Source organism: Actinacidiphila sp. bgisy167 (assembly GCF_965342175.1).
In the GTDB taxonomy this organism is placed as follows: Bacteria; Actinomycetota; Actinomycetes; order Streptomycetales; family Streptomycetaceae; genus Actinacidiphila.
Window position 1 is genome coordinate 112,472 of the sequence record NZ_CBDRBL010000002.1, and the last position, 50,045, is coordinate 162,516.

Sequence of the window (50,045 nt, forward strand, 5' to 3'; positions counted from 1 at the left end):
GCTGGAACAGCCGGCTGTGAGGAGGAGCGCCGCGGTGGAGAGGGCGGCGACGGCAAGGGTCCGACGGTTTATGCGAATGCGTTCCACGTTCCAACACCTCATTGCGGTGGGAGGGAGAAGGGGACGGACGTGTTCACATGGCCGGTGCTGCACGGGAGCAAACCCCTCGCGGGGTCCCCTGTCAAGGTTTTGTCAAGACATCAATGCATATGGACATGACGGCAGAGGGGGCGTCCGCTCCGACGCCGGCCCTGCCTGACGGACCGTTGGTTCGTATGTAAGGACATAGCGTTGACATCCCGCGACCGGGAGGGCTAGACCTGACAGGGCCGCAGAGCGGGGCCCCGGTGACACGCGACGAGGAGTCACACCCATGACCGAGCCGTACGACCTGATCACCATGGGCCGGATCGGCGTGGACCTCTACCCGCTGCAGACCGGAGTCCCGCTGCCCCAGGTCGAGACGTTCGGCAAGTTCCTCGGCGGCTCGGCCACCAACGTCGCGGTCGCCGCGGCGCGCCTCGGCCGTACCACCGCCGTCATCACCCGAACCGGCGACGACCCCTTCGGCGCCTACTGCCGCCAGGCGCTGGGGGAGTTCGGGGTCGACGACCGCTACGTCGGCACGGTGGCCGCGTACCCGACGCCGGTCACCTTCTGCGAGATCTTCCCGCCGGACGACTTCCCGCTCTACTTCTACCGGCTCCCCAAGGCCCCCGACCTCGAGATCCACGCCGGCGAACTGGACCTCGACGCCGTGCGGGCCGCCCGGGTCTTCTGGACGACGGGGACCGGGCTGTGCGCGGAGCCCAGCCGCACCGCCACCCTCGCCGCCCTCGAGGCCCGGGGATGGCGCGGCACCACGGTCTTCGACCTCGACTGGCGCCCCATGTTCTGGAACGACCCCGAGGAGGCCCGGCCCCACTACGCGCGGGCCCTGTCGTCGGCCACCGTCGCTGTCGGGAACCTCGACGAGTGCGAGGTCGCCACCGGGGTACGGCAGCCGCGGGCCGCCGCCCAGGCACTGCTCGACGCCGGCGTCGAACTCGCCGTCGTCAAGCAGGGCCCGAAGGGCGTCCTGGCCGTCCACCGCGACGGCAGCACCGCCGAAGTGCCGCCGGTGCCCGTCGAGGTGGTCAACGGGCTCGGCGCGGGCGACGCCTTCGGCGGCTCGCTGTGCCACGGCCTGCTCGCCGGCTGGGACCTGGAGCGGATCATGCGCCACGCCAACGCGGCGGGCGCGCTCGTGGCCTCCCGGCTGGCCTGCTCCTCCGCGATGCCCACCGCGGCGGAGGTCCAGGACCTCCTCGGCCGCGGCTGACGGCCCGTCCTCTGCCCGAAAGCGAGCTCCTGATGAGCATCAGCATCTCCGACCTGGTGAACGTGCGGACCCACCACCCCGAGGCGATCGCCGAGGCCGCCGCCCGCCGCGCCCGCCGCCCGCTCGTCGGCGACGGCGGCCGGCTGATGATCCTCGCCGCGGACCATCCCGCGCGCGGCGCCTTCGCCGTGGGGGACCGCGAGTTCGCGATGGCCAACCGCGTCGACCTGCTGGAGCGGCTGTGCACGGCGCTCGCCCGCCCCGGGGTGGACGGGGTCCTCGGCACCGCGGACATCCTGGAGGACCTGCTGCTGCTCGGCGCGCTGGAGGGAAAGGTCGTCATGGGGTCGATGAACCGCGGCGGCCTGGCCGGCGCCTCCTTCGAGCTCGACGACCGCTTCACAGGCCACCGCGCCCAGGACATAGCCCGGCTCGGCTTCGACGCGGGCAAGCTGCTGCTGCGCATCAGCTACGACGACAGCGGTTCGCTGAGCACCATGGTCGCCACCGCCCGCGCCATCGACGAGATGGCCGAGCACCAGCTGCCGGTCTTCGTCGAGCCCTTCATATCCCGGCGCGTCGCCGGGCGGGTGCGCAACGACCTCAGCGCGGAGGCCGTCACCACGTCCATCGCCATCGCCTCGGGGCTCGCGGGAACCTCCGCCTACACCTGGCTCAAGGTGCCCGTCACCGAGGACGTCGACGACATGGCCACCGTCATGGAGACCTCCACCCTCCCCGCCGTGCTGCTGGGGGGCGAGGCGGGCAGGGAACAGGACGCGGTCTACGAGAAGTGGCGCAAGGCGCTGCGCCTGCCCACGGTCCAGGGCCTGGTCGCCGGCCGCAGCCTGCTCTATCCGGCGGAGGGCAGCGTGGAGACCGCCGTCGACACCGCCGTCGGTCTGCTGTGACAGCCCGTTGCGACAAGCCGCCGCGACATGCCGTTGCGACACCCCCGTCGAACCGTGAGAAGTGCGAGGCCCTTGCATGACCAGCTACGAGGAGCACCTGGCGGCCGGGAAGGCCGCCGCCGGCCCGTACGCCGTCGACGTCGACCCCGGCCGGGTCGGCTGGGACCACTCCTCCCTGCGGATCCTGGAACTCCCGCCCGGCGGACGGCACGAGTTCGCCACCGGCGACAGCGAGTGGATCGTGCTGCCGCTCTCGGGCGGATGCGAGGTCGCAGCCCAAGGCGAGTGCTTCCGGCTCACCGGGCGCGAGAGCGTCTTCACGGCGGTCAGCGACTTCGCGTATGTGCCGCGCGACGAGACGGTCACCCTCACCACCGCCTCCGGCGGCCGCTTCGCCCTGGCCGGGGCCCGCTGCGAACGGCGGCTGCCCGCCCGCTACGGCCCGGCCTCCGCCGTCCCCGTCGAGCTGCGGGGCGCCGGCGGCTGCAGCCGCCAGGTCAACAACTTCGGCGCCGCCGGGGTCTTCGCCTGCGACCGCCTGATCGCGGTCGAGGTGCTCACCCCGGCGGGCAACTGGTCGTCCTTCCCGCCGCACAAGCACGACGAGGAGCGCGAGGGCGAGTCGCGGCTGGAGGAGATCTACTACTTCGAGATCGCCCCGGCGCACGGCACGGAGGGCATCGGCTACCAGCGGATCTCGCCCTCCGGCAACGGACGCCGCACGGACGTGCTCACCGAGGTGCGGGACGGCGACGTCGTCCTCGTCCCCGACGGCTGGCACGGCCCCTCGATGGCCGCCCCCGGCCACGACATGTACTACCTCAACGTCATGGCCGGCCCGGGGGAGCGCGCCTGGCTGATCTGCGACCACCCCGACCACGCCTGGATCCGGTCCACCTGGCAGGACCAGCCGGTCGATCCGCGGCTGCCCCTGTACACCGCCCCCTCCGGCCCCTCCGGCCCCTCCGCCCCCGCCGGCCCCTCCGCCTCCCACACCCCCTCCGCCCCCGACGACGCCCACGAGAGGTCCTGATGAGCAGCCAGTCCGTACGCCGCCTCACGGTCGCCCAGGCGCTGGTGCGGTTCCTGTCCGCGCAGTACACCGAGCGCGACGGGGTCCGCCGCCGGCTGGTCGCCGGCACCTGGGGCGTCTTCGGCCACGGCAACGTCGCCGGCATCGGCCAGGCGCTGGTGGAGTACCGGCAGGAGATGCCGTTCCACCAGGGCCGCAACGAGCAGGCGATGGTGCACGCCGCCGTCGGCTACGCCCGGCAGCTCAACCGGCTGTCCGCGCAGGCCGTCACCACCTCCATCGGCCCCGGCGCGACCAACCTCGTCACCGGCGCCGCGCTCGCCACCGTCAACCGGCTGCCGGTGCTCCTGCTGCCCGGCGACTCCTTCGCCAACCGCGTGCCCGACCCGGTGCTCCAGCAGCTGGAGCACACCCAGTACGGCGACGTCTCCGTCAACGACGCGCTGCGGCCGGTCTCGCGCTGGTTCGACCGGGTCACCCGGCCCGAGGCCCTGATCCCGTCCGCGCTGCACGCGATGCGCGTGCTCGCCGACCCCGCCGAGACCGGCGCCGTCACGCTCGCCCTGCCGCAGGACGTCCAGGCCGAGGCGTACGACTGGCCCGAGGAGTTCTTCGCCGAGCGCGTCTGGCACGTACGCCGCCCGGCCCCCGAGGCCGCCGAACTCGCCGCCGCCGCCGAGGCCGTGCGCGCCGCGCGGCGCCCGCTGATCATCGCGGGCGGCGGCGTCCACCACAGCGAGGCCGAGCCGGCCCTGCGCGCACTCGTCGAGGCGACCGGCATCCCCGTCGCCTCCACCCAGGCCGGCAAGGGCTCGCTGCGCCACGACCACCCGGCCGACCTCGGCGGAATCGGCCACACCGGGACCGCCGTCGCCGACGACATCGCACGCACCGCCGACCTCGTCATCGGCGTGGGCACCCGCTACACCGACTTCACCACCGCCTCCTCCACCCTCTTCGCCGCCCCCGGGGTGCGCTTCCTGGGTCTCAACGTCACCGGCTTCGACGCCCACAAGCTCGGCGCCCGCACCCTGGTCGGCGACGCCCGCGCGAGCCTCGAAGCCCTCGCCCGGGCCGTGGCGGGGCACCGCGTCGCGCCGGAGTACGAGGCCGAGTACCGCGCCGGGAAGGAGCGCTGGGAGCGCGTCGTGGACGCCGCCTACGCCGCGGCCGACGCCGACCGCCCCACCCAGACGCAGGTGCTCGGGGCCCTCGACGCGGTGGTCGGCGACGACGACGTGCTGATCAACGCCGCCGGTTCCCTCCCCGGCGACCTGCACAAACTGTGGCGAGCCCGATCCCCGCGCCAGTACCACCTGGAGTACGGCTACTCCTGCATGGGTTACGAGATCCCGGCCTCCATCGGTGTGCGCATGGCGGCGCCCGACCGGCCGGTCTGGGCGCTCGTAGGCGACGGCACCTATCTGATGATGCCGACGGAGATCGTCACCGCCGTCCAGGAGGGTGTGAACATCAACCTCCTCCTCATCCAGAACCACGGCTACGCCTCCATCGGCGGGCTGTCCGCCGAGGTCGGCGCCGAGCGCTTCGGCACCGCCTACCGCTACCGCGCGGCGGACGGCTCCTTCACCGGCGACCCGCTCCCGGTGGACCTCGCGGCCAACGCCGCCAGCCTCGGGATGGACGTGCTGCGGGCCGAGACGGTGCGCGAGCTGCGCGACGCACTGGCCGCCGCCCGCGCCTCCGACCGTCCGACCTGCGTGTACGTCGAGACCGACCCCGCCCCGACGGCTCCCGCCGCTCAGGCCTGGTGGGACGTGCCGGTCGCCGAGACCGCCTCGCGCGAAGCGGCCGTCGAGGCCCGCAAGTCCTACGAGCGGCACCTGGCGGACCGCCGCCGCCACCTGTGAAGCGCTGGTTCTGAGAGGGGTTCTGCCAACGGCCACCTGCGCATTCGTGAGCAGCGCCGGTGTGTTGGAACTCTCTCACCTGGTCGTTTGCGAGAATCACGCAGCCCGCGGCCGAGGCCGCTGCGCTCGGGTACGCGGGCCGACTGTGTACAGAAGCCCCGGTCGCGCCTGGCGGTTCAGCCCGTGAGGGTGTTGAGCCAGCCGGTCAGAAGTCGGTTGGTCTCCTCGGGGCGTTCCTGCTGGATCCAGTGGCCGCAGCCCTCTACGAGGTGGGAGGCGGTCAGGCCGGGGAGGGTGGTGGGGAAGGCGTCGATGGCGTCCGACATCCAGGTGGTGGAGGCATCCAGGGCGCCGCCGATGAACAGGGACGGCTGCGTGATCGGGGCTCCGCGGTAGGGGGCGAGGTCCTCCCAGTCGCGGTCCACGTTGCGGTAGCGGTTGAGGGCGCCCGTCAGACCGGTGCGCTCGAACTCTCCGGCGTAGACGTCGAGGTCGTCCTCGGCCAGCCAGGCCGGGAGGACGCCGACGGGAAAACGGTCACGCAGCCGGCCGCCGTGGGCGACGAAGTGCGGGTCGGGCTCGCCCTGGGCGGGCATGGTGTCGGCGGACAGGGCGGCGTAGAAGCCCGCGAGCCAGCCCCGCACGTCAGGCTCGATCTCCGTCTCGGCGCGGCCGGGCTCCTGGAAGTAGGAGACGTAGAACTCCTGCTCGGGGCCGCCGATCCGGCCGAAGACGTCGGTGGGGCGGGGGCCGCCGGGTGGCGCGTACGGGACGCTCAGCAGGGCGACGGCCCGGAAGACCTCGGGGTGGAGCAGGGCGGAGGTGGCGGCGATGGTGGAGCCCCAGTCGTGGCCGACGACCACCGCGTTCTCCTCGCCGAGGGCGTGCACGAGGGCGACGTTGTCCTCCACCAGGTCCAGCATCCGGTAGGCATCGGTCCTCGCGGGCTTGGAGGAGCGGCCGTAGCCGCGTACGTCGAGCGCCACCGCCCGGTAGCCGGCCGCGGCGAGGGCCGGGAGCTGGCGGCGCCAGGAGTACCAGGACTCGGGGAAGCCGTGCACGAGCAGGACCAGCGGGCCGGTGCCCTGCTCGACCAGGTGCAGGCGCCCGGCAGGGGCCTCGACGGTGCGGTGGCGGAGCGCGGCGGACGGCTTGGGCTGCATGGGGGGTCTTCTCTCGGTTCGCGGGCGGACGCAGGTACGCATCGATCATGCGGCGCAGCGACCGTCGACCGCGATTTCCTGTGCCAATCTGGCAAACTTGCAGGCCAGAAGGCGAAGCGGCGTCCGGAAGGGGGCAGAGCGGGTGACAGGCGACGACGTGGCCGACACGCTGGCGGCGATGGGCCCCCGCCTGCGGGCCGCACGCGAACTCCGCGGCTCCACGCTCACCGGCGTCAGCTGCGCGACCGGCATCTCCCCGAGCACGCTGTCGCGGATCGAGACCAGCCGACGCAAGCCCACTCTGGAAGTGGTGCTGCGGTTGGCGAAGGAGTACGGCGTCCGTCTGGACGAGCTGGCAGGCACCGCTCCCGCCGCCGAGCCCCGCGCCTCCGCGCTCCAGCGTTTCGGCGACGACAAGGCGGTGCTGCCGCTGACCCGGTACGTCGGGGGCCTGCACGCCCATAAACACGTCCTCCCCGCCGTCCAGGAGCCGCCCGCGCGGCCCCGGCAGGTCTCCCATGACGGCTGGGAATGGCTGTGCGTCCTGTACGGGCGGCTGTGGCTCGCGCTCGGCGACCAGGACCTCGTCCTGAGTGCCGGGGACGTCGCCGAGTTCGACACCCGCAGTCCCCATGGGGTCGCGAACGCCGGCCACAAAGGCCCGGTCGAGTACCTGATCATGTACGGGCCGCAGGGAGAGCGCCTGCGACCGCGCACCCCGCCCGCCCCCGGCCCCAGGGCCCGGTAGCGAGCAGCGAACGAACGGCATGGCGTCCCGGATACGCCCGGGATGTCAGGCCTCTTCCTCGTCGTCCTCAGCGGCGTCGGGGTCGCGGAAGGGGCGCAGGCCCTGGCCGGGGCCGCCGGCCTTGACGGTCGCGACATCCTCGGCTCCACCCCGCCGTCGAGGTCCAGCCGGGTGTCCAGCGTGTACAGGCTGTCGCGCGGCGTGCCGCGCACCACCATCGCGCCGATCTCCGCCATCTGGTCGTTCACCGCATCGAGTAGCCAGGTCACGCCGCGTTCGGGATTTCCTGTACCTCGACTCGCACACCCGGCCCTCCCGGCACCGGGCCGCCGGTCCTGCCGACCTGCGCCGGCCCCCGCACACCCACGAGTGCGCCCAGAACCCGAGAACCCGAGAATCCGAGAACCCGAGAATCCGAGAATCCGAGAAGGCATGGCGACCGCATGTTCGGACAATCTGATGTCAGAGTTCCCTGAGGCCGAGACCGGCGGATACGCTCCCCCTGTGTCCAAAGCAGAGTCCGCGCCGCTCGAATTCGAGGTGGACCGCTCCAGCCCGGTGCCGCTGTACTACCAGCTCGCCCAGCAGCTGGAGAGCGCCATCGAGCACGGCAGGCTCGCCCCCGGAAGCCTCCTGGGCAATGAGATCGACCTCGCCGGACGGCTCGGCCTGTCCCGGCCGACCGTTCGGCAGGCCATCCAGTCCCTGGTGGACAAGGGGCTGCTGGTGCGCCGGCGCGGCGTGGGCACCCAGGTGGTCCACAGCCAGGTCAGGCGGCCCCTGGAGCTGAGCAGCCTCTTCGACGACCTCCAGGCGGCCGGGCAGAGTCCCGCCACCCGCGTGCTGCGCAACGAGACCGAGCCGGCCTCCGCCCGGGTCGCCGCCGCCCTGGGAGTCGCCGAGGGCAGCGAGGTCGTCGTCCTCCAGCGGCTGCGCCTCACCCATGGCGAGCCGATGGCCCACCTGTGCAACTACCTGCCGACCGGACTCCTCCCCCTGGACGACGCCAGGCTCGAGGCCACCGGCCTGTACCGCATGATGCGTTCCGCCGGGATCACCCTGCACAGCGCCCGCCAGTCGGTCGGGGCACGCTGCGCCACCGAGGAGGAGGCCGTGCTGCTCGCCGAGGAGTCCGGGGCCGCGCTGCTCACCATGAGCCGGACGACGTACGACGACACGGGGCGTGCCGTCGAATACGGCACGCATATCTACCGCGCCTCCCGCTACGCCTTCGAGTTCCAGCTGCTCGTGCGCTCCTGAGGGTCCCGGAACACCCCCCTCCGCAACCATCGCACCCTGTGACGGATACTTGGTCGGTTCCAGGACCCGCAGGGAAAGGCACGACGTGGAGAGCGCGAACAGGGGAAGGCATGCGCTCGGTGCGCTACTGACAGTGGTCATCGGTGTGGCGCTGGCGGGCTGCAGCAGCACCGGAGGCCTGCGCGCGGAGCAGCGGGCCAAGGAAGCTCAGGCCAATGGTTCGGCCGTCGACACCCCGAAGTGGACGGTCGCCATGGTCACCCACGCCGGTGCCGGCGACAGCTTCTGGGACATCGTCCAGAAGGGCGCCCGGCAGGCCGCGGCCAAGGACAACATCAAGTTCCTGTACTCCAACAGCGACCAGGGCAAGGACCAGGCACAGCTGGTGCAGACGGCCATCGACCAGAAGGTCGACGGCCTCGTCGTCACACTCGCCAAGCCCGAGGCCATGAAGGACGTCGTCGAGAAGGCTGAGAAGGCCGGCATCCCCGTCATCACGATCAACTCCGGCTCCGCCCAGTCCAAGGAGTTCGGCGCCCTGGCCCACATCGGCCAGGACGAGACCATCGCCGGCGAGGCCGTCGGCGACGAGCTCTCGGCGCGCGGCAAGAAGCACGCCCTGTGCGTGCTGCACGAGCAGGGCAACGTCGGCCACGAGCAGCGCTGCGCGGGCGTGAGGAACACCTTCGACGGCACGACGGAGAACCTCTACGTCAACGGCACCAACATGCCGGACGTCCAGGCCGCCCTGCAGGCCAAACTCGCGGCCGACCGCTCCATCGACGCCGTCGTGACCCTGGGCGCGCCCTACGCCGCCACCGCCGTCAAGGCGAAGGAGCAGGCGGGCAGCCAGGCCGAGGTCGACACCTTCGACCTCAACGGCCAGGTCGCGGGGGCGCTGGAGGCCGGCACCATAGGCTTCGCTGTCGACCAGCAGCCCTACCTGCAGGGCTACGAAGCCGTCGACCTGCTGTGGCTCTACCGCTACAACGCCGACGTGCTCGGCGGCGGCAGGCCCGTGCTCACGGGCCCGCAGATCGTCACCAAGGACGACGCGGCCGCGCTGAAGGACTACGCGAAGCGGGGCACCCGATGACCGCGGACAGCTTGGTGCCCCCGCGGCGGCTCGGGCGTCGCCTGTTCAGCCGCCCCGAGCTGGGCGCTGTCGTCGGCGCCGTGGCCGTCTTCGTCTTCTTCTCCGTGGTGGCCGACTCCTTCCTGCGGCCGGCGAGCCTCGGGACGGTCCTCTACGCGGCGTCCACCATCGGGATCATGGCGGTGCCGGTGGCGCTGCTGATGATCGGCGGCGAGTTCGATCTGTCGGCGGGTGTCCTGGTCACGTCCTCCGCCCTGGTGTCGTCGATGTTCAGCTACCAGATGACGGCCAACGTCTGGGTCGGCGTCGGCGTCTCGCTGCTCGTCACCCTTGCCATCGGCTTCCTCAACGGCATCATGCTGGCCCGCACGAAGCTGCCGAGCTTCATCATCACCCTCGGCACCTTCCTCATGCTCACCGGCCTCAACCTGGGCCTCACCAAGCTCATCGACGGCACGGTCAGCACCAAGTCCATCGCCGACATGGAGGGTTTCGCCTCCGCGCGAGCGCTGTTCGCCTCCCACCTGACCATCGGAGACGTCGACCTCCAGGTCACCGTCCTGTGGTGGATCGCCCTGGTCGCGGTCGGCACCTGGGTGCTGCTGCGCACGCGCGCCGGCAACTGGATCTTCGCGTCCGGCGGCGGCCCCGACGCGGCGCGCGCGGTCGGCGTCCCCGTCACCCGTACGAAGACGGGCCTCTACATGGCCGTCGCCTTCTGCGCCTGGATCTCCGGACAGCACCTGCTGTTCTCCTTCGACGTCGTGCAGTCGGGAGAGGGCATCGGCAACGAGTTCCTCTACATCATCGCCGCCGTGATCGGCGGCTGTCTGATGACCGGCGGTTACGGCTCCGCGATCGGCTCGGCGGTCGGCGCGTTCATCTTCGGCATGACCAGCAAGGGCATCGTCTACGCCGAGTGGAACCCGGACTGGTTCAAGTTCTTCCTGGGCGCCATGCTGCTGCTGGCGACGCTGCTCAACGCCTGGGTGCGCAAGCGGGCGGAGGCGGCGAAGTGACGGCCCTGGTGAAGCTGACCGAGGTCAGCAAGGCGTACGGGCACGTGCGCGCCCTGGAGGACGTCTCCCTGGAGGTGCACGCGGGGCAGATCACCTGCGTCCTCGGAGACAACGGCGCCGGGAAGTCCACCCTGATCAAGATCATCGCGGGGCTGCACCAGCACGACCGGGGCACGTATGAGATCGAGGGCGTGCCCGCGCGGCACACGTCCCCCCGCGAGGCGCTCGACCACGGCATAGCCACCGTCTACCAGGACCTGGCCGTCGTCCCGCTGATGCCGGTGTGGCGGAACTTCTTCCTCGGCTCCGAGCCGCGCAAGGGCCGCGGGCCCTTCAAGCGCCTGGACGTCGCCATGATGCGGGAGACCACGCGCACCGCTCTGCGTGACATGGGCATCGACCTGAGCGACGTGGACCGGCCCATCGGCACCCTGTCGGGCGGGCAGCGCCAATGCGTCGCCATCGCCCGGGCCGTGCACTTCGGGGCCAAGGTGCTCGTCCTCGACGAGCCCACGGCCGCGCTCGGCGTCCGGCAGTCCGGCGTCGTCCTGAAGTACGTCGCCGCCGCTCGGGACGCCGGCCTCGGCGTGGTCCTCATCACCCACAACCCCCACCACGCCCACCTCGTCGGCGACCGCTTCGTCCTGCTGCGCCGCGGCACGATGACGGGCTCCTACGCCAGGGAGGACATCACGGTCGACGAGCTCACCCGGGAGATGGCGGGCGGCACCGACCTGGAGTCCCTGGCCCACGAGCTGCGCCGCCCGACGCAGTGACGGCGGGCGGGCGGCCCGGCGGCCCGCGCGGCCGATCCGCCCGCCGCCCCGGGCCGCGGCCAGCCACCGCGCCCCCCGGCAACACTTAGAATCACCACGAGAAACGCCCCCGACCCCGGAGAGACGAGCTTTGCGAGCGACGACCGAGCAGCAGTTCGGGACCGAGTCTGGGATCGGATCCACGGGGGTGAACCGATGAGCATGTACCGCGGTGCCGCCCGCTCCTCCAGCAGCTCCACCCTCCTGAGCACGGTGGGCCGCCGCGAGCGCCGCTCGCACTTGACCGCGCCTCGCGTCCCCACGGTCGGCATCGACATCGGCGGCACCAAGGTGATGGCCGGTGTCGTCGACGCGGACGGCAACATCCTGGAGAAGCTGCGCACCGAGACGCCGGACAAGAGCAAGAGCCCGAAGGTGGTGGAGGACACCATCACCGAGCTGGTCCTCGATCTGTCCGAACGGCACGACGTCCACGCCGTCGGCATCGGCGCGGCCGGCTGGGTCGACGCCGACCGCTCCCGGGTGCTGTTCGCACCCCACCTGTCCTGGCGCGACGAGCCGCTGAAGGCCCGTCTCACCGAGCGTCTGCGGGTCCCCGTCATGGTGGACAACGACGCGAACACCGCCGCCTGGGCCGAATGGCGCTTCGGCGCCGGCCGCGGCGAGAACGATCTCGTCATGATCACGCTCGGCACCGGCATCGGCGGCGCCATCCTGGAGGACGGCCAGGTCAAACGGGGTCGCTACGGCGTGGCCGGCGAGTTCGGCCATATGCAGGTGGTGCCCGGCGGCCACCGCTGCCCCTGCGGCAATCGCGGCTGCTGGGAGCAGTACAGCTCGGGCAACGCCCTGGTGCGCGAGGCCCGTGAGCTGGCGGCGGCCGAGTCCCCGGTCGCGTACGGGATCATCGACCGGGTCGACGGCCAGGTGCGGGAGATCACCGGCCCGCTCATCACGGAGCTCGCCCGTGAGGGCGACGCGATGTGCGTGGAGCTCTTCCAGGACATCGGCCAGTGGCTGGGCGTCGGCATCGCCAACCTCGCCGCCGCCCTGGACCCCTCCTGCTTCGTCATCGGCGGCGGCGTCAGCGCGGCCGACGACCTGCTGATCGGCCCTGCCCGCGACGCCTTCCGGCGCCATCTGACCGGCCGCGGCTACCGGCCGGAGGCCCGTATCGTCAAGGCGCAGCTCGGTCCGGAGGCCGGCATGGTCGGCGCCGCGGATCTGGCGCGGCTCGTCGCGCGCCGCTTCCGGCGGGCCAACCGGCGGCGGGTCGAGCGGTACGAGCGCTACGCGAAGGCCGTCGGCAAGTGAGTGCCGCGCCCCCGAGGAGGCCGCCGCGCTGGGTGCAGTGGACGGTCGTCCCCCTGCTGATCCTGGTGCCGATCGGCTATGTGATCATCTCCGCCGAGCAGAGCCGGGACAGCGGCGAGGAGAAGCAGCAGCAGGCCGCCGCCACCACGCTCACCCACCTGTGGCCCACCAAGCTGCAGCGGCGCATCTACCAGGTGACGATCCCGTCCGGTTCCCGGCCGGTGGCGTACCTGGAGACCAACGACTGGGCGGCGAGCTCCTTCTATGTGCAGTTCCGCACCAACCAGATCGGCCTGGACGTCTTCCTCTCCCAGTACGGCAAGACCCGCTCCGCCCTCAGGGACGGCGTCGTCACCGTGAGCCCGAAGCAGGCCCGCACCGTACGCTGGAGCTTCGGCCAGGACCGCACGTGGGCCGGACTCAAGCTGAAGCAGCACGGCGACAAGCCGGACCACAACATCACGGTCGACTTCTCCAACAGCGACCACCCCGTGGTCTATGTCGTGTCCACGATAAACTTCCGGTGATCGCAGGCCAAGCGCCGCAAGGCAGCAGCGCTCTGACGGGGCCGGCCGTCGCCGTCCGGGGACGCTTCGATAGCGTGGCGCGAGTGAGCGACGAGCAGAGCCCCAAGACCCTCCAGCACCGCATCGACGGCCCGCAGGACGCGCCGGTCCTCGTCCTCGGCCCCTCACTGGGCACCACATGGCACATGTGGGACCGGCAGATTCCCGAGCTGACCCGGCAGTGGCGGGTGCTGCGGTACGACCTCCCCGGCCACGGCGGCGCCCCCGCCGACCCCTCGGTCTCCACCGTCGAGCTCGCCGACCGCCTGCTGCGCACCCTGGACGAGGCCGGCGTCGAGCGCTTCGGCTACGCGGGCTGCGACCTCGGCGGCGCCATAGGCACCCACCTCGCGCTGCGCGCCCCGCAGCGCGTCGCCTCCCTCGCCCTGATCTCCTCGGCGGCCCGCTTCGGCACACCCGACGCGTGGCGGCAGCTGGGTCTGCTGGTCCGCGCCAACGGCCTGGACCAGCTCGCCCTGAGCGCCCCCGAGCGTTGGTTCGCCCCCGCCTTCCGCGCCGCCCAGGCCGCCATCGTGGACTGGTCCGTCCAGATGGCCCGGGCCGTGCACCCCGAGTGCTACAGCGCCGCCTGCGAGGCGCTGGCGACCCATGACGTGAACACCGGGCTGGGCCTGATCACCGTGCCGACGCTGGTCCTGGTCGGAGCCGAGGACCAGGTGACACCGCCCGCCGACGCCCGGGCCCTGATCGCCGGGATACCGGACGCGCGGCTCGCGGTCGTCCCCGGAGCCGCGCACCTGGTGCCGGTCGAGCAGCCGGCCGCCGTGAGCGAGCTCCTGGTACGCCACTTCGAGGCCACCTGGACCGCGCAGCCCGCCGCCGCGCCCGTCCCCCAGTCGCCCGCGCCGCCCGCGCCCAGCGCTTTCGATCCTGAACCGCCGGCCCCCCTGCGGCCCGCGCCGCAGCTCCACGGCGACACCGCGGCGGCCGGCCGCCCGGACCCGTACGCCGAGGGGGACCGCATCCGGCGCGAGCTCCAGGGCGACGCGCGCGCCGACCGGCCCGGGGCGGCCGAGCCGGCCGGCGAGTACGGCGGGGACTTCGAGGAGTTCGTCACCCGCTACGCCTGGGGCGAGGTCTGGAACCGCCCCGGCCTCGACCGGCGGACCCGCAGCGCCATCACCCTGACGGCGCTCGTCGCCGGCGGCCACCACACCGAACTCGCCGCGCACACCAGGGCCGCGCTGCGCTCCGGCCTCACCCCCGCCGAGATCGAGGAGGTGCTGCTGCACACCGCCGTCTACTGCGGGGTGCCCGCCGCCACCTCCGCCTTCGCGGTGGCACGGCGCGTCATCCGGGAGGAGACTCGGCCCCGGGAGTGAGCCCGCGCGGCTCGGCACGGTCCCCGGCCCGGTAGCCGTCCGCCCGTCGGCATCTCCCAGGGTGCGGCGTGTGCGGCCCGCACCTCGTCGGCCATGATGGCCGTGCCAAAGATCACCGCTCCGGAGGAGAGTCATGAAGCTGACGAAGAAGGGCCACGCCTGCGTCCGCCTGGAGAAGGACGGGCGCGTGCTCGTCATCGACCCCGGAGCCTTCACCGAGCCGGGCGCGGCCGTGGGGGCGGAGGCGATCCTCGTCACGCACGAGCACGCGGACCACTTCGGCGAGCAGCAGCTGCGCGCCGCGCTGGAGGCCGATCCGGCGGCGGAGATCTGGGCCCTGAAGAGCGTCGCCGACCAGGTCGCCGCCGCCTTCCCGGGCCGGGTCCACACCGTCGGCGAGGGCGACACCTTCAGCGCCGCCGGCTTCGACGTCGAGGTGCACGGCCAGATGCACGCCGTGATCCACCCCGACATCCCGCGCATCACCAACGTCGGGTACCTCCTCGACGGCTCCGTCTTCCACCCCGGCGACGCGTTCACCGTCCCCGGCCGGCCCGTCGAGACGCTGCTGCTGCCCGTGCACGCCCCCTGGAGCAAGGTCTCCGAGGTCATCGACTACCTCCGCGAGGTGAAGCCGGCGCGCGCCATCGACGTCCACGACGGACTGCTCAGCGACCTGGCCCGGACCGTCTACGACCGGCTGCTCGGACCCGACGGTCCGGGTGTCGGCGGCGCCGGGCACAGCAGGATGGCCCCCGGCGACAGCGCCGACCTGGGCTGACGCCCGGCCGGCGGCCTGCCGCGGACCGCCCCGGGACCGCCCCGGGACCGCTTGTCGGAGGCGGGCGGTACATTCGGGTCCATGCGCATCGCCACCTGGAACGTCAACTCGATCACCGCCCGCCTGCCGCGGCTGCTGGCCTGGCTGGAGAAGAACAGCCCCGATGTGCTGTGCATCCAGGAGACCAAGTGCGCCGAGGAGCAGTTCCCGTTCGACGACCTGCGCGCCCTCGGCTACGAGACCGCCGTCAACGCCACCGGCCGGTGGAACGGCGTGGCCCTGCTGTCCAAGGCGGGTCTCGAGGACGTCGTCGTCGGCCTGCCCGGCGGCCCGCTGTACGAGGAGGTCGACGAGCCCCGCGCGCTCTCGGCGACCTGCGGCCCGGTCCGGGTCTGGTCGGTGTACGTCCCCAACGGCCGCGAGGTCGGCCACGAGCACTACGCGTACAAGCTGCGCTGGTTCGAGGCGCTGCGGGCGGCGGTCGCCGAGGACGCGGCGGGCGAGCGCCCCTTCGCCGTCCTCGGCGACTACAACGTGGCCCCCACCGACGACGACGTGTGGGATCCGTCGGTCTTCGAGGGGATGACCCATGTCACCCCGGCCGAGCGTGAGGCGCTGGAGCACCTGCGCCAGGCCGGGCTCGACGACGTGGTGCCCCGCCCGCTGAAATACGACCGCCCCTACACCTACTGGGACTACCGCCAGCTGGCCTTCCCCAAGAACCGCGGCATGCGGATCGACCTCGTCTACGCGAACAAGGCCTTCGGCGAGGCGGTCACCGACGCCTACGTCGACCGCGAGGAACGCAAGGGCAAGGGCGCGTCCGACCACGCACCCGTCGTGGTCGACCTCGACGTCCCCGCCGCCTGACCGGTCCACCTCGCCCCGACGGGCAGGCCCACCGCGAAGCGCCCGCCGGCCCTGCGTCGGAACTCGACGTGGCCGCGCAGCCCGGGCGGACCGGGCAGGTGCAGGGTGGCCGGGTGCGCCACCTCGCGCAGGTCCACCACCACGGCGTCGTCCGGCAACCCTGCCAGCGCGGCGGCCAGCTCGGGGTCGGCCCCCGGCCGGGCATGCCCCACCGGGGTGCCCCGCAGGTCGGGCCGGTAGGAGAACACGTGCGTGGTCTCGGCGAGCCGTTCCAGCACCACGGTGTGGTCCGCGGCCCCGGCCATCCCTTCCGGCCCGGGACGCGGCGCTGTGCGGTCCAGGGCCGCCAGCCCAGCCCGGGCCAGCCGGGTGACCCAGTCGACCAGTGAGGGGGCGACATACGCCCAGGTGTCGAGGAAGACGCCGGTCGCGGCGAACACCCGGCCCCAGGCGCCGGTGACCTCGTCCACGTCGACGAAGAGGGTGTCGCCGCCGGACTCGTGCAGCAGATGCGCGGAGCCGGCCGGCCCCACGGCCCAGCCCCCGGGGTGCAGGCCGCGCTCGGGTCCCAGCCAGTACTCCTCCAGCCCGCCGAGCCGGATCGACCGCACCCTGCCGACCAGGTGCCGCACCTCGTGGGGCAGCGGCACTCCCCATGCCGCGATCTCGGCGTCGTCCGCGCCGGGGGCCAGCCGGACCGTGCCCGGTGCCCGCGCCCCGAGCTCCTCCAGCAGCCGCCAGGCGCGGTCCGCCGCCCTCGTCCCGGCTTCCCGTTCGTCCCGCATCGCATGGCCCTTCTCGCTCCGGGAGCCTTACGTACCGTATTGTGCGGCAACGGAACGTATACAACGGGCGGATGTCGATGGGCCGCGTCCGCGCTCGCGCTCCCGCGGCACGCCGCCGTGCTCGTGGAGGTCGGCGGGGGAGCCGCCGACGACGTGTGAGGCGGGCCGTCCTGAGCGCGGCGCGTGCGGCCGTTGCGTCCGTCGTGAGGGTGAACGCACGACATGGACCGTTCGCGGGACCCAGCCGAAGATCGACGCCCTACTCTGGCGGCATGGGCATCTCCTTTCTGGATAGATTGCGCAAAAGGTACGGCGAGGTTCGCGGTGCGACCGTGCCGCAGTCTCTCGCGGAGGACCGGGAGGGAGTCGCCGGACTGCTCTCGGAGTGCGAGCTGCTGCGCGCCAGGGCGGAGACCGAGGGGGTGGAACTGGACGACACCGCCGCCTCGTTGGAGCGTCTGGACCAGCTGGTGCCGCGCTGGCGCGACGACCCGGACGAGCAGTCCTGGCTGGGCAACGACGCCGGGCTCTACCTCGGGACGGTCGTGGTGCGCAATGTGCCGGGTGCGAGCTGGCAGATCTGGCCGAACGGACGGCCCGTCATCCTGCTGGCCTGCGGCCGTGAACTCGACGTCGTCGAGGCGGGCCACGAGTGGGCGCAGAGCGGCACCCCGGAGCTGTCCCAGGTCTACGCCGAGGCCTCCGAGATCTGAGCCCGCAGCGGGACCCACCGTGGCCGCGGCCGGGGCCGTGCCGGGCCCGTGTCGGGCCGCGACCCTGCACGTTCGGCCGCGTGCGGTCTCGCCTGCACCGAAGCGGACGGGCGGGCGGCGGAGCGCCGGCACCGACCCGCCCGGCACCGACCCGCCCGGTCCCGACACGGCCGGGGGCGCCGCGTTCCTCCGGTCCTTCCGGCCCCGGTTCGGCTTCGCCAGAGACGACTCCGCCCGGACGGCGAGCGTGTCTGGGCCGGGATCACCGTCTGACGGGGCGTCGGGAGGTGCATGATGGGGGCATGGACTCCCTGCAGCAGATGCCCAACATCGGCGCGGTCCTGGCCGAGCGCCTCCGCAGTGCCGGTGTGCCGGACGCCGACGAGCTGCGCCGCCTCGGGGCCGGAGGGGCCTTCGCGATGATCCGCGACGGGCTCCCCGAGGACGCCTGCACCCACACCCTGCTCGCCCTCGAGGGAGCTATCCGCGGTACCCGCTGGACCGCCATCCCCAAGGCCGACCGCGATGCGCTGGTCGGCCGGGTGCTCGGTGAGGGCCATGCGGGCGCGCCCGCGGCGGGACGGTAGCGTCCCGGTCCGCTCGACCGGCCGCCGAGGGGCGGCCCCGCCGCCGCAGCCATGCGTCGGCGGTCGGTGGAGGACACCGCGTCGGTGATCAGGCGGCGCGTTCGTCGCGCTGACGCACGTCCGCTGAGCCGACGTCACATACGTTCCGGCCACGCGGACCGTTCGTGTGCAGCCGCGCCGACGGCCCGCCTCAGCCAGGGCTGCCTGGGCCCGTACTGCCCGCGCTCCCCGGTCGCGGCCTGCCGCAGCTGTCGCCGCCCTGGTGGTGGGGACAGGCCTGGGACCGCGGGCCGCCGCCGCAGCAGCGGCGTGGACCGGCCGCCCATCGGCGTGTGCGTGCCGGCGCTGTCCAGATGGGCCGCCGCCGTCCTGGCGCCGGTGGGTCGCAAGCCGCGCCCCGGGCTGGAGCGAACGGACTGTCCAGCGCCATGCCGTACCCGGCCCCGCGTCGGGCACGGAAGCCGGGCCCGGCCTGTGCGATGCGCGTGCCGTCGGCGGCGAACGGCCGGCCCGCCGCGCGGCCGGAGGCCGGCAAGGAAACGACGACGGGGTCTCAGCGCCCGGCCGGCGACCGCGTTTCGCCGTCCTCCGCCGACGGCAGTTCGGGACCGAAGGCGAGTCCGGGGCGGCCCTCGGCCGCGCTTCCCCCGGCCCGGACGGCGACCGGTGAGGTGGCGAGTCGGGTTTCTGAGGGAACATCAGTCCATCGAGCGAACTTGCGACATACCCATTGACGTCGGCCACGGCGCGCGCGGAGTCTGAAACCGTCAGCGTCGACAGGGGGAGGACCCGATGGGTTGCGGACGTGCGTCGATCCTGGGAGCGGCCGCGGCTGCCGCGCTCGTGTTCGCCGCGGTGAGCACGGTTCCGGCCGTCGCGTACCCGAGCGACGGCCGGCATCACGTCCACACCCACGGTCACGGTCATGGCAGCGGCCACCGGGGCGCCTACGTCGCGCTCGGGGACTCCTACACATCGGGGCCACTCATCCCCGACCAGGTGGACGCCGCGTGCGGCCGGTCGAACCGGAACTATCCCTCGCTGGTGGCACAGCGTCTGAGAGGCACCGAGCTGACCGACGTGAGCTGCGGCGGGGCCACCACGGCCGAGATGTGGAAGGCGCAGGGCGGCAACCCCCCGCAGTTGGACGCGCTCAGCAGGCGCACCTCCCTGGTCACCGTGCAGATCGGCGGCAACGACATCGGCTTCGGCAGCATCATCAGCACCTGCGCCGGCGCGGCGGTCTCCGACCCGACCGGCAATCCCTGCGAGAAGCACTACTCGGCGGGCGGCACCGACCGGCTGCGGGCCGCGGTCGAGGCGGCGGCGCCCAAGGTCGACGCGGTGCTGGACGCCATCCGCCACCGCGCGCCGCGGGCCCGCGTCGTGGTCGTCGGCTACCCCGCCCTGCTCCCCGACAGCGGCGCCGGCTGCCGTCCGGCGGTGCCTTTCGCCGACGGGGACTTCGCCTACCTCCGGGACACCGGTAAGCGGCTCAACGCCATGCTGGCCCGGCGGGCCAAGGCCGCCCACGCCACCTACGTCGACACCTACACCCCGACCGTCGGGCACGACATGTGTGCGGCTCCCGGCGTCCGCTGGATAGAGCCGCTCACGCCCGCCGCCCAGGCCGCCCCCGCGCACCCGAACGCCCTGGGAGAACAAGCCATGGCGCCGCCGTCCTCAAGGCGCTCTGCGTACGCGGCCGCATATGACGGAGCCGCGAGGGTCTCGTGCCCTCGCGGCCGCCCGTGCCCTCGCGGCCGTCACTCCGCGGCGACGGCCACCGGGCGACTGGCGGGTGCGCTGGCTTCGCGGGTGACGTCAGCGACGACCTCCACCACATCGGGCCCGTAGGCCTCGGAGTTGACCACCTTCAGCAGCAGGCAGAAGGTGCCGTCGACACCATAGGTGCGGGAAAGTCGCTGGTAGTGGCGGGCGAGGTAGCGCACGGCGGCCTGGTTGGTCACCCCGCGCTGGCCGGAGGCGAGGAAGACCGGGCGATTGTTCCCGGTGTTCTCGTCGGCGGCCAGCCGGGCCAGGAAGACGTACTCCACCGCGCCCTTCTCCATGCGGTAGGTCTCGCCGCCCACGGTCAGGGCGCCCTGATCCTCGGCGGGTCCGGTGAAGTCGTGGACCCGAAAACCTGGGAGCATGGAACGCAGGTGCGCCGCCATGCGGTGGTTCGATATCGGGCCGCCGATGCAGAACTCCGTGCGCGCCCCGAAACCCTGCCAGGCGGTGTCGTGGGGCAGTATCTCGGCGTGCGCCCCGCACTCCTTGATCAGGGCGGACAGTTCGATCAGCGCGAAGACGTCGTGGCGCGCGACGCTCCAGCCGCGGGTCGAGCCCGGATCGCGGTTGACGACCAGGAGGCATTCCGAACCAGTGGGGAGCCCGAAGAATCGCTGTTTGCGCCGCAGTTTGCGCCGCCACAGGTACGTGCGGACGAACCAGCCCAGCGCGGCGCTGACGCCGCTCGCGACCAGTCCCAGGACGATATTGCGCACGTCGTCGCTCATGGGCCGCGATCGTAGTTGAGGCGTTCCTGACGAGAAAGGCAGGGTGGGGTTAGGCTGCCCGGACGGTCGTCCCAGTGGAGGTCCACGTATGCGTCGTCACGCTGTACGGATACTGTCGCTGCTCACCGTAACCGCCGCCGCGTTCTCGGTGGCCGCGGCCCCGCCGGGGGCCGAGGTACCGGTCCGGGACGCCGGACCCGCCAAGGTCCCCCTCGCCGTCGGCTACGGGGGCGCGGTCTCCAGCGTCGACGCCGACGCCTCCGCCGCCGGCATCGAGGTGCTGCGGCGCGGCGGGAACGCCGTGGACGCCGCGGTCGCCACCGCGGCGGCTCTCGGCGTCACCGAGCCCTATTCGGCGGGCATCGGCGGCGGTGGCTACTTCGTGTACTACGACGCCAAGCAGCGCAAGGTGCACACCATCGACGGCCGGGAGACGGCCCCGAGGAGCGCCACCGACAAGCTCTTCGTCGAGAACGGCCAGCCGCTGCCCTTCAACGACGCCGTCACCAGCGGTCTGAGCGTCGGCGTCCCCGGCACCCCCGCCACCTGGGACACCGCGTTGAAGTCCTGGGGCAGCCGGAGCCTGCGGGACGTGCTGCGGCCGGCCGAGCGCCTCGCGCACGACGGCTTCACCGTGGACGCCACCTTCCGCAGCCAGACCGAGGCCAACCAGGCGCGCTTCCAGGACTTCCCGGCCACGGCCGCGCTCTTCCTGCCCGGCGGGCAACTGCCCGTCGTCGGCTCCACCCTCAAGAACCCGGACCTTGCCCGCACCTACTCCGAGCTCGGCCGCGAAGGGGTCTTTGCCGTCTACGGCGGCGGCATAGGCAAGGACATCGTCAACACCGTGCGCAAGCCGCCGGTGGACCCGGCCGCCACCCGGGTCGTCCGCCCCGGCGACCTCACGACCGCCGACCTGAAGGCATACAAGGCCAAGCCGCAGAACCCCACCCGCGTCTCGTACCGCGGCCTGGACGTCTACGGGATGGCCCCGTCCTCCTCCGGCGGCACCACCGTCGGCGAGGCGCTGAACATCCTCGAGCGGACGGGCCGTCTCTCCCGGCTGTCCGAAGCGCAGTACCTGCACCGCTTCCTCGAGGCGAGCCGGATCTCCTTCGCCGACCGCGGGCGCTGGGTCGGCGACCCCGCTTTCGAGAAGGTCCCGACCGCGGGGCTGCTGTCGCAGAGGTTCGCCGACTCCCGCGCCTGCCTGATCAAGGACGACGCGGTGCTGGCCAGCCCGGTCGCCCCAGGGGACCCGTCCCGTCCGGCGCGCTGCGACCGCGGTGGCAAGGCCGCCCCGACCACGTACGAGGGCGAGAGCACCACGCACCTCACGGTCGCCGACAAGTGGGGCAACGTCGTCGCGTACACCTTGACCATCGAGCAGACCGGGGGCAGCGCGATCACCGTCCCCGGGCGTGGCTTCCTGCTCAACAACGAGCTGACCGACTTCTCCTTCGCCCCGGCGAGCCCCTCCGTCCACGACCCCAACCTGCCCGGCCCCGGGAAGCGGCCGCGTTCGTCGATGTCCCCGACGATCGTGCTGAAGGACGGCCGGGTGGACTTCGCGCTCGGCTCGCCCGGCGGCGCCACGATCATCACCACGGTGCTGCAGGTGCTGACCGAGCATGTCGACCGCGGCATGCCGCTGGTGGATGCGATCGCCGTGCCCCGCGCCAGCCAGCGCAACGCCGCGACGACGCAGGTGGAGCCCGCCTTCCTCGCCAGCGATGTGGCGGCGGAGCTGAAGGACATCGGGCACAGCTTCGCGGACGCGGGCGAGATCGGCGCCGTGACCGGTGTGCAGCGACTGCCGGACGGACGCTGGCTGGCCGCCGCAGAGAAGGTGCGCCGCGGTGGCGGCTCGGCGATGGTGGTTCAGAGCACGATGCGGTAATGAGTCGTCAGGCGCCGTTCGCCGTCGAGCACATGGAAGGCGACGCCGGGCGGCGCCGAACGGTCGGCCACCGCGCCGTCCTGCCCCGATTCCCACGGCATGCGCAGCGTCCACGTCACCCCCGGCGCGGCGATCAGCGGCCGCCCGGCGAAGCTCGTGGCGGCGGGCGTGTGCGCGTGCCCGGTCAGGACGGCCACCACCTCCGGGTGCGCCGCCAGCAGTTCCGCCAAGGCCTCGGGGCGTCCCAGCCGGTAGCCGTCGGGCAGCGGATGGTGCAGCGGCACGGGCGGGTGGTGGAAGGCCACCAGCGCGGGAGTCCCCGGCGCGAGGCCGTTCAGCGTCGCGGACAGCCACCGCAGGGTGTCCTCGTCCAGGAGGCCGTCGTCCTCACCAGGGATCGTCGAATCGCACATTAGGATGGCCGTCCCGGCGACGAGGTGCGCCCGGTTCACCGGCCCTGCCCCCTCCGCCTCGCCCAGCAGCGCCTTGCGGTAGGCGGCGCGGCGATCATGGTTGCCCGGGCAGCAGAGCACGGGGAAGGGCGCCTGGAGGATCCGGGCGGCGTCCTCGTACTCGGCGGGGGCGCCGTGGTCGGCGATGTCCCCGGTGACCAGCAGTGCGTCCGGTTGCCGGGGGAGTCCGCGCAGGTACGCCATGACGCGGTCGGCGCGCTCCGACGAGCGCTCGGTGCCGTCGAGATGCAGATCGCTGATATGAGCCAGCAGCATGGGCCGCTCCCCTCCTGGGCTAACGTTAAATGGATTCTATGCCATTAGAACGGCAGAAGGGTAGGCGGTAGAGTGCCGTCGGCGGGCCATCGAGAGGAGGACGTCATGGAGCGGGACCTCGCCATAGAACTGGCGAACACCCTCCGCCACGACGGTGACGGAGGGGTCGCCGACGACCTCGGCGACCCGACCGCGCTGACGGCCTGGGTTCGCGCGCACCTTCCCGAGGCCGACGGCTTCGCCGCGGACGACGCGGCGCTCGCCGATGTGCTCGCCCTGCGCCGCGCCCTGCGCGCCCTGTTCGCCCGCGCCGTGGCGCCCGGGCCGCCCAGTGCCGCCGACGCCCGGCGCCTGATGCCCGCCGAGGAGGCTCTCACGCACCTCAACGCCGCCGCGGCGCTGCTCCCCGTCGCCCCTCGGCTCGTGTGGCCGGTGCAGCAGGCTCCCGTCGCCACGCTCGTGTCGACGGCGCAGCCGGCCGAGCCGGTGGCCCGCGTCGTCGCGGCACTCGCCCGGGCGGCCGTGGATTTCCTTGCCGGACCCCGGCGCGACCGGCTGCGGTCCTGCGGCGCGCCCAGGTGTGTCCGGTATTTCGTCAAGTCCCACGGCCGCCAGGAGTGGTGCAAGCCGTCCTGCGGCAACCGCGCCCGTGTCGCCCGCCATTACCGACGTCACCATGCGGAGCAGGTTCAGGGGCGAGGGACCGAAGCTGAGGGCTGAGGCCCGTGGGCGCAGCGGTGGGGGAGCGCCGCTGACGCCTCCGCCCGCCGGGCGCTCGTCGTGCCCCATGGCGCCGCCGGCGTCGGGCTGTGTGCGTGTGCCGGCCACCGTATGCCTCACCGACACACTGCCGGGCCGCCCTCGCAGGAGGGGCAGCCCGCCGGGCCGCCCTCGCCCGGGAAGGCGGGCAGGCGCGTCGGCCCGGTCTTGCCGCCGCGGCCGGTGCCCGCCCGTGAGCGCCGCGGCGTGGCGGCCGCACTGCGCCGGGCGGGTCTGCCCGACCCCGAAACCTGATCGGCTTCGTTGAGTAACGGCGCTGGTATTGCCACAGTGGGCAGTGGGCTCTTACGTTCGTCCCAACGCCGGATCTACGTGCGTAGACCAGCCTGCCGTTCCGGCGTGCCCTTGCGTCAAAGGAGCTGTCATGCCCAATGTCGTACGCGCCGCGCTCGTCCAGGCGACGTGGACCGGTGACACCGAGTCGATGATCGCGAAGCACGAGGAGCACGCCCGCGAGGCAGCCGCGCAGGGTGCCCAGGTGATCGGCTTCCAGGAGGTGTTCAACTCCCCCTACTTCTGCCAGGTCCAGGAGGCCGAGAACCACCGGTGGGCCGAGCGGGTGCCGGACGGTCCGACCGTGCGGCGTATGCAGGCGCTCGCCCGGGAGACGGGCATGGTGACGGTGGTGCCGGTCCACGAGATCGAACAGGACGGCTTCTACTACAACACCGCCGCCGTGATCGACGCCGACGGCAGCTACCTCGGCAAATACCGGAAGCACCACATCCCGCAGGTCAAGGGCTTCTGGGAGAAGTTCTACTTCAAGCCCGGCAACCTGGGGTGGCCCGTCTTCGACACGGCCGTCGGCAAGATCGGCGTCTACATCTGCTACGACCGCCACTTCCCCGAGGGCTGGCGGGCGCTCGGCCTCGCCGGCGCGCAACTGGTCTACAACCCCTCGGCGACGCATCGCGGGCTCTCCTCGTACCTGTGGCAGCTGGAGCAGCCGGCCGCGGCCGTCGCCAACGAGTACTTCGTCGCCGCCATCAACCGGGTCGGCCAGGAACCGGACTACGGCGACAACGACTTCTACGGCACCTCGTACTTCGTCGACCCCCGCGGCCAGTTCGTGGGTGACGTGGCCTCCGACAAGGAGGAACAGCTGATCGTGCGTGACCTGGACTTCGACCTGATCCCCGCGGTGCGCCAGCAGTGGGCCTTCTACCGGGACCGCCGCCCTGACGCCTACAGCACCCTGACGGAGGCGTGAAACGTCCATGACCATCACCGAGAACCCGCACGCCGCGCTCCACTCCCGCCACCAGGCCGTGATGCCGCAGTGGCTCGTGACCTACTACCGGCAGCCCATCGAGATCACCCACGGCGAGGGCCGCCACGTCTGGGACGCCGAGGGCCGGCAGTACCTGGACTTCTTCGGCGGCATCCTCACCACCATGACCGCCCACGCCCTGCCCGAGGTGACCGCCGCGATCCGCGAACAGGCGGGGCGGATCCTGCACTCCTCCACGCTCTATCTGAGCTCGCAGGCCGTCGAGCTCGCCGAGCGCATCGCCCGCCTGTCGGGCGTCCCCGACGCCCGGGTCTTCTTCACCACCTCCGGCACGGAGGCGAACGACACAGCGCTGCTGCTCGCCACCACGTACCGGAAGTCCAACCAGATCCTGGCGCTGCGCAACAGCTACCACGGGCGCTCCTTCTCGGCGATCGGCATCACCGGCAACACCTCCTGGTCGCCGACGAGCCTGTCGCCGCTCCAGACGCTCTACGTGCACGGCGGCGTCCGACACCGCGGCCCGTACGCGCACCTGTCCGACGCCGAGTTCACGGCTGCCTGCGTGGCGGATCTGGAGGACGTGCTCGGCCAGGCCAACGGCCAGGTCGCCGCCCTGATCGCCGAGCCGGTCCAGGGCGTCGGGGGCTTCACCTCGGGTCCTGACGGGCTGCTGGCCGCGTTCAAGCAGGTCCTGGACCGGCATGGCATCCTGTGGATCACCGACGAGGTGCAGACCGGCTGGGGCCGCACCGGTGAGCACTTCTGGGGCTGGCAGGCGCACGAGGGCTCCGGCCCGCCGGACGTCTTGACCTTCGCCAAGGGCGTCGGCAACGGCCTTTCCATGGGCGGGGTCGTCGCCCGCGCCGAGGTGATGAACTGCCTCACCGCCAACTCCATCTCCACCTTTGGCGGCAGCCCCATCACCACGGCCGGCGCGCTGGCCAACCTGCAATACCTCCTCGACCACGATCTGCAGGGCAACGCCCGGCGCGTGGGCGGTCTGCTCAGGTCGCGACTGGAGGCCATCTGCTCCGGGCTCCCGGTGGTGCGCGAGGTGCGCGGACGCGGGCTGATGCTCGGCGTCGAGCTGGCCTCGCCGGCTGCCGCGGGCCTCGTCCTGGAGGCGGCGCGTGAGGGCGGCCTGCTCATCGGCAAGGGCGGCCGGGCCGGCGACGCGCTGCGCATCGCCCCGCCGCTCTCCCTGACCGTCGCGGAGGCGGAGGAAGGGGCGTCCATCCTGGAGTCGGCACTCAAGCAGGCCCAGAGCGAGCTGGGCGACGGTTCAACCTGACGCCGCGGCACCGCCTCAAGCGCGGGCAGGGGCCTCGCCCCGCCCGCGCCGCCGCCGTTGCTCACCGGTTCCCGTGTGGCGCGTGGAACGTCGGGCGGGTCATCGGCGCGCCGCACGCGATGCTGCGGCCGCCGGGGTGGGCGACGCCGGGCGGTCCGGGTGCTGCGGGCGGCCCGGTCTGCGGAAGTGGGTGTACGGCGGATATGCCGCGAAAGCGATGTCGAGCTCGGGCCCGCGCCATCCGTCGCCGGGGTGCAGCAGCGGCGTGAGCGACTCGACCAGGGCCATGTGCCCCTTCACCACGCCCTTCTGACACGGCCCCTGGCCGGCTGCCCACGCCAACTGCGTGGCCGCGAAGGAGAACGTGCCGCGGCTGCCGACGAGGATGAGGGTCCGGGCGTGTCCGACGGGCCGCAGCCGGTCGCGGGATTCCGCGCGGCCGTACCGTTTCCACCAGGCGTCGGCGTCGCGTGCCGTGCGCGCCTCGTCCGTGCGGACCGTCAGCGGTACGCCGCCGGTGAGCCGGCGGCGCAATCCGGGCCATGCGCTCGCCCGCAGGCCGAGTGAGTGGTGGATCAGGACGAGGTCGACCCGGCCGCCGCACGCCTCCAGATACCCCTCCTCCCGCAGGGGCACTCCGCCGCGCAGCGGGACGTGGACGATGGTGCGCCGGGAGCAGGCCGCGAAGGAGAACATTCCGGCGAGAGTCGAGAGCCCCGCGTGGTCGCCGACCAGGAAGCCGTAGGCGGCCGGGTCGGTGAGCGCCGTGTGGCGCGGGGGGTGCCATGGTTGCACGACCCGGTGCTCGACGGGCCCGGTTCGCGGCCGGAACTGACGCAGTCTCATTCGCACGCGGGATCCTCCATCCGCCCATCGTCGCCGCGTCGCCGCGGCCCGGGCAACGCGATTTCCCCGCACGCCGCATACCAGCTCATATGCCTGATTCATGGCATATTGTGAGCATTCGCCATTCGGCGGGCGCGAAAGGAGCGGATCGCCCCCGTCGAGTCCGGGCTTCCCGTGAGGCCCTGGCAGAGAGCGGTGGTGTCGCCACCGTGGGTGACCGGTCGTGCGTTCCCCGCCATGGAGGGGCCTGCGGGCGCAGAGCCGTTCCGGCATGGCAACGAGGTCTCAGGGACCCCGCGCTCGGCCATGGGAAGGAGTGGGAGCATGAGCCGCATCGTCATCCGGGGCGGACTGGTCGTCACCGCGGCCGAGGAAGTCCACGCCGACGTCCTTGTCCAGGGTGGAAGGATCGCCGCCCTCGCCGCGCGCGGCTCGGATCCGGCCGAGGGGTGGGCGGGGTCCGCTGATCGTGTGATCGACGCGGGCGGGATGTATGTGCTGCCGGGTGGTGTGGACGCGCACACCCATATGGAGTTGCCGTTCGGCGGCACCTTTGCGTCGGATTCCTTCGAGAGCGGTACGCGGGCGGCGGCGTGGGGTGGGACGACGACGGTTGTGGATTTCGCCGTGCAGTCGGTGGGGGAGTCGTTGCGTGCGGGGCTGGACGCGTGGCATGCGAAGGCGGATGGCCGGTGTGCGATCGACTACGGCTTCCACATGATTCTTTCGGACGTCACCGAGGACACACTGGAGGAGATGGACGTCCTGGTGGAGGAGGGTGTGACGTCCTTCAAGCTGTTCATGGCGTATCCGGGTGTGTTCTACAGCGATGACGGCAGGATTCTGCGGGCGATGCAGCGTGGTGCGGCCGATGGTGGGCTGATCATGATGCATGCGGAAAACGGGATCGCGATCGATGTGCTGGTGGAGCAGGCGTTGGCCGCGGGCCGGACCGATCCGCGGTACCACGGTGAGGTGCGGCATGCCTTGTTGGAGGCGGAGGCGACGCATCGGGCGATTCGGCTGGCGCAGGTGGCGGGGTGCCCGCTGTATGTGGTGCATGTCTCGGCGCGGCAGGCGGTGGAGCAGATCGCGCTGGCCCGGGACGAGGGGCTGAACGTGTTCGGGGAGACGTGTCCGCAGTATCTGTTCCTGTCCACCGACAACCTCGCCGAGCCGGGTTTCGAGGGTGCGAAGTACGTGTGCTCGACGCCGTTGCGGCCGAGGGAGCATCAGGCGGTGCTGTGGAGGGGCCTGCGCACGAATGATCTGCAGGTGGTGTCGACGGATCACTGCCCGTTCTGTTTTCTGGGGCAGAAAGAGTTGGGGCGGGGTGACTTCTCGAAGATTCCCAATGGGCTGCCGGGGGTGGAGAACCGGATGGATCTGCTGCATCAGGCGGTGGTGGAGGGGCGTATCAGCCGTCGGCGGTGGGTGGAGATCGCCTGTGCGGCGCCGGCGCGGATGTTCGGGTTGTATCCGCGCAAGGGGACGATCGCGCCGGGTGCGGACGCGGACATCGTGGTCTACGACCCGGCCGCGGAGCAGGTGCTGTCCGCGCGGACGCATCACATGAACGTCGACTACTCGGCCTACGAGGGCAAGCGGATCACCGGGCAGGTCAAGACGGTGCTGTCCCGCGGCGAGCTCGTCCTCGACGGCCGGGAGTACGTCGGGCGGGCGGGCCACGGCCAGTACATCCCGCGCGGAACGTGTCAGTACCTCGTGTGAGAAAGGCGTTGGAGCCATGGACTTCGGACTCGTTCTGCAGACGGACCCGCCTGCCGCGCAGGTCGTGGAGCTGATGCGGCGTGCCGAGCGGAGCGGTTTCAGCCACGGCTGGACGTTCGACTCGACGGTGCTGTGGCAGGAGCCGTTCGTGATCTACAGCCAGATCCTGGCGCGGACGGAGCGGTTGGTGGTCGGTTCGATGGTGACCAATCCGGGGACGCGGGCGTGGGAGGTGACCGCGTCGGCGTTCGCGACGCTGAACGAGATGTTCGGCAACCGCACGATCTGCGGGATCGGTCGGGGTGACTCGGCGATGCGGGTGGCGGGCCGCAAGCCGAACACGCTGGCCCGGATCGAGGAGGCGATGCACGTCATCCGCGAGCTGGCGGAGGGCCGTGAGGCCGATCTGGGCGGCACGGTGGTGCGGATCCCGTGGATCGGGCAGGGGGCGCGGTTGCCGGTGTGGATGGCGGCGTACGGGCCGAAGGCGCTGGCGGTCGCCGGGGCGAAGGCGGACGGGTTCATCCTGCAGTTGGCGGACGTGTATCTGACGGAGTGGATGGTGAGGGCGGTCCGGGACGCGGCGGTGGCCGCCGGGCGTGATCCGGGGGACGTGCGGGTGTGTGTGGCGGCGCCGGCGTATGTGACCGAGGACGACTCGCCGCGGGCGCTGGCCCATGCGCGGGAGCAGTGCCGCTGGTTCGGGGGGATGGTCGGGAACCACGTCGCCGACCTGGTGTCCCGGTACGGCGAGCACTCGGACGCCGTGCCCGGGGAGCTCACCTCGTACATCGCGGCGCGTCGTGGCTATGACTACGCGCACCACGGTCGTTCGGGGAACCCGGACACCGCGTTCGTTCCGGACGAGATCGTCGACCGCTTCTGCCTGCTGGGCACGCCGGAGCGGCACATCGAGAAGCTGGGCGCGCTGAAGGCGCTGGGCGTGGACCAGTTCGCGCTCTATGCCATGCACGACGCCAAGGAGTCGGTCGTCGACGCCTACGGCTCCACCGTCATCCCCGCACTCCGCGGCTGAGGAGAACACCGCGCCCATGCCGGCTGCCACGCCGCCCGCCCAGATCACGCACCCCGACGGCCGCGTCGAGCTCCGCCTCGACGCGGCCGTGCCGCACGGGCCGTACGCCAACCCGGATCTGCTGCCGATCCCCGTCGCCGACCGGCACTGGACGACCTACAACTTCACCGCGCTGTGGATCGGGATGGCGCACAACATCCCCTCGTGGACCTTGGCCTCCGGTCTGGTCGCCCTCGGCATGGACTGGAGGCAGGCGGTGCTCACCATCGCCCTCGCCAATGTCATCGTCCTGGTGCCGATGCTGCTCACCGGCCACGCCGGACCCAAGTACGGCATCCCCTTCCCGGTGCTGGCGCGCTCCTCCTTCGGGGTGCGCGGCGCCAACCTGCCGGCGATGCTGCGCGCCGCCGTCGCCTGCGCCTGGTTCGGCATCCAGACCTGGATCGGCGGTCAGGGCATCTTCGTCCTGCTCGGCAAGATCTGGGGCGGCTGGGCCGGCGCCGCGCACGTGGCGGGCTACCCGTGGACGTTGTGGGTCTGCTTCCTCGCCTTCTGGGCGCTGGAACTCGCGATCATCTACCGGGGCATGGAGACGCTCCGCCGCTTCGAGAACTGGGCCGCGCCCTTCGTCCTCGTCGGCGCCGTCGTCCTGCTGGTCTGGATGACGGACAAGGCGGGCGGCTTCGGACCGCTGCTCGACCAGCCCTCGGAACTCGGCTGGGGGGCGGATTTCTGGAAGGTCTTCTTCCCCGCCCTCATGGGCATGATCGGGTTCTGGTCGACGCTCTCCCTCAACATCCCCGACTTCACCCGCTTCGGTGCGGGTCAGCGTGCCCAGGTATGGGGCCAGACACTCGGTCTGCCGACCACGATGACCCTCTTCGCCGTCCTGTCGGTGCTCGTGACCTCCGGCTCGCACGCGGTGTACGGCAAGGCGATCTGGGATCCGGTCGAGCTGGCCGGCAAGACCGACAACGTCGTCGGCCTGCTCTACGCCCTGGTCACGGTGCTGGTGGCCACGATCAGCGTCAACATCGCGGCCAACGTGGTTTCCCCGGCGTACGACCTGTCCAACCTCGTGCCCCGGCACGTGGACTTCCGCACCGGCGCGCTGATCACCGGCGTCGTCGGGGTGCTGATTCTCCCCTGGAAGCTGACCTCGACCCCCGAGCTGTACATCTTCACCTGGCTGGGTGTGGTCGGCGGTGTCCTGGGCACCGTGGCCGGGGTCCTCATCGCCGACTACTGGGTCGTCCGGCGCACCCATCTCGCGCTCCGGGAGCTGTACGAGGCGGGGGCCGGCCGCTACTGGTACCACCGCGGCTGGAACTGGCGGGCGGTGCTCGCCCTCCTCGTGGGCGGCCTGCTGGCGGTCGGCGGTTCCTACTCGACCGTCGACGCCGCGGGCCGCAAGCAGGGCCCGTTCCCCGTCGACGGACTGATCCCGCTGCTCAAGCCGTTCGCGGACTACGGCTGGGCGGTCGGCCTGATCACCTCGTTCCTCCTGTACACCGCCCTGATGAGGAAGGCGGCGGCAGCCGCACGGACGGCGTGAATCCGCCAAAGCCCAAGGGGGTGCGCGGGGCCGCGGCCGATCTGGTCTGATGGAGGGGTGATCGATGACGCACTCTTCAAGGCGGTCGAGGACACGGTGCGCGCGGCCGCCGATGCGGAAGTCGTGCCGCGCTGGCGACGACTGGGCGCCGCCGACATCAGCCACAAGTCCAGGCCGGGGGATCTGGTCACTGTCGCCGACCGCGAGGCGGAACTGCGGCTGGCCGAGGAGCTGCCGGCGCTGCTGCCCGGATCCGTCGTCGTGGGCGAGGAGGCCGTGCACGCCGATCCCGGCATCCTGCGGCGCATAGGCGGCGACGACCCGGTGTGGATCGTCGATCCCGTCGACGGGACCGCCAACTTCGTCGCGGGCAGACCCGAGTTCGGCACGCTGGTCGCCCTGGCCTCCGGCGGTGAGGTGCAGGCCTCCTGGACCTATGTGCCGTGCCTCGGGCTGATGGCCACCGCGAGGCGCGGCAGGGGCGCCCTGCTGGGCGGCGAGCCGATCCGCACCGCCCGCGGCGTCGGCGAAGGCCCGCTGAGGATCGCCACCTCGCAGTTCGCCTTCCTCGACGCGCACGACCGGAGCCGGTTCGAAAGGCTCGGGGGCGACAGGGACGACGGGGGTGACGGCGTCGAAGCCCGCCAGTGCACCTGCGCCGGACTGGACTACGTGGAGGTCGCCCGGGGCGTGCTCGACGCCGTCGCCTTCACCTGGGAGTCGCCCTGGGACCACGCGGCCGGCCTGCTGCTGGTCACCGAGGCCGGCGGCGCCAGCGTCACCGCCGCGGGCGTGCCCTTCCGGATCGGCGGCGGCAACACCTTCCCCTTCTCCGTGGCGCGCGACGAGGCGACCGCGCGACGGGTCGTCGACCTGATGGCAGGTGGCCGGTGAGCAGGGCACACGTCACGGACGTCATCGTCGTCGGCGCCGGGCCCAACGGCCTGACCGCCGCGGTCGAACTCGCCCGAGCAGGCCACTCGGTGGAGCTCTTCGAGGCCGGCGACCGCGTGGGCGGTGGCGCGCGCACCGAGGAACTGACCCTGCCGGGCTTCCGCCACGACCCCTGCTCGGCGGTGCACCCGTTCGGCGCCGGCTCACCGGCGTTCGACGCGATGCCGCTGGCCGAGCACGGGTTGCGGTGGCTCCACCCGGAACTGCCCCTCGCGCATCCCTTCGACGACGGCACGGCCGCGGTGCTGGACCGCACCGTCGGCGCGACCGCCGCCTCACTGGGACCACGCGACGCGGGTACCTACCGCCGGCTGCTGGCTCCCTATGTCGGCCGCTGGCACACCTTCGCCCACGACTTCCTGCGCCCCCAGTGGCGGGGACTGCCGCGCGACCCGCTGCGTTTCGCGGGTTTCGGGCTGACCGGGTTGCCGCCGGTGGCCGTGCTCGCCCGGCTCTTCCGCGGCGAGAAGGCCCGCGGGCTGCTGGCCGGGCTCGCCGCCCATGCCATCGCCCCCCTCACCAGCCCGCTCACCGGTGCGACGGCGCTGATGTTCGCTGTCGCAGGCCACGAGGTCGGCTGGCCGGTCCCGCGCGGCGGTTCCCAGTCGCTCGCCGACGCCCTCGCGTCCTACCTGCGGCTGCTCGGCGGCACCGTCCACACCGGCGTCACGGTCCGCAAGCTCGACGAGCTGCCGCCGGCGCGCGCGTACGTCTTCGACACCTCGCCGACCGCACTGGCCCGTATCGCCGGCCTCGGTGACACCTACCGCAACTACCGCTACGGACCGGCCGTCTGGAAGATCGACTACGCCCTGGACGGTCCGGTGCCCTGGACCGCGGACGAGGCCCGGCGGGCCGGCACCGTGCACCTGGGGCCGACCATCGGCGAGATCGGCGACGCCCTGAACCGCGCGGTGCGCGGCCGCCCGCCGCAGACCCCGTTCCTGATCACCGCCCAGCCGACCGTCGTCGACCCGGGGCGCGCCCCTGAGGGCAAGCACGTCTTCTGGGCGTACGGGCACGTGCCCAACGGCTGGCGCGGCGACGCCACCGAAGCCGTCGAGCGGCAGATCGAGCGCTTCGCCCCGGGCTTCCGGGACCTCGTCCTCGCCCGGGCGGTCAGCGGACCGGCCGAACTCGCGGCCCGCAACGCCAACTACGTCGGGGGCGACATCGGAAGCGGGGCCTTCGCCGGACTGCAGACGGCCTTCCGCCCCAAGCTGAAGTGGAACCCCTACACCACCGCGCGCCCCGGGGTCTTCCTCTGCTCCTCCGCCAGCCCTCCCGGCCCCGGTGTCCACGGCATGTCCGGCCACCACGCGGCCCGCGAAGTGCGCCGCCACCTGGAGCGGGCCGCCCGCCGGTAGCGGCTGCCCCGTCGGCGGCGGCCGTCAGGGCAGCGGCTAGCATCGAGGTCATGGAGCAGCGCGTATTGGGCAGGACGGGCCGCAAGGTGTCCGTCGTGGGTCTCGGCACCTGGCAGCTGGGCGCCGACTGGGGCGAGGTCCGTGAGGAGGACGCTCTCGCCGTCCTGGACGCGGCGGTCGAGGAGGGCGTGACCCTCTTCGACACGGCGGACGTCTACGGCGACGGACGCAGCGAGCAGCTGATCGGCCGCTATCTGCGGGAGCGCCCGGACGCCGGGATCTTCGTCGCCACGAAGATGGGCCGCCGGGTCGACCAGGTCCCCGAGAACTACGTCCTGGACAACTTCCGCACCTGGAACGACCGGTCCCGGGCGAACCTGGGCGTCGACACCCTCGACCTCGTGCAGCTGCACTGCCCGCCCACGGCCGTCTACTCCTCGGACGCCGTCTTCGACGCCCTCGACACCCTCGTCGAGGAGCAGCGCATCGCGGCCTACGCCGTCAGCGTCGAGACCTGCGAGGAGGCGCTGACCGCCATCGCCCGTCCCGGTGTCGCGAGCGTGCAGATCATCCTCAACGCCTTCCGGCTCAAGCCGCTGGAGCAGGTGCTGCCGGCCGCCGCCGAGGCCGGGGTGGGGATCATCGCCCGCGTGCCGCTCGCCTCCGGTCTGCTGTCCGGCCGCTACACCAAGGACACGGTCTTCTCGGCCGACGACCACCGCACCTACAACCGGCAGGGTGAGGCCTTCGACCAGGGCGAGACCTTCTCCGGCGTGGACTACGCGACGGGCCTCGAGGCCGCGGCCGAGTTCGCCGCCCTCGCGCCCGAGGGTGCGACCCCGGCGCAGACGGCGCTGCGCTGGATCATCCAGCAGCCCGGCGTCACCACCGTGATCCCCGGCGCCCGCTCCGTCGAGCAGGCCCGCGCCAACGCCGAGGCCGCCGCCTTGCCGGCGCTGCCGCAGAGCACGCTGGACGCGGTGCGGGAGCTGTACGACCGAAGCATCCGCGCCCAGGTGCACCACCGCTGGTAGCGCCGCGGCGGACCCGCCGTGACCCGTGCCCCCGGACGGAATCCGTCCGGGGGCACGCGCGTCAGCCAGCGGTCGCCTGCTCGGCGATGCCGTCCAGGAGCGCGGGCAGCGCGCTCCCGATCGGCTCGCGCACCAGTTCGTCCGCGAACGCGTCGTACGGCGTCGGCTCGGCGTTGACGATCACCAGCCGCGCGCCGTGCTCCGCCGCCATCCCGGCGAGCGACGCGGCCGGCTGCACCTGCAGGCTCGTTCCGACCGCGACGAACACCGTGCACCCCTTGGCGATGGCCATGGCGTTGCCCAGCACCACCGGGTCCAGCCGCTCACCGAACATGACGGTCGCCGACTTCAGGATCCCGCCGCACTTCCCGCACGCCGGATCCGGCTCGCCCGCCCGGACCCGCGCCAGGGCCTCGTCCATGTGTGTCCGGTCGTGGCACCGCGTGCACACGACGGAACGGGCGGTGCCGTGCAGCTCGAGCACCTTGCGCTCGGGCAGCCCCGCCATCTGGTGCAGCCCGTCGACGTTCTGCGTGATCACGCGCACCGGCACTCCGGACCGCTCCAGCCGGACGATGGCGTCGTGCGCCCCGTTGGGCCGCACGTCCAGTGCCGGGCTCTCCATGCGCATCCGCCACGACCTGCGGCGCACCTCGGGATCGGCCATGTAGTGCTCGTACGTGACGAGTTTCTCGGCCCCCGGGTCGCGCCGCCACAGCCCGTTCGGGCCTCGGTAGTCCGGAATGCCGGAGTCAGTGGAGATCCCCGCGCCGCTGAGGATCGCGACAAGCGGCTTCTTCGCGCTCATGGCGTGAGGGTACGCAGACCGTGCGGGGCGCGGCCATCGGGTTTTCCGACCCGTCAGCCCAGCGCCGCACGCACCTGCGCTACCAGGGTCGAGGCAGCCTCCACCGCTGCCATGGGGGAGCCCGGCCGGCCGGCACCTCTCGGCGCGGGCACGGAAACCGGGCGGGGTGCCGTAAAAAACACCCGCGGCGGCGAGGGCCCCGGTACCGCACATGGTGATGGGCGTGCAGCGACTGCGACAGCACCCCGACCGCGAAAGGCACGGCGCGACGTGCAGGACGTCACCGGCAGTCGCGGACCTGCGGGCTTTCACGACCAGGAAGTCCGGCTCCCAGGAAGCCGCGACGAGCGCCTCGCACAGCGGCCCGGGACAGGCCGGCGTCTCCTCACGCAGCGCGGTCGGCTCGCCCGCGAGGTCGGCCAGGACCCGGCCGGCGGCGACTCCACAGGCGTACACCGGGGACCAGAAGCCCAGAGGATGGCCGGCCTGGACGCCCACCTCGTAGCGGCCGGCCCGGCAGTCGCCCCACACCTGCCGCTCCCGGTGCAGGTCCCGCAGGACCAGTCGACCTGCGCCACCCTGTCGACGTGCAGCCACACCCCGCCGGTCACCCCGGGGCCCCCACCGCCGGGGCCGGCGGTCTCCACCGGCCGCCGGTCGCCTCGGGGGCGGCGAGCGCGGCGAGCGCCTCCAGGTCCGGGTCACCGCGGGAGTGGAGGCCGAAAGCCTCAGTCGGAATCAGGGCGGTGGGTCCCACGCGCCCGGCTGCCGCCGAGCATCATTCCCGACCACACCGGGAACCCGCGCGAGCGAGCGCGCCGTGGACGGGACGGGGGTATGTGTTCGGTTTCGTCGAGCGCCGTGCGAGTGTAGGAGTGTCCCCGGCGCGAGGAGTAGGGAAATTGTTCACGACCCGGCCCACCCTGCAGGGCACCTTCGGCATGGTCTCGTCCACGCACTGGCTCGCCTCCCAGTCGGCGATGGCCGTGCTCGAGAACGGCGGCAACGCCTATGACGCGGCGGTCGCCGCCGGATTCGTGCTGCACGTGGTGGAGCCGCACCTCAACGGTCCCGCCGGCGAGGTGCCGATCATCATCGCGCCGGCGGGCGGTGCCGTCCGCGTGCTCAGCGGCCAGGGCCCCGCCCCAGCCGGGGCGACCATCGACCACTACCGTGCTCTGGGCCTGGACTTCGTCCCCGGCACCGGTCCGCTCGCGGCCGCCGTGCCCGGCGCCTTCGACGCGTGGATGGTGCTGCTGCGCGACCACGGCACCAAGCCGCTCGCGGAGGTGCTCTCCTTCGCCATCGGCTACGCCGAGCAGGGCCACCCCGCGGTGGAGGCCGTCGGCGCCACGGTCGGCAACGTGCGGGAACTGTTCGAGACGGAGTGGACGACCTCGGCCGAGCTGTACCTGGCCGACGGGCGTCCGCCCCGGCCCGGCGCGATGCTGCGCAACCCCGCTCTCGCCGCCACCTGGCGGCGGCTGCTGCGGGAGGCGGAGGCCGCGGGCAGCGACCGGGAGGCGCAGATCGAGGCGGCCCGCAGGGCGTGGCGCGAGGGCTTCATTGGCGAGGCGCTGGCCGCCTTCGCCGCCCGTCCCGCGATGGACACCACCGGTGAGCGCCACGCCGCCACACTGACCGGGGACGACCTCGTTGCCTATGAGGCCCGCCACGAGGACCCGGTGTCCCTCGATTGGAACGGCTGGACGGTCTGCAAGGCGGGCCCCTGGAGTCAGGGTCCGGTCTTCCTGCAGCAACTGGCCCTGCTGCCGCCCGACCTCCCGTACCTGGAGTACGGCTCCGCCGACTATGTGCACACCCTGGTCGAGGGCACCAAGCTCGCGATGGCGGACCGCGAGGCCTGGTACGGCGACGCTCAGGACGACGTGCCCCTCGCCGAGCTGCTCTCGCCCGCCTACAACGACGAGCGGCGCCGCCTGATCGACCCGGCCAAGGCCTCCCACGAACTGCGCCCCGGGAGCCCCGGCGGCCGCACTCCGCAGCTGCCTCACTTCCCGCTCCACGACCCCGCCGCGGAGGACGAGTTCGACGCCATGGGCGTCGGGGAGCCGACCGTCGCCCACAACGGCGCGACCCGCGGCGACACCTGCCATCTCGACGTCGTCGACCGCTGGGGCAACATGGTCGCCGCCACCCCGAGCGGCGGCTGGCTGCAGTCCAACCCCGTCATCCCCGAGCTCGGCTTCCCGCTCGGCACCCGCCTGCAGATGACGTGGCTGGAGCCCGGGCTGCCGAACTCCCTCACCCCGGGCCGCCGTCCGCGCACCACGCTCACCCCGTCGCTCGCGCTGCGCGACGGGGTGCCGGTGATGGCCTTCGGCACCCCCGGAGGCGACCAGCAGGACCAGTGGTCGCTGCACTTCTTCCTGGGCGTCGCCCTGCGCGCCCCCGTCCGGGGCGGCCTCGACCTCCAGGGCGCCATCGACGCGCCCAACTGGCACAACGACAGCTTCCCGAGCTCCTTCCACCCCCGTCAGATGCGGCCGGGCAGCCTCACCGTGGAGAGCCGCCTCGAGGAGTCCGTCATCGCCGGGCTGCGCGGCCGCGGCCACGACGTCACCGTCGCCGCGCCCTGGTCCGAGGGCCGTATGTGCGCCGTCGCCCGCGACCCGGAGACGGGCGTGCTGTCCGCGGCCGCCAACCCCCGCGGGATGCAGGGGTACGCGGTGGGTCGCTGAGCGCGACGGCCACCGGGGTCGTCAGGCGGCTCGCGGCCACCGCGGTCGTCAGCCGGCTTGACGGGCCGTCCGGCGGAAAACCCGTGACGGACGCCGGATCACGCGGTGGACCGCTGGGCGGCCGCCGCGGGGTGGCCATCGACCAGCTCGACGGGCCAGGCGCCGTTCTCCAGCGCGGCCAGGGCCGCGAGGACACGGCGGTGGAGGCCGGGGGAGAGGTACTCCCCGGCCTCGTCGGGGGTCGCCGTCCGCCAGGCGGACAGCTCCTCCTCCTGCAGCACGATCGCGCCGAGCGCGGCCGCGTCGAGCACGCCGCCGTCATACATGTACGAGGCCAGCGGCGGCCGCTCCGAGGACCCGTGCACCCAGTCGACGGCGAGCAGGACGCCGGGCTCGACGTCCAGCCCGATCTCCTCCAGGGTCTCCCGGCGCGCCGCCTCGCGGGGCGTCTCCCCGTCGGCGGACTCGATCGTGCCTCCCGGCAGCACCCATCTGCCGTCGTCGCGGTAGGTGGTCTCGGCGATCAGGATGCGGCCCTCGGCGTCGCGGAAGAGCGTGCTCGCCCCGGCGAGGATCTTGGGCAGGCCGGCGATGTACGCGGCGTAGTCAGCAGTCGTCACGCGCCCCAACCTACGGGCTCGCGGCCCTCGACGGCGGCGGCCACCTGCGCCGACGTGAGGCTTCCGGGGGCGCGGCGGTCGCGTGCCGCGCGGTTCGTGAGCCGGCGCAGCGTCTCGTTGACCGGCGCGGGCACCCCGTGGAGCCGCCCCAGCAGCACGATCTCCCCGTTGAGCCAGTCCGCCTCGACGCTTCCGGTGCCCCGGGTCAGGCTCTGCCAGGACGAGCCGCCGCCCCGGGCGAAACCGTCCACCGCGCGCAGGCTCACCCGGTCTCCGCGGACCGCCGCCTGCTCCTCCACGCTCGCGTACGGGATGCCGGCGGCGTCGAGCACCGCGCCGCCCTCGGCCCTCGCCCGGTCGAGCAGGTCGGCCGCCGTGTCGTCCCAGCCGCCGCCGCACAGCGCCTCGACGGCGTTGCCGAGGTTCGACAGCAGCTTGGCGTACTTCCAGCGCATCACATCGGGCACCACGGGGGCCCCGAAGGAGGACTTCTCCAGGTCCGCGGAGACGGCCCGCGCGAGGTCGTCCGTGCCGTGGGGGTAGCGGCCGAGATGCAGGATGCCGGGCAGCGGCCCGCAGGGGGCCACCACCTCGCCGGGTTCCAGGTGGGTCGACGGCAGCCACACGCACATGCCGTACACCTCGCGGAACCGGCGCAGCGCCATGCGTTCGTTGGCGACGCCGTTCTGGGCGCAGATCAGCGGCAGCCGGTCCGCCACCGGTGCCCAGGCGTCCAGCGCGGCCTGGGTGTCCTGTGTCTTCACGGCGAGTACCAGGACGTCGCCTTCACCGAGCGCCAGTTCGTCGGGGCCGCCGGCCACCGGGACGGGCAGCTGCGACGTCCCGTCCGGCGTCCGCAGAGTCAGCCCGCGCTCGCGCAGCGCCTCCAGGTGCACGCCGCGCGCGACCAGGACGACCTCGTGACCGCTCTCGTACAGCCGGCCGCCTATCGTCGCGCCGACGGCGCCCGCTCCCACAATGATGTATCGCACACGTGAAACCCTACGGCACCAAAGACACAGGACGGCGGGCCAGTTCGCTGATCGCCGTCCCGTCGAAGCGCCTGCGCTGCGCACGTGGGTGCTGGGGGGGCTGCCGGTGCCCGGGTGCGGGTTCGTCCCGCGCCTTTCGGGCGTTTGTCGGCGGGAGAGCCGCAGTACGCGGAGCCCGCCGCGATCCAGCTTCTTCGAGGGTGAGGACGGCAAGGCCCGTACCCCCGGTGTACCGCCCGGCCGCCCTGGATAGGGTTCAGGCGGCGCGACCGGCCATAAGGGAGATCAACGTGACGGACGCACGTCCAGTGCGGGTGCTCATCGCAGCGGACAAGTTCAAGGGGTCGCTGACCGCCGTCGAGGTGGCGGAGCGGCTCGAGGCGGGGCTTCGGAAGGCTGCCCCGGGGCTCGTCGTCGAGTCGGTGCCGGTGGCCGACGGCGGGGACGGCACGGTGGACGCCGCCGTCGCCGCGGGGTTCGACCGGCGGCTGGTGCGGGTCACCGGTCCGCTGGGGGAGCCCGTCACCGCCGCGTACGCGCTGCGCGACGGCACCGCGGTGGTCGAGATGGCCGAGGCCTCGGGCCTGCGGCACCTGGCGCCGGGTGTCTTCGCTCCGCTGACGGCGACCACCTTCGGCACGGGCGAGATGCTGCGGGCGGCGCTCGACGCGGGGGCGCGCACCATCGTGCTCGGCGTCGGCGGCAGCGCGACCAACGACGGGGGCGCCGGCATGCTCGTCGCGCTCGGCGCCCGCCTGCTCGACGGCCGGGGTGAGCCCGTCCGCCCCGGCGGTGCGGCGCTCGCGGGGCTGGCCTCGGCGGACCTGTCCGGCCTCGACCCGAGGCTCGCCTCGACCGAGATCGTCCTCGCCAGCGACGTCGACAATCCGCTGCTCGGCCCCAAGGGCGCCGCCGCCGTCTACGGCCCTCAGAAGGGCGCCACGCGGGAGGACGTCACGACGCTGGACGCCGCGCTCGCCCACTACGCGCGGGTGCTGGGGGCCGGTGCGGCCGCCGAGGCCCCGGGCGCGGGCGCGGCCGGCGGGGTCGGGTTCGGGGCGCTGGTGGGCCTGCGTGCCTCCTTCCGCCCCGGCGTCCAGGTGCTCCTGGACATGCTCGGCTTCGCGGAGGCCCTGGCGCGGGCCGACCTGGTGATCACCGGCGAGGGCTCCCTCGACGAGCAGACTCTGCACGGCAAGGCCCCGGCCGGTGTGGCGGCCGCCGCCCGGGCCCGGGACGTGGACGTGGTCGCCGTCTGCGGCCGCCTCACGCTGCCCGCCGCCGCCCTGGCGGCGGCGGGTATCCGCCGGGCGTACGCCCTGACCGGCCTCGAGCCGGACCCGGCGCGCTGCATGGCGGAGGCCGGGCCGCTGCTGGAACGCCTCGCCGGGGACATCGCGCGCGACCTTGCGGCCTGACCGGAATCCGGCCGGGAAAGCCAGAGGCCCCGAGCCGTTCCCGGCTCGGGGCCCCGCTGGACTTCGTACGGCTACGGAAGCTGCGCCGCACGCGCCTCACGGCGGTTGTTGCGGATCATGTTGACCCGGCGGGTCGTCGCGAAGAGCGGGATCACCGCCGCCGCGCAGATCTGCAGCGCGGCGCCCGTCTGCAGCAGCATGTCGCCGCCGGGGACGGCGAACGCCCAGCACACCAGGCAGCCCATGCTCAGCACGATCCAGGAGAGCGTGATCGTCGCGAGCCGGCCGCGCGGCTTCGGGTACTCGACCCGGCTGACCATCAGCCACGCCACTCCGACGATGGCCAGCACCGTCGGGATGAAGGGGAGGTTCAGCAGGACGACCGAAATGACGGTCATCGCCCCGAAGGGGCTCGGCATGCCCTGGAAGATGCCCGCCCGCACCGTCGTGCAGGAGAAGCGGGCCAGGCGCAGAACGACCGCGAGCAGCACCACGACCGCCGCCACCGCCGAGACCTTGCCGTACGCGTCGTTCGAGATCAGGCCCCAGACGACCACGAAGTAGGCCGGGGCCAGGCCGAAGCTGATCAGGTCCGACAGGTTGTCCAGTTCCGCGCCCATCGCAGAGCTGCGCAGCTTGCGCGCGACGAGCCCGTCGAAGAGGTCGAAGACCGAGGCCATGAGCATCAGCAGCACGGCGGTGGCGGCGCTGTGCCGGGTCATGCCGCCGTCGGTGTTGCCCATCAGATGCGGGACGAGCACCCCGGTGGTGGTGAAGTACACCGCCATGAATCCGCAGATCGCGTTACCGAGGGTGAGGCCGTCCGCTATCGACAGCCGCGTCGACAGCGGCATGTCATCGTCGTCGTCATCGTCCACCGAGGCGACCCACGGTGCCTGGGTGTCGGGATCAATCACGGTCAAGGCGCGTCACCCCAGCCACGGTGGTCTGGCCGACCTCGACGGCGGGCTCGACGCCCTCCGGCAGGTAGATGTCCACACGGGAGCCGAAGCGGATCAGGCCGATGCGCTCGCCCTGCTCCACCTTGGTGCCCTGCGGCACGTAGGGAACGATGCGGCGCGCCACGGCTCCGGCGATCTGGACCATCTCGATGTCGCCGAGCTCGGTCTCGAAGTGCCAGACGACGCGCTCGTTGTTCTCGCTCTCTTTGTTGAACGCTGGAACGAACCCGCCGGGGATGTGCTCCACGGACGTGACCGTGCCGGCCAGCGGCGCGCGGTTCACGTGGACGTTCAGCGGGCTCATGAAGATCGCGACGCGGGTGCGCCCGTCCTTCCACGGCATGATGCTCTGCACCACGCCGTCGGCCGGCGAGATGACGCGGCCCTGCGCGATCTCGCGCTCGGGGTCGCGGAAGAACCACAGCATGCCCGCCGCGAGGGCGGTGGTGGGGACGGCCACGGCCGCCCAGCGCCCGGAACGGCGGGCGCGGACCAGGCTGACCGCCGCGGTGGCGACGGTCGGGAGGAGCCACGGCGACGCTCCGCGCGCGAGGCGTACGCCGGCCCGGCTGTCGCGTGGTGCAGAGGAATGGCTGTGGGGCATGGAAGACCTTCGTAGCGGAGGGTGCCGCAAAGATGGTGCTGGGGACGGCGGCTTTCCGTGAATGGTATCGGCAGGGACCGGCAACTGGGCAAGCCAGCAGCCGAGTCAGTGGCCGATATTTGATGACTGGGCGTGACCTTGGGGTCGCGCAAAGTAGTGCAACTCAGACATTCATCCCTGGATTCGGTACTCCTCGAGCAGTCGGCGTCCGATGATCATTTTCTGGATCTCGGCGGTGCCCTCGCCGATGAGCAGCATCGGCGCCTCGCGGTAGAGGCGCTCGATCTCGTACTCCTTGGAGAAGCCGTAGCCCCCGTGGATGCGGAACGCGTCCTCCACGACCTCCTTGCAGTACTCGGAGGCGAGATATTTCGCCATGCCGGCCTCGAGGTCGTTGCGCTGGCCGGAGTCCTTCTTGCGGGCCGCGTTCACCATCAGGGCGTGGGCCGCCTCGACCTTGGTGGCCATCTCGGAAAGCTTGAACTGGATGGCCTGGTGCTGCACGATCGGCTTGCCGAAGGTGTGCCGCTGCTGGGCGTAGGCGATCCCCAGTTCGAAGGCGCGCTGTGCGACACCGCAGCCGCGGGCGGCCACGTTGACCCGGCCGACCTCGACGCCGTCCATCATCTGGTAGAAGCCGCGGCCGCTGCGGCCGCCCAGGACGCGATGTGACGGAACCTTCACATCCTCGAGGACGAGCTCGGTCGTGTCGACGCCCTTGTAGCCCATCTTCTCGATCTTGCCGGGGACGGTGAGGCCCTTCACCGTCGGGTTGGGCCCAAAACCGGGCTCCTTCTCGATGAGGAAGGTCGTCATCGACTTGTGCGGGGCCGCGCTCTCCGGCAGGCCCTCGTCCGTCCGGCACAGCACCGCGACGAGGTTGGACGTGGCGCCGTTGGTCAGCCACATCTTCTGGCCGTTGATGACGTAGTCGTCGCCGTCCCGGACGGCCTTGGTGCGGATCGCCGAGACATCGGAGCCCAGGCCGGGCTCGGACATCGAGAAGGCGCCGCGCACCTCGCCGGTGGCCATACGGGGCAGGAAGTACTCCTTCTGCTCGTCGGTGCCGTGCTGCTTGAGCATGTAGGCGACGATGAAGTGCGTGTTGATGATGCCCGACACGCTCATCCAGCCGCGGGCGATCTCCTCGACCGTCAGGGCGTAGGTGAGCAGGGACTCGCCGAGCCCGCCGTACTCCTCCGGGATCATCAGCCCGAAGATGCCGAGATCCTTGAGGCCCTCGACGATGTCGGTGGGGTACTCGTCCCGGTGCTCCAGCTCGTTCGCGACCGGGATGATCTCCTTGTCGACGAAGCTGCGCACCGTGGAGAGGATCTCCTGCTGGACGTCGGTCAGCCCGTCGGTCTGAGCGAGTCGGCTCATGTCTGCTGCCTCCTAGGCGTTCACGTCGGGACGGGGGGAGACGGACGGGCGGCCGGGCTGCTCGCCGCCGCGTTCCTTGACGTAGCCGGCGGTGGGGACCAGCACCTTGCGGCGGAAGACGCACACCAGGGTGCCGTCCTGCTTGTGGCCCCTGGTCTCCACCTGGACGATCCCGCGGTCGTCCTTCGACTTCGACGGCCACTTGTCCAGCACGGTCGTCTCGCCGTAGATGGTGTCGCCGTGGAAGGTCGGCGCCACGTGCTTGAGCGACTCGACCTCCAGGTTGGCGATCGCCTTGCCGGAGACGTCCGGCACCGACATGCCGAGGAGCAGGGAGTAGACGTAGTTCCCCACGACCACGTTCTTCCCGAAGTCGGTGGTCTTCTCGGCGTAGTTCGCGTCCATGTGGAGCGGATGGTGGTTCATGGTCAGGAGGCAGAAGAGGTGGTCGTCGTACTCGGTGACCGTCTTCCCGGGCCAGTGCCGGTAGACGGCTCCTACCTCGAACTCTTCATACGTACGGCCGAACTGCATCTTTGCTGCGCCTCCGGGGTGTCGAACGGGTTCGTACGGCTCCGTACGGATGTTCGCCGCCGTGTTCAGGCGGCGACCTCCAGCGGGTCCAGCTTGCCGGCCCTGCGGATCTCGTCCACGATCCTGCCGATGATCCCGGTGATCGCGAAGTCCTTCGGCGTGAACACGGCCGCGACGCCGGACTCGACCAGCTTGGCCGCGTCCGCGGGTGGGATGATGCCGCCCACGACGACCGGCACGTCGCCCGCTCCCGCCCTGCGCAGCCGGTCCAGCACGTCCGGCACGAGCTCGGCGTGCGAGCCGGAGAGGACCGACAGCCCGACGCAGTGGACGTCCTCGGCGACCGCCGCCGAGACGATCTGCTCGGGGGTCAGCCGGATGCCCTGGTATACGACCTCGAAGCCGGCGTCGCGGGCCCGTACCGCTATCTGCTCGGCGCCGTTGGAATGGCCGTCCAGCCCGGGCTTGCCCACCAGCAGGCGCAGCTTGCCGGCGCCCAGCTCGCCGGCGGTGAGCGCCACCTTGCGGCGGACCTCGGCCAGCGGTGTGCCGGGCTCGGCGGTGACCGCGACAGGGGCGCCGCCCACGCCGGTCGGGGCGCGGAACTCGCCGAAGACGTCGCGCAGCGCCCAGGACCACTCTCCCGTGGTGACGCCGGCCCGGGCGCACTGCACGGTGGCCTCCATGAGGTTGCCGGTGCCGGCAGCCGCCGCCTTGAGCGCCTCCAGCGACCGCTGCGCCCGCACTTCGTCCCGCCGGTCGCGCCAGTCGTGGAGGGCGGCGACGACCCTTGCCTCGTTCTGCGGGTCGACGGTCATGACGGCGCCGCCCAGGTCGGCGGTGAGGGGGCTGGGCTCGGTCGCCTCGTAGCAGTTGACACCGACGACCTTCTCCTCGCCGGACTCGATCCGTGCCCGGCGCTCGGCGTGCGAGGAGACCAGCTGCGCCTTCAGGTAGCCGGACTCGACGGCGGCCATGGCGCCGCCCATCTCCTGGATGTGCGCGATCTCGGAGAGGGACCGTTCGACGAGCTCGCCGACCTTCGCCTCGACGACGTGGCTGCCGTCGAAGATGTCGCCGTACTCCAGCAGGTCGCTCTCGTGGGCCAGGACCTGCTGGATGCGCAGGGACCACTGCTGGTCCCAGGGGCGCGGCAGGCCGAGCGCCTCGTTCCAGGCGGGCAGCTGCACGGCGCGGGCCCGGGCGTCCTTGGACAGGGTCACGGCCAGCATCTCCAGCACGATGCGCTGGACGTTGTTCTCCGGCTGCGCCTCCGTCAACCCGAGCGAGTTGACCTGCACCCCGTACCGGAAGCGGCGCTGCCGGGGGTCCTCGATGCCGTAGCGCTCGCGGGTGATCGTGTCCCAGACGCGGGTGAAGGCCCGCATCTTGCACATCTCCTCGACGAAGCGGACCCCCGCGTTGACGAAGAAGGATATGCGCGCGACGACGTCGCCCATGCGCTCCTGCGGCACCTGGCCGCGCTCGCGGACCGCGTCGAGCACGGCGATCGCGGTGGACATCGCGTAGGCGATCTCCTGCACCGGTGTGGCCCCGGCCTCCTGCAGGTGGTAGCTGCAGATGTTGATCGGGTTCCACTTGGGCATGTGGTGGACCGTGTACGCGATCATGTCCGTCGTCAGCCGGAGCGAGGGGCCGGGGGGGAAGACGTACGTCCCGCGCGACAGGTACTCCTTGACGATGTCGTTCTGGGTCGTCCCCTGGAGCCGGGTGACGTCGGCGCCCTGCTCCTCGGCGACGACCTGGTAGAGCGCGAGCAGCCACATGGCGGTGGCGTTGATGGTCATCGACGTGTTCGTCTCCTCCAGGGGGATGTCCTGGAAGAGCCGGCGCATGTCGCCGAGGTGGGCGACCGGGACCCCGACCCGGCCCACCTCGCCGCGGGCCAGCACGTGGTCGGGGTCGTACCCCGTCTGCGTCGGGAGGTCGAACGCGACCGACAGGCCGGTCTGGCCCTTGGCGAGGTTGCGCCGGTACAGGGCGTTGGACGCCTCGGCGGTGGAGTGCCCCGCGTACGTCCGCATCAGCCACGGACGGTCCTTGCGACGCTCGTTCATGGTCCCTCCCGGTCTCAGACGTTCCGGAAGCGGTTGATGGCGTCGATGTGCCTGGCCCGCAGTTGCTCGTCGCGGACGCCGAGGCCCTCCTCGGGGGCGAGCGCCAGCACGCCGACCTTGCCCTGGTGCACGTTGCGGTGCACGTCGCGGGCGGCCTGGCCGGTCTCCTCCAGGCGGTAGGTCTTCGACAGCGTGGGGTGGATCCTGCCCTTGGCGACGAGGCGGTTGGCCTCCCACGCCTCACGGTAGTTCGCGAAGTGCGAGCCGACGATGCGCTTGAGCGACATCCACAGGTAGCGGTTGTCGTATGTGTGGTTGTAGCCCGAGGTCGAGGCGCAGGTGACGACGGTGCCGCCCTTGCGCGTGACGTAGACCGAGGCGCCGAAGGTCTCGCGCCCCGGGTGCTCGAAGACGATGTCGACGTCCTCGCCGCCGGTCAGCTCGCGGATGCGCTTGCCGAAGCGCTTCCACTCCTTCGGGTCCTGGGTGTGCTCGTCCTTCCAGAACCGGTAGTCCTCGGCGGTGCGGTCGATGATGGCCTCGGCGCCCATGCGGCGGCAGATCTCCGCCTTCCGCGGCGAGGACACCACGCAGATCGGGTTGGCGCCGCCGGCCAGGGCGAACTGTGTCGCGTAGCTGCCCAGGCCGCCGCTTGCGCCCCAGATCAGCACGTTGTCGCCCTGCTTCATGTCGGCGCCGTTGCGGGAGACCAGCTGGCGGTAGGCGGTGGAGTTGACCAGACCCGGGGCCGCGGCCTCCTCCCAGGTGAGGTGCCTGGGTTTGGGCATCAGCTGGTTGGACTTGACCAGCGCTATCTCGGCGAGGCCGCCGAAATTGGTCTCGAAGCCCCAGATGCGCTGCTCGGGGTCGAGCATCGTGTCGTTGTGGCCGTCCGCGGACTCCAGTTCGACGGACAGGCAGTGCGCGACGACCTCGTCGCCGGGCTTCCAGAGGTTCACTCCGGGCCCGGTGCGCAGCACGACGCCCGCCAGGTCGGAACCGATGACGTGGTACGGCAGGTCGTGCCGCCTGGCCAGTGGGGAGAGCCGGCCGTAGCGCTCCAGGAAGCCGAAGGTGGGCAGCGGCTCGAAGATCGAGGTCCACACCGAGTTGTAGTTGACCGAGCTGGCCATGACGGCCACCAGGGCCTCGCCCGGGCCGAGCTCGGGTACGGGCACCTCGTCCAGGTGCAGGGACTTGCGCGGGTCCTTCTCGCGGGTGTCGAGGCCCTCGAACATGCCGGCCTCGTCCTTGTGGACGGTGATGGCGCGATACGACTCGGGCAGCGGCAGCGCCGCGAGGTCCGCGGCCGTGTTTTCGGACGCCATGATGGCGTCGAGGATGTCCTTCACGAGATGCCTCCGGCGAAGCGCGACGTAGGAACGCTTGGGGGACGTCGGGAGGAGTGCTGGGGGTGGCGCCGTCGGTTCGGCGGTGCTGCGGCTGTCCGTGGCGGTTGCGGCGGATGGTGCGGAGCGCGAGTGACGCGGTCGGTGCCTGTGACGCAGGCGCCCGGGCCTTGGGGACAGACGGCGAACGACCAAGCCGGCACGCCGCCCGCCCGGACTTAACTCACAGTATGGCACCGCGTGCCATCCCGCAAGACACTGCGTGCCAACAATTCTTCTCAGATGACATCACGGCCGCACATTTGAGCATCACAAAAAGGCGTCCCGACGCTGTGGCCAGGGGCGCGGTACGACGGACCCGGGGTGCGGGGCCGGGGTGCTGCTGTGGCGGGCCCTGGGGCGCCGAGGGGTGCCGGGGCGCCGCTCAGGCACGCGGCCGGCCTCAGGCCCGCCCGGGGTCTGCGGCCCTGGGTGAGGGGGACCGGGCGGCCGTGCTGCGCGATTCCGGAGGTACGGGCCGGCTGCCCACCGCCGACACCGGCGGCCAGGGACGTGCGGCCTCGGCGGTTCGTGCTCGGGGCGTGGGTGCGGGCGGCTACGCGCCCTTCAGGGCCTTCTCGATCGTCCGCATCACCTCGGCCGGCGAGGCGTCCGTGCGCGCCACGGCGACGACGACCTCGCCCTGGGTGGAGGCGATCACCGGGGCGGGGGAGGGGCGCCGGCCGATGCCGGTGCCGAAGGTCTGCTTGATCACCTCGAAGGCGTGCTCCAGCTGCGCCTCGACGTCGCCCTTGCCTCCGGCGCGCAGCCAGCGCCGCAGCACATGGTTGTGGGCGGCGACGACGGCGGACGCGGCGACCTCCGCCAGCAGCGGGTCGTCGTCACCGTCGCGGTGGGCGCCCTCGTCGAAGTGGCCCAGCAGATAGCGGGTGAACAGTCGCTCGTAGCGGGCCACCGAGGCGATCTCGCGCTCCCGCAGGATCGGGATCTCGCGGGTCAGGCGGTAGCGCTCCACCGAGACCTCCGGAGCCTCGGCGTACATGCGCAGCACTTCGGTGATGCCGCGGCACACCGTGTCGAGCGGATGCTCGTGGGGCTCGGCGGAGTCCAGCACCTGACCCACGCGCACCAAGGTGTCGTCGTGGTCGGGGAAGATCGCCTCCTCCTTGGAGCGGAAGTGCCGGAAGAACGTCCGGCGCGCGACCCCGGCGGCACCGGCGATCTCGTCGACGGTGGTCTCGTCGTACCCCTGGGTTGCGAAGAGGTGCATAGCCGCGGCGGCCAGTTCCTGGCGAACTCGACGGCGCTGGGCGGTGGTGGAGGACGCGCGGGCGGGCTTCACGGGCTGGGGCATACCGCGAACGTACTGCATTCCCGCCGGACGTTGGGACGGGCCCGGTTTCCCGGTGCGCTGGGGGGGGATCCAGAGGAACCCCCCCCCCCCCAAAACAACCCCGCCT

At 72.2% G+C, this 50,045-nt stretch carries 45 protein-coding genes (1 of these 45 cut by a window edge); 29 read left to right on the forward strand and 16 right to left on the reverse strand.

The features are described from left to right. A protein-coding gene (locus tag ACRWND_RS01560; RefSeq protein ID WP_431945085.1) for a sugar ABC transporter substrate-binding protein crosses the window boundary here: on the reverse strand, positions 1–78 show its start. The gene continues 927 nt to the left of window position 1, outside the view; 78 of the gene's 1,005 nt are visible here — the first part of the coding sequence; the start codon lies at positions 76–78; its stop codon lies off the left edge, out of view. Positions 79–373: 295 nt separating this feature from the next. Here ACRWND_RS01560 and iolC point away from each other — a divergent pair, with 295 nt between their 5' ends. From iolC to iolD, 4 genes are all read left to right on the forward strand, one after another. After that, positions 374–1,321 (forward strand): 5-dehydro-2-deoxygluconokinase, encoded by a 948-nt coding sequence (iolC, locus tag ACRWND_RS01565; RefSeq protein ID WP_431944987.1) that lies wholly within the window; start codon positions 374–376, stop codon positions 1,319–1,321. Between the two features lie 32 nt (positions 1,322–1,353). Then, positions 1,354–2,232, forward strand: coding sequence for a Cgl0159 family (beta/alpha)8-fold protein (locus ACRWND_RS01570; protein WP_431944989.1), 879 nt, complete (start codon positions 1,354–1,356; stop codon positions 2,230–2,232). A 76-nt stretch (positions 2,233–2,308) separates the two neighbouring features. Next, positions 2,309–3,265 (forward strand): 5-deoxy-glucuronate isomerase, encoded by a 957-nt coding sequence (gene iolB / locus ACRWND_RS01575; protein ID WP_431944991.1) that lies wholly within the window; start codon positions 2,309–2,311, stop codon positions 3,263–3,265. Further along, positions 3,265–5,136 (forward strand): 3D-(3,5/4)-trihydroxycyclohexane-1,2-dione acylhydrolase (decyclizing), encoded by a 1,872-nt coding sequence (iolD, locus tag ACRWND_RS01580; RefSeq protein WP_431944993.1) that lies wholly within the window; start codon positions 3,265–3,267, stop codon positions 5,134–5,136. The genes iolB and iolD overlap by 1 nt, the downstream gene beginning before the upstream one ends. Before the next feature lie 176 nt (positions 5,137–5,312). Here the strand turns inward: iolD and ACRWND_RS01585 are convergent, their stop codons facing one another. After that, positions 5,313–6,299 (reverse strand): alpha/beta fold hydrolase, encoded by a 987-nt coding sequence (locus ACRWND_RS01585; RefSeq protein WP_431944995.1) that lies wholly within the window; start codon positions 6,297–6,299, stop codon positions 5,313–5,315. Between the two features lie 142 nt (positions 6,300–6,441). Here ACRWND_RS01585 and ACRWND_RS01590 point away from each other — a divergent pair, with 142 nt between their 5' ends. From ACRWND_RS01590 to ACRWND_RS01635, 10 genes are all read left to right on the forward strand, one after another. Then, entirely contained in the window at positions 6,442–7,047 is a 606-nt protein-coding gene (locus ACRWND_RS01590; protein ID WP_431944997.1) for a helix-turn-helix domain-containing protein, read from the forward strand. Positions 7,048–7,506: 459 nt separating this feature from the next. Continuing rightward, entirely contained in the window at positions 7,507–8,307 is an 801-nt protein-coding gene (locus tag ACRWND_RS01595; protein ID WP_431944999.1) for a GntR family transcriptional regulator, read from the forward strand. 133 nt (positions 8,308–8,440) lie between these two features. Then, positions 8,441–9,403 carry a sugar ABC transporter substrate-binding protein gene (locus ACRWND_RS01600; protein ID WP_431945001.1) on the forward strand — a complete coding sequence of 321 codons (963 nt, stop codon included), beginning with the start codon at positions 8,441–8,443 and terminating at the stop codon, positions 9,401–9,403. After that, positions 9,400–10,422, forward strand: a complete 1,023-nt coding sequence (locus ACRWND_RS01605) for an ABC transporter permease (RefSeq protein ID WP_431945003.1) — start codon at positions 9,400–9,402, stop codon at positions 10,420–10,422. Before ACRWND_RS01600 ends, ACRWND_RS01605 begins: the two co-directional genes overlap by 4 nt. Then, a complete protein-coding gene (locus ACRWND_RS01610; protein WP_431945005.1) occupies positions 10,419–11,198 on the forward strand; it encodes an ATP-binding cassette domain-containing protein in 780 nt (259 codons plus the stop codon). Before ACRWND_RS01605 ends, ACRWND_RS01610 begins: the two co-directional genes overlap by 4 nt. A gap of 195 nt (positions 11,199–11,393) precedes the next feature. Next, on the forward strand, positions 11,394–12,512 hold the full coding sequence (locus tag ACRWND_RS01615; RefSeq protein ID WP_431945007.1) for an ROK family glucokinase: 1,119 nt from the start codon (positions 11,394–11,396) through the stop codon (positions 12,510–12,512). A 32-nt stretch (positions 12,513–12,544) separates the two neighbouring features. Beyond that, positions 12,545–13,039 (forward strand): hypothetical protein, encoded by a 495-nt coding sequence (locus tag ACRWND_RS01620; protein ID WP_431945009.1) that lies wholly within the window; start codon positions 12,545–12,547, stop codon positions 13,037–13,039. Positions 13,040–13,122: 83 nt separating this feature from the next. Next, positions 13,123–14,421 (forward strand): alpha/beta fold hydrolase, encoded by a 1,299-nt coding sequence (locus ACRWND_RS01625; protein ID WP_431945011.1) that lies wholly within the window; start codon positions 13,123–13,125, stop codon positions 14,419–14,421. A 133-nt stretch (positions 14,422–14,554) separates the two neighbouring features. Further along, positions 14,555–15,202 carry an MBL fold metallo-hydrolase gene (locus tag ACRWND_RS01630; RefSeq protein WP_431945013.1) on the forward strand — a complete coding sequence of 216 codons (648 nt, stop codon included), beginning with the start codon at positions 14,555–14,557 and terminating at the stop codon, positions 15,200–15,202. A gap of 81 nt (positions 15,203–15,283) precedes the next feature. Next, a complete protein-coding gene (locus ACRWND_RS01635; RefSeq protein ID WP_431945015.1) occupies positions 15,284–16,072 on the forward strand; it encodes an exodeoxyribonuclease III in 789 nt (262 codons plus the stop codon). On the opposite strand, the gene ACRWND_RS01640 is transcribed toward ACRWND_RS01635, so the two are convergent. After that, the gene (locus ACRWND_RS01640) at positions 15,988–16,857 is read right to left on the reverse strand and encodes a hypothetical protein (protein WP_431945017.1); all 870 of its coding nucleotides are present in this window, start codon (positions 16,855–16,857) and stop codon (positions 15,988–15,990) included. The genes ACRWND_RS01635 and ACRWND_RS01640 overlap by 85 nt on opposite strands. Before the next feature lie 272 nt (positions 16,858–17,129). Between ACRWND_RS01640 and ACRWND_RS01645 the strand changes: the two genes are divergently transcribed. From ACRWND_RS01645 to ACRWND_RS01655, 3 genes are all read left to right on the forward strand, one after another. Then, positions 17,130–17,570: a DUF6278 family protein gene (locus tag ACRWND_RS01645; protein WP_431945019.1), complete on the forward strand. Its 441-nt coding sequence runs from the start codon at positions 17,130–17,132 to the stop codon at positions 17,568–17,570. A 302-nt stretch (positions 17,571–17,872) separates the two neighbouring features. Continuing rightward, positions 17,873–18,157, forward strand: a complete 285-nt coding sequence (locus ACRWND_RS01650; RefSeq protein ID WP_431945021.1) for a TfoX/Sxy family DNA transformation protein — start codon at positions 17,873–17,875, stop codon at positions 18,155–18,157. A gap of 792 nt (positions 18,158–18,949) precedes the next feature. Next, complete coding sequence (locus ACRWND_RS01655; RefSeq protein ID WP_431945023.1) at positions 18,950–20,014, forward strand: SGNH/GDSL hydrolase family protein; 1,065 nt, start codon at positions 18,950–18,952, stop codon at positions 20,012–20,014. Here the strand turns inward: ACRWND_RS01655 and ACRWND_RS01660 are convergent. Further along, complete coding sequence (locus ACRWND_RS01660) at positions 19,924–20,679, reverse strand: hypothetical protein (RefSeq protein WP_431945025.1); 756 nt, start codon at positions 20,677–20,679, stop codon at positions 19,924–19,926. The two genes, ACRWND_RS01655 and ACRWND_RS01660, sit on opposite strands and share 91 nt — an antisense overlap. Before the next feature lie 88 nt (positions 20,680–20,767). On the opposite strand from ACRWND_RS01660, the gene ggt reads away from it, so the two are divergent. Next, positions 20,768–22,579: a gamma-glutamyltransferase gene (gene ggt, locus ACRWND_RS01665; RefSeq protein WP_431945027.1), complete on the forward strand. Its 1,812-nt coding sequence runs from the start codon at positions 20,768–20,770 to the stop codon at positions 22,577–22,579. On the opposite strand, the gene ACRWND_RS01670 is transcribed toward ggt, so the two are convergent. Then, positions 22,561–23,307: a metallophosphoesterase gene (locus ACRWND_RS01670; RefSeq protein ID WP_431945029.1), complete on the reverse strand. Its 747-nt coding sequence runs from the start codon at positions 23,305–23,307 to the stop codon at positions 22,561–22,563. The two genes, ggt and ACRWND_RS01670, sit on opposite strands and share 19 nt — an antisense overlap. A 105-nt stretch (positions 23,308–23,412) precedes the next feature. On the opposite strand from ACRWND_RS01670, the gene ACRWND_RS01675 reads away from it, so the two are divergent. From ACRWND_RS01675 to ACRWND_RS01685, 3 genes are all read left to right on the forward strand, one after another. Continuing rightward, positions 23,413–24,027: an ABATE domain-containing protein gene (locus tag ACRWND_RS01675; protein ID WP_431945031.1), complete on the forward strand. Its 615-nt coding sequence runs from the start codon at positions 23,413–23,415 to the stop codon at positions 24,025–24,027. Positions 24,028–24,451: 424 nt separating this feature from the next. Continuing rightward, complete coding sequence (locus ACRWND_RS01680) at positions 24,452–25,297, forward strand: nitrilase-related carbon-nitrogen hydrolase (protein WP_431945033.1); 846 nt, start codon at positions 24,452–24,454, stop codon at positions 25,295–25,297. A 7-nt stretch (positions 25,298–25,304) separates the two neighbouring features. Then, a complete protein-coding gene (locus tag ACRWND_RS01685) occupies positions 25,305–26,612 on the forward strand; it encodes an aspartate aminotransferase family protein (protein WP_431945035.1) in 1,308 nt (435 codons plus the stop codon). 99 nt (positions 26,613–26,711) lie between these two features. Here the strand turns inward: ACRWND_RS01685 and ACRWND_RS01690 are convergent, their stop codons facing one another. Beyond that, positions 26,712–27,464: a hypothetical protein gene (locus ACRWND_RS01690; RefSeq protein ID WP_431945037.1), complete on the reverse strand. Its 753-nt coding sequence runs from the start codon at positions 27,462–27,464 to the stop codon at positions 26,712–26,714. A 318-nt stretch (positions 27,465–27,782) separates the two neighbouring features. Here ACRWND_RS01690 and hydA point away from each other — a divergent pair, with 318 nt between their 5' ends. The 6 genes from hydA to ACRWND_RS01720 are packed head-to-tail and all read left to right on the forward strand — an operon-like array spanning position 27,783 to position 35,135. After that, complete coding sequence (gene hydA / locus ACRWND_RS01695; RefSeq protein WP_431945038.1) at positions 27,783–29,189, forward strand: dihydropyrimidinase; 1,407 nt, start codon at positions 27,783–27,785, stop codon at positions 29,187–29,189. 16 nt (positions 29,190–29,205) lie between these two features. Further along, a complete protein-coding gene (locus ACRWND_RS01700) occupies positions 29,206–30,225 on the forward strand; it encodes a TIGR03842 family LLM class F420-dependent oxidoreductase (RefSeq protein ID WP_431945040.1) in 1,020 nt (339 codons plus the stop codon). A gap of 16 nt (positions 30,226–30,241) precedes the next feature. Then, positions 30,242–31,780, forward strand: a complete 1,539-nt coding sequence (locus ACRWND_RS01705; protein WP_431945042.1) for an NCS1 family nucleobase:cation symporter-1 — start codon at positions 30,242–30,244, stop codon at positions 31,778–31,780. A gap of 57 nt (positions 31,781–31,837) precedes the next feature. Then, positions 31,838–32,674 carry an inositol monophosphatase family protein gene (locus tag ACRWND_RS01710; RefSeq protein ID WP_431945044.1) on the forward strand — a complete coding sequence of 279 codons (837 nt, stop codon included), beginning with the start codon at positions 31,838–31,840 and terminating at the stop codon, positions 32,672–32,674. Next, positions 32,671–34,101, forward strand: a complete 1,431-nt coding sequence (locus tag ACRWND_RS01715; protein ID WP_431945046.1) for a phytoene desaturase family protein — start codon at positions 32,671–32,673, stop codon at positions 34,099–34,101. The genes ACRWND_RS01710 and ACRWND_RS01715 overlap by 4 nt, the downstream gene beginning before the upstream one ends. A 50-nt stretch (positions 34,102–34,151) precedes the next feature. Continuing rightward, a complete protein-coding gene (locus ACRWND_RS01720) occupies positions 34,152–35,135 on the forward strand; it encodes an aldo/keto reductase (protein WP_431945048.1) in 984 nt (327 codons plus the stop codon). Between the two features lie 61 nt (positions 35,136–35,196). On the opposite strand, the gene ACRWND_RS01725 is transcribed toward ACRWND_RS01720, so the two are convergent. Continuing rightward, the gene (locus tag ACRWND_RS01725) at positions 35,197–35,943 is read right to left on the reverse strand and encodes an SIR2 family NAD-dependent protein deacylase (RefSeq protein ID WP_431945050.1); all 747 of its coding nucleotides are present in this window, start codon (positions 35,941–35,943) and stop codon (positions 35,197–35,199) included. 902 nt (positions 35,944–36,845) lie between these two features. Here ACRWND_RS01725 and ACRWND_RS01730 point away from each other — a divergent pair. After that, on the forward strand, positions 36,846–38,645 hold the full coding sequence (locus ACRWND_RS01730; protein ID WP_431945052.1) for a gamma-glutamyltransferase family protein: 1,800 nt from the start codon (positions 36,846–36,848) through the stop codon (positions 38,643–38,645). A gap of 98 nt (positions 38,646–38,743) precedes the next feature. On the opposite strand, the gene ACRWND_RS01735 is transcribed toward ACRWND_RS01730, so the two are convergent. Together ACRWND_RS01735 and ACRWND_RS01740 are read right to left on the reverse strand one after the other, a co-directional pair. Further along, entirely contained in the window at positions 38,744–39,265 is a 522-nt protein-coding gene (locus ACRWND_RS01735; RefSeq protein WP_431945054.1) for an NUDIX domain-containing protein, read from the reverse strand. Further along, positions 39,262–40,257: a ketopantoate reductase family protein gene (locus ACRWND_RS01740; RefSeq protein WP_431945056.1), complete on the reverse strand. Its 996-nt coding sequence runs from the start codon at positions 40,255–40,257 to the stop codon at positions 39,262–39,264. The genes ACRWND_RS01735 and ACRWND_RS01740 overlap by 4 nt, the downstream gene beginning before the upstream one ends. Positions 40,258–40,571: 314 nt before the next feature. Between ACRWND_RS01740 and ACRWND_RS01745 the strand changes: the two genes are divergently transcribed. Further along, the gene (locus tag ACRWND_RS01745; protein ID WP_431945087.1) at positions 40,572–41,675 is read left to right on the forward strand and encodes a glycerate kinase; all 1,104 of its coding nucleotides are present in this window, start codon (positions 40,572–40,574) and stop codon (positions 41,673–41,675) included. 71 nt (positions 41,676–41,746) lie between these two features. Here the strand turns inward: ACRWND_RS01745 and pssA are convergent, their stop codons facing one another. From pssA to ACRWND_RS01780, 7 genes are all read right to left on the reverse strand, one after another. Then, positions 41,747–42,598, reverse strand: coding sequence for a CDP-diacylglycerol--serine O-phosphatidyltransferase (gene pssA, locus ACRWND_RS01750; RefSeq protein WP_431945058.1), 852 nt, complete (start codon positions 42,596–42,598; stop codon positions 41,747–41,749). Continuing rightward, positions 42,585–43,241, reverse strand: a complete 657-nt coding sequence (locus tag ACRWND_RS01755; RefSeq protein WP_431945059.1) for a phosphatidylserine decarboxylase — start codon at positions 43,239–43,241, stop codon at positions 42,585–42,587. Before ACRWND_RS01755 ends, pssA begins: the two co-directional genes overlap by 14 nt. Before the next feature lie 171 nt (positions 43,242–43,412). Continuing rightward, positions 43,413–44,624 (reverse strand): acyl-CoA dehydrogenase family protein, encoded by a 1,212-nt coding sequence (locus ACRWND_RS01760; RefSeq protein ID WP_431945061.1) that lies wholly within the window; start codon positions 44,622–44,624, stop codon positions 43,413–43,415. 12 nt (positions 44,625–44,636) lie between these two features. Continuing rightward, complete coding sequence (locus tag ACRWND_RS01765) at positions 44,637–45,158, reverse strand: MaoC family dehydratase (protein WP_431945063.1); 522 nt, start codon at positions 45,156–45,158, stop codon at positions 44,637–44,639. 65 nt (positions 45,159–45,223) lie between these two features. Beyond that, positions 45,224–47,236, reverse strand: a complete 2,013-nt coding sequence (locus ACRWND_RS01770) for a protein meaA (RefSeq protein ID WP_431945065.1) — start codon at positions 47,234–47,236, stop codon at positions 45,224–45,226. 14 nt (positions 47,237–47,250) lie between these two features. Next, on the reverse strand, positions 47,251–48,588 hold the full coding sequence (gene ccrA / locus ACRWND_RS01775; protein ID WP_431945067.1) for a crotonyl-CoA carboxylase/reductase: 1,338 nt from the start codon (positions 48,586–48,588) through the stop codon (positions 47,251–47,253). A gap of 592 nt (positions 48,589–49,180) precedes the next feature. Continuing rightward, the gene (locus ACRWND_RS01780) at positions 49,181–49,939 is read right to left on the reverse strand and encodes a TetR family transcriptional regulator (RefSeq protein WP_431945069.1); all 759 of its coding nucleotides are present in this window, start codon (positions 49,937–49,939) and stop codon (positions 49,181–49,183) included. Between the last annotated feature and the right edge of the window lie 106 nt (positions 49,940–50,045).

Coding starts and splice junctions, on each gene's coding strand:
- ACRWND_RS01675 (WP_431945031.1), top strand. CDS start 23,413: ATGGAGCGGGACCTCGCCATAGAACTGGCGAACACCCTCCGCCACGAC.
- ACRWND_RS01720 (WP_431945048.1), top strand. CDS start 34,152: ATGGAGCAGCGCGTATTGGGCAGGACGGGCCGCAAGGTGTCCGTCGTG.
- ggt (WP_431945027.1), top strand. CDS start 20,768: ATGCGTCGTCACGCTGTACGGATACTGTCGCTGCTCACCGTAACCGCC.
- iolD (WP_431944993.1), top strand. CDS start 3,265: ATGAGCAGCCAGTCCGTACGCCGCCTCACGGTCGCCCAGGCGCTGGTG.
- ACRWND_RS01725 (WP_431945050.1), bottom strand. CDS start 35,943: ATGAGCGCGAAGAAGCCGCTTGTCGCGATCCTCAGCGGCGCGGGGATC.
- ACRWND_RS01670 (WP_431945029.1), bottom strand. CDS start 23,307: ATGCTGCTGGCTCATATCAGCGATCTGCATCTCGACGGCACCGAGCGC.
- ACRWND_RS01685 (WP_431945035.1), top strand. CDS start 25,305: ATGACCATCACCGAGAACCCGCACGCCGCGCTCCACTCCCGCCACCAG.
- ACRWND_RS01650 (WP_431945021.1), top strand. CDS start 17,873: ATGGACTCCCTGCAGCAGATGCCCAACATCGGCGCGGTCCTGGCCGAG.
- ACRWND_RS01660 (WP_431945025.1), bottom strand. CDS start 20,679: ATGAGCGACGACGTGCGCAATATCGTCCTGGGACTGGTCGCGAGCGGC.
- ACRWND_RS01585 (WP_431944995.1), bottom strand. CDS start 6,299: ATGCAGCCCAAGCCGTCCGCCGCGCTCCGCCACCGCACCGTCGAGGCC.
- ACRWND_RS01570 (WP_431944989.1), top strand. CDS start 1,354: ATGAGCATCAGCATCTCCGACCTGGTGAACGTGCGGACCCACCACCCC.
- ACRWND_RS01765 (WP_431945063.1), bottom strand. CDS start 45,158: ATGCAGTTCGGCCGTACGTATGAAGAGTTCGAGGTAGGAGCCGTCTAC.
- ACRWND_RS01630 (WP_431945013.1), top strand. CDS start 14,555: ATGAAGCTGACGAAGAAGGGCCACGCCTGCGTCCGCCTGGAGAAGGAC.
- ACRWND_RS01700 (WP_431945040.1), top strand. CDS start 29,206: ATGGACTTCGGACTCGTTCTGCAGACGGACCCGCCTGCCGCGCAGGTC.
- ACRWND_RS01680 (WP_431945033.1), top strand. CDS start 24,452: ATGCCCAATGTCGTACGCGCCGCGCTCGTCCAGGCGACGTGGACCGGT.
- ACRWND_RS01605 (WP_431945003.1), top strand. CDS start 9,400: ATGACCGCGGACAGCTTGGTGCCCCCGCGGCGGCTCGGGCGTCGCCTG.
- iolC (WP_431944987.1), top strand. CDS start 374: ATGACCGAGCCGTACGACCTGATCACCATGGGCCGGATCGGCGTGGAC.
- ACRWND_RS01760 (WP_431945061.1), bottom strand. CDS start 44,624: ATGAGCCGACTCGCTCAGACCGACGGGCTGACCGACGTCCAGCAGGAG.
- ACRWND_RS01655 (WP_431945023.1), top strand. CDS start 18,950: ATGGGTTGCGGACGTGCGTCGATCCTGGGAGCGGCCGCGGCTGCCGCG.
- ACRWND_RS01645 (WP_431945019.1), top strand. CDS start 17,130: ATGGGCATCTCCTTTCTGGATAGATTGCGCAAAAGGTACGGCGAGGTT.
- ACRWND_RS01635 (WP_431945015.1), top strand. CDS start 15,284: ATGCGCATCGCCACCTGGAACGTCAACTCGATCACCGCCCGCCTGCCG.
- ACRWND_RS01780 (WP_431945069.1), bottom strand. CDS start 49,939: ATGCCCCAGCCCGTGAAGCCCGCCCGCGCGTCCTCCACCACCGCCCAG.
- ACRWND_RS01705 (WP_431945042.1), top strand. CDS start 30,242: ATGCCGGCTGCCACGCCGCCCGCCCAGATCACGCACCCCGACGGCCGC.
- ACRWND_RS01615 (WP_431945007.1), top strand. CDS start 11,394: ATGAGCATGTACCGCGGTGCCGCCCGCTCCTCCAGCAGCTCCACCCTC.
- ACRWND_RS01755 (WP_431945059.1), bottom strand. CDS start 43,241: ATGCCCCACAGCCATTCCTCTGCACCACGCGACAGCCGGGCCGGCGTA.
- ACRWND_RS01595 (WP_431944999.1), top strand. CDS start 7,507: ATGTCAGAGTTCCCTGAGGCCGAGACCGGCGGATACGCTCCCCCTGTG.
- hydA (WP_431945038.1), top strand. CDS start 27,783: ATGAGCCGCATCGTCATCCGGGGCGGACTGGTCGTCACCGCGGCCGAG.
- ACRWND_RS01770 (WP_431945065.1), bottom strand. CDS start 47,236: ATGAACGAGCGTCGCAAGGACCGTCCGTGGCTGATGCGGACGTACGCG.
- ACRWND_RS01640 (WP_431945017.1), bottom strand. CDS start 16,857: ATGCGGGACGAACGGGAAGCCGGGACGAGGGCGGCGGACCGCGCCTGG.
- iolB (WP_431944991.1), top strand. CDS start 2,309: ATGACCAGCTACGAGGAGCACCTGGCGGCCGGGAAGGCCGCCGCCGGC.